Consider the following 48,391-nt stretch of genomic DNA (forward strand, 5'->3'; position numbering starts at 1 on the left):
GTCGTACCCCCAGCCGTGGACACCGGGGAACGCCGCGACCGGCAGCAGCGAGACCACCTCGACGCCCAGCACCGCCAGGTAGTCCAGGTGCTCGGCGGCCGCGTCCAGCGTGCCTTCGAGCGTGAACGTACCGATGTGCAGCTCGTAGAACACGGCGCCGCGAGCGTCCCGGCCAGTCCAGCTGTCGTCCGTCCACTCGTGGCGGTCCGCGTCGAACACCCTGCTGAACCCGTGGACGCCGTCGGGCTGCCAGGCACTGCGTGGATCGGGCAGTGGGTCGCTGCCGTCGATGGAGTACGCGTAGTCGGTGCCGTGGTGCGCTTCCGCCACCTGTCGTTCCCACCAGCCGTCGTGGGCCCAGCGCATCGGCAGTACGCCGTCGCGCAGGACCAGATCGACGTTCGTTGCCGTTGGCACCCAGACGCGGAAGGTGTGCATGTCAGCTCCTGACCAGCAGCGCGACCGGCAGATCGCTCAGCAGGTCGTCGATCCGGGCGGCACCGGCGACCTCGCGGCCGGTCAGTACGTTCTTCCACTGGCCACTCGGCAGCACGACAGTGCTCTCGCCCCAGCCACCGAGCCGCTGCAGTGCTGCGGGCAACCGGGTCGCCACCGTGATGACCGCGTCGCCACGCGCATACGCGACCGCGTGCCCGTTCGACGTCGGCAGTGGCGTGTAACTGCCAGCAAAGGCATCTGCGTACTGGCGACGGATCCGCAACGCACGGGACGTCACCAGCAGCTTCTCGTCGGACAGGTCCTGCGGCTTGCCTCCAGCGTCCAGCCGCTGCAGCCGCTCGATGCGCTGCTGGTAGTCGACCTCACGCCGGTTGTCCGGGTCCACAAGGGACAGGTCGACCAGCTCGGTGCCCTGGTACACATCCGGTACGCCGGGCATCGTCAACTGCACCAGCTTCTGCCCGAGCGTTGCTGCGCGTACGTAGCCGGTCTGGTCGTCCGCGAAGCGGCGTACCGAGTCCAGCACTGTCTTGTCCTGCAGGACTGCTTTAGCGAACCCCGCCACCGTCTGCTCGTACTCCTCGTCCGGAGACGTCCAGGAGGTCAGTCGCTTGGCCTCACGGATCGCCTTGAGCAGGTAGGCCTGCAGCCGGTCCTCGGCGAGCGGGCCGTCGTCCCAGGTGCCGAAGAGCGTCTGCCAGAACAGGTACTCCGTGCTGCCGTCCAGTAGTGGGCTGCGGTGCTCCTCGGACAGGCGGCGCCACTCGCGGACAGCCTCGGACCACGCCGCGGGTTGCTCGGACAGCACACCGAGGCGTGCACGTACGTCCTCGGAGCGCTTGGTGTCGTGTGTGGACAGCGTGGTCATCGTCTTCGGCCAGTGCTTGTTCAGCCGGGAGGCGTACGCGTGGAACTCCTCCGGCGAGACGCCGAAGTGCTCCGGGTCCCCACCGACCTCGTTGAGCGACGTGAGCCGCAGCCACCGGTAGAACGCGGTGTCCTCGATGCCCTTGGCCATCACCGGACCGCACGTCTGCTGGAACCGTACGATCAGCTCGGCCCGCGCCTGCTCGTCGATCGTGCTGGTCTCCCGGCCGAGCAGCAGGTGCAGTACGACGTCCAGCGTGGCCTGCCGGTCCTCGTCGAGGTTGGCCCGGGCCTTCTCGGCCGCCCGCTCCAGCGCGGCCACCGCCGACGCCGGGGCCGGCTCACCTGGTACGACATACGCGCGGTAGATGTCGAAGTGGACGAGCAGCTCGGCCACGACCGCATGGAACGACCGCCTGGTGTGGTCACGCAGCCGAACGTCGTCCTGGCAGATGCGGGCCATCAACTCGACCAGGCGATGCACCTCGGCGTACTGACCGTGCTGGACGATCTCCCGCTTCGCCTCCTCAACCACCGGCGCGAAGTCGGCCGGCGCACCGGTCAACTCGGAGTGCAGCGCCGACAGCGGTGCAGCACCCGCGGGGTCGATGAACAGTCCGCCGACGCGCAGCAGAGCGTCGTACCCGGTAGTGCCGGCGCAGGGCCAGTCGCGCGGCAGCTCCTCGTCGCCTTCAAGGATCTTCTCCACCACGACCCATGCGCCGCCGGTGCGCTCGGCCAGCCGGCGCAGGTACCCACGGGGATCGGCCAGGCCGTCCGGGTGGTCGATGCGGTATCCGTTCAGCTTGCCCTCGTGCAGCAGCGCCAGCAGGAGCTGATGCGTCGCGTCGAAGACCTCCTGCGTCTCCTGCCGTACTGCGGCGAGCGTGTCGACGTCGAAGAACCGCCGGTAGTTCAGCTCCTCGTCAGCGACCCGCCAGTGCGCCAGGCGGTACCACTGCTCGGTGACAAGCTCCTCCAGCGGCAGCGCCTCCGTCCCCGGGCGCAGCGGGTACTCGTGCTCGTAGTACCGCAGCACGTCGCCGTCGACCGACAGCTCACCGTCGGCCAGCACCTTGCCGATCCGGTGACCGAGCACCGCCATCAGCAGCGGCTGGTTGCCCGCACCCCAGTCCACGTCGAACCAGTCCGCGTACTGCGAACCCGGCCCGAGCCGCAGCACCGACCACAGCGCCTTGTTCAGGCTCTCCGGCGTCGGTACGGCGACGTGGTTCGGGACGACGTCCGCGACGGCACCCATGCGGTGCTCGGTGAGCCGGGCCGAGAGGTTATCCAACGCGGGCCGGCCGCCCATCGGCTCCGACAGGCGGCTGTGGTCCACCACGTCGTACCCGTGGGTCGAACCGGGCGCAGCCTGGAGGATGGGCGACAGGTACGCGTGGGAGATCCCGAGGCTCGCCAGGTACGGGACCACCGCGGCCGCGTCGTCGAAACCGAACTCGGCGCGGAGCTGGAACCGGTAGGTGGCCTGCGGGACCCCCCTCATCCGGCAGCCTGCCTCGGACGGGTCAGGATCACCGTGCTGCGGGCCTCCAGCTGGACCGTGCTGCCCGCCGGATGCGGCTCCTCAGGGCCGGCGCCCGTGCTGGTCGTCGTGTCCACCACCACCGTCCAGCCCTCGCCGTACTCCTCCGGTGGCAGCAGGAAGTCGACCGGTTCGAAGTTGCCGTTGAGCAGCACCATGAACGAGTCGTCGACCACCGGCTCGCCGCGCGGGTCCGGCTCGGAGATCGCGTCGCCGTTCAGGAAGACCGCCATCGCGCGGGCGTCGTCGCGCTGCCAGTCACCGTTCTGCATCTCGGTGCCGTTCGGCGTGAACCACACCAGGTCGCCGAGGCCGTCGACGCCGGTGTCACCGTGGAAGAACCGGCGCCGGCGCAGGACCGGGTGGTTGTTGCGCAGCTTGACCAGCGACCGGGTGAACTCGAGCAGGTGCTTCTGCGGCTCGTCCAGCTCCCAGTCGATCCAGGCGAGCTCGTTGTCCTGGCAGTAGACGTTGTTGTTGCCGCGCTGCGTCCGGCCGAGCTCGTCGCCGTGGGCGATCATCGGCACGCCCTGCGAGATCAGCAGGGTGGTCAGGAAGTTCCGCTCCTGCTTGGCGCGCAGCCGCAGCACCTCGGGGTCGTCGGTCGGGCCCTCGGCGCCGCAGTTCCAGGAGCGGTTGAAGCTCTCGCCGTCGTTGCCGCCCTCGCCGTTCGCCTCGTTGTGCTTCTCGTTGTACGAGACCAGGTCGCGCAGGGTGAAGCCGTCGTGCGCGGTGATGAAGTTGATGCTCGCCAGCGGCCGGCGGCTGTCGTCCTGGTACAGGTCGGACGAGCCGGTCAGCCGGGACGCGAACTCGGCGAGCGTGGACTTCTCGCCGCGCCAGTAGTCCCGGACGGTGTCGCGGTACTTGCCGTTCCACTCGGTCCACAGCGGCGGGAAGTTGCCGACCTGGTAGCCGCCGTCGCCGACGTCCCACGGCTCGGCGATCAGCTTCACCTGGCTCACCACCGGGTCCTGCTGGACCATCTCGAAGAACGCCGACAGCCGGTCCACCTCGTGGAACTGCCGGGCCAGCGTGGCCGCCAGGTCGAAGCGGAAGCCGTCGACGTGCATCTCGGTCACCCAGTAGCGCAGCGAGTCCATGATCAGCTGCAGGACGTGCGGGTGCCGCATCAGCAGGCTGTTGCCGGTGCCGGTGGTGTCGTAGTAGTGCGTCTTGTCCTGGTCGACCAGCCGGTAGTAGGCCGCGTTGTCGATGCCCTTGAACGACAGCGTCGGGCCGAACTCGTTCCCCTCGGCGGTGTGGTTGTAGACGACGTCGAGGATCACCTCGATGTCCGCCTCGTGCAGCGCCTTCACCATCGTCTTGAACTCGGTCACCTGCTGACCGCGGGTCCCGGTCGAGCAGTAGGCGTTGTGCGGTGCGAAGAAGCCGATCGTGTTGTAGCCCCAGTAGTTCGACAGGCCGAGCTCCTGCAGGTGCCCGTCCTGCGCGAACTGGTGCACCGGCATCAGCTCGATCGCGGACACCCCGAGCTCCTTGAGGTGCTCGATGACCGCCGGGTGGCCGATCCCGGCGTACGTGCCGCGGATGTTCTCCGGCAGCCCCGGGTGGGTCTTGGTGAGGCCCTTGACGTGCGCCTCGTAGATCACCGTCTCGTGGTACGCGTGCCCCGGCGGGCGGTCGGTGCCCCAGTCGAAGAACGGGTTGGTCACCACCGAGACCATGGTGTGCTCGCGGTTGTCCATGGTGTTCAGCTCGTCCGGCTGGCCGAACCGGTAGCTGAACAGCGACTCGTCACCGTCGATCTGCCCGTCGACAGCCTTCGCGTACGGGTCCAGGAGCAGCTTGGACGGGTTGCACCGGTGCCCCTCGGCCGGGTTGTACGGCCCGTGCACCCGGAAGCCGTACTGCTGGCCGGGCTGGACGCCCGGGAGGTACCCGTGGTGCACGAAACCGTCCACCTCGGTCAGCTGCACCAACTGTTCCGTCCCGTCGTCGCCGAGCAGCGACAGGTCAACTCGTTCGGCAACCTCCGAGAACACCGCGAAGTTCGTCCCGGAGCCGTCGTACGTGGCACCGAGAGGGTAAGGACGACCAGGCCATTTCTGCACCAGACGACAGTAGCCACCCCTACCCCCAGGCACTGCACGGCGGGGTGTTTCGCTTCCGAGAATTCACCGACCAAGGGATTGCAACAACCTGCAATAGTTGGAACGTCCCAATTTCCGCTCGGTTCGGCTAAGCTCCCACGCTTGTGACACCGCCCTCCCCTCGCCGAGCGGTCTTCCTGGACTCGACCGGACGTCGCCGTAGAACCATCCGCAGAACCGGCGCTCTCCTCGCCGTGCCTACCGTCGGTTACCTGGTGCTCATGGCCAGTAGCCTGCTCGGTGGGCCACAGATGGACACGCCGTTGATCCCGCTGCCCGACAACGCCAAAGCCAAGCACCACCCGACCACGCCGGCCGTCGAGGCGGCAGTACAGACCCCGACTCCGGGTGACGATTCGGCCACTCCGGGCAGCGACCCGTCCGAGCAGTCGAGCACGGGCATGAGCTCCCCGACCGACGGTTCGTCGACCTCACCGTCGTCGAGCACGAGCACGACCGCTCCGACTGCGCCGGCCACAGCACCTCCGACCGTCGGCAGTACGACGATCGTCCCGCCGGTGCCGCCGACCGCCGTACCGACAGTCGTCCCGATCACCGCGCCGCCCAGCACCACTGCGCCGACGACGGCGCCGACAACGACCACCACGACCACCGCGCCGACTGCGACGACCACCTCCACGAACCACGGCAAGAAGCCGACCACCCCACCCGGCAAGACCAAGACGCCCACGCAGCCGTGAGCCGCCCGGTCGCGCGGCGGGCCAAACAGGTACCGCTGCGTACGCACTGGATCGTCCTGACCATGTTGCTGGTCTGCCTGTCGACCATGCTGCTGCTGAACGGCTACACGCACCACATGTTCGGCGCGGAGCCGGACGGCGCGGTCAGGTCGCCCGGCGGGTCCGGGAACGTACCGCGGCAGATCGCGACCGGCGGTCCGGTGATCGACGCAGGCTCCGGCGCGCCCCGATCGGTGGCGCCGCACGCCCGCACCATCGCACTCACGTTCGACGACGGCCCCGACCCGGTCTGGACGCCCAAGGTCCTCGACCTGCTCCGCGAGCAGCACGTGCACGCGACCTTCTTCGTCGTCGGCACCGCGGTCGCGGCGCACCCGGAACTGGCCCGCCGGATCGTTGCCGAAGGCCACCAGATTGCGGTGCACACGTTCACGCACGCGAACCTGTCGACCGCCTCCTCGTGGCGGCGGGCGCTGGAGCTCCGGCAGAGCCAGCTGATCCTCGCCGGTGCCACAGGTGTCAGTACGACACTCATCCGGCCGCCGTACTCCTCCGAGCCGAGTGAACTGACCGACCGCGACTGGAAGGCACTGCAGGAGATCCGTGCCGCCGGATACCTGGCCGTACTGTCCAGCCAGGACAGTGAGGACTGGCGGCGGCCAGGGGTCGAGCAGGTGATCGCCAACTCGATGCCACGCAGCACTGCGGGACAGGTGCTGCTCATGCACGACGCAGGTGGCGACCGTGGCCAGACCATCGAGGCTCTGACCAGGCTGCTCCCCCGGCTGAAGGCTCGTGGCTTCCGGTTCGACACGGTCAGCGAGGCGGTCGGCCTTCCGGACCCGACGCAGAAGTCCGGCCTGCTGGAGCGCGTCCGCGGCCTCGCGGTCATCTGGGTGCTGCGGATCAGCAACTGGGTCCTGACCGTCATCGGTTGGCTCTTGTACGCCGCCGGTGCGCTGAGCGTGCTGCGGGCGATCACCACGGTCGTCGCCGCCCGCCGGCACGCGAAGATGCGCGGCTGGACCTACGGGCCACCGGTGACCGAGCCGGTCAGCGTCATCGTTCCGGCGTACAACGAGAGCGCGGGGATCGAGGCGGCGATCCGGTCGCTGATCGCGTCCGACCATCCGCTGGAGGTGATCGTCGTCGACGACGGCTCCACGGACGGTACGGCGGACCTCGTCGAATCGCTGCACCTGCCCGGCGTACGCGTGATCCGGCAGGTGAACGCCGGCAAGCCGGTCGCGCTCAACACCGGGCTGAAGGCGGCCCGGTTCGAGCTGGTCGTGATGGTCGACGGCGACACAGTGTTCGAGCCGGACGCGGTACGCAAGCTCATCCAGCCGTTCGGGCATCCTGCGGTCGGAGCGGTCTCTGGGAACGCCAAGGTGGGCAACCGCCGCGGTCTGCTCGGTCGCTGGCAGCACATCGAGTACGTGATCGGGTTCAACCTGGACCGGCGGCTGTTCGACCTCGCGGAGTGCATGCCGACCGTACCGGGCGCAGTCGGCGCGTTCCGACGTACGGCGCTGGAACGCATCGGCGGGCTCAGCGACGTGACGCTGGCCGAGGACACCGACCTGACGATGGCGCTGTGCCGGGACGGGTGGCGCGTGGTCTACGAGGAGAGCGCGGTGGCGTGGACCGAGGCCCCTGCCTCGATGGGCGCCCTGTGGCGTCAGCGGTACCGCTGGTGCTACGGCACCCTCCAGGCGATGTGGAAGCACCGGGGCGCGATGGTGCAGCGCGGCCGGGCCGGGAAGTTCGGCCGGCGCGGTCTGACGTACCTGATGCTCTTCCAGGTCCTGCTGCCGCTGCTCGCACCGGTGGTTGACGTGTTCGCGATCTACGGCCTGGTGTTCCTCAACCCGGTGCGGGTGCTGGGCGTGTGGGCCGCCTTCGTACTGCTGCAGCTGGGCATGGGGTTCTACGCGTTCCGGCTGGACGGCGAGCGGGCCGGTCCGCTGTGGACGCTCCCGCTGCAGCAGTTCGTTTACCGGCAGCTGATGTACCTCGTAGTGATCCAGTCGGTCTTCACCGCACTGGCCGGTACCAGGCTGCGCTGGCAGCGCATGGAGAGGTACGGCAGTCTGCAGGCACCGATCGTGCCCTAACCTACAGTGATGAGATTCTCACGGGGAGTACTGTTCGCTGCTGCCGCGCTGCTGACTATGACTGCGGGCGCCAAGCCGTGCATCGTCGGCGGCACGGTGACCGGGGTCAGCGAGGCGCCGTGGGTGATCGCGCTGAACACCACCCAGTCCACGTCGTCGAGCGGGCGGTACTGCGGCGCCGCCCTGGTCGCGCCGAACAAGATCGTCACCGCCGCACACTGCATGGACGAGGCCGTCTCCACGTACTACGCGGTGCAGGGCCGCGCCAACCTCGCAGACGACTCGGTCGGGCGGGTGTCCGCGATCAGCAAGGCGTGGGTCGACCCGCGCTACAACACCACGGACAAGCGGTACGACATCGCCGTACTCACCCTGGCCAAGCCGTTCATCGGGGTGCCGGTGCTGCCGCTCGAGACGCGGTCCCGGGCGGACAGCGCCGGGGCCGTGCCGACGGTGTACGGGTGGGGCGACACGCAGGGCACCGGGCCGGACGAGACGCTGCAGAAGGCCGCCGTACCGGACCTCGGCGACAAGACGTGCCTGGCGAACAAGAGCTACGTCAGCAACGGGTACACCGCAGCGACCAACGTGTGCGCCGGGTATCTCAAGGGCGGCGTCGACGCCTGCCAGGGCGACTCCGGTGGCCCCCTGGTCCTCAACGGCCGCCTACTAGGAGTCGTCTCCTGGGGCCAAGGCTGCGCCCAGCCCGGCGACCCCGGCGTCTACACCGAGGTCGCCGCCACAGCGAAGGGCCTCCTGCAACACTGAGGGGATGACTGATCCTGTCCGTGTGATCAAGGCTGGTGAGTTGGTTGCCGCCGACCCGACGTCCGGCATGCTTCGGATGCGCGCCTTCGAGTTGCCGATTTTGTGGGCGGGGCAGGTTGTCACGGAGCCTGGGGCGATGTCTGGTTGGCATCACCACGACAAGAACGAGAGCAGTCTCTACATCGTCTCCGGCGTCCTGCGGCTCGAGTTCGAGGGCTCCGACGAGTACCTGGACGCGGTGGCCGGTGATTTCGTGCATGTACCGGCCTTCACGATCCACCGCGAGAGCAACCCGACCGATGCGCCTTCCTTGGCGATCATTGCGCGGGCCGGCGGCGGGATCCCGACCGTGAACGTCGAGCCACCCATCCACTGAGTCATTGCGTCTGTCCATAACACCTATTTAGGTCTTGCCGATACCGAAGCCGTGCGGCAGGGTTGTCGCCGTGCCAGAACGACACGCGATCGCGGTGGTTGACGACCGGGCGGCCAGAGAGCAGGCCCACCAGGCGGGTCAGGACGCCTGGTGGGTCTATCTCAAGGAGGTACTGGGGCATCTTCGGCTCCCGTACCAAGTGACCGAAACTGCGCCACCGGACGACGCCAAGGTGCTGATCTATCCGACCGCGCCTGACGCGGTGCCTGACGGGCTCGAACAGTGGGTGCGCGACGGTGGCGTGCTGATCGTGACAGGCGATCCTGGTCCACTGGCCGCGCTCGCCGGCGTCTCTGCAGAAGGCCTGGTCACCGAAGGACACGTCACCCTGGAGGACAGCCCGGTCTGGTCGTCACGGCCGCCGGTTGCACTGCACGCGGTCGGCGGTACTCACCTCAGCGACGGCGAGGTCGACGTACTCGCGCGTTGGCTGAACGGCAGGTCGGCGATCGCCCTCAGACAGCTGGACGCTGGCGTGGTGCTGACGTACGGCGTGGATCTGTGGCAGAGCATCGTCCGGATCCAGCAGGGATACGCCGTCACCGCCGACGGCGAACCTGCTGCCGACGGCACGGCGCCGATCGACGACGGTCTCCTGAAGTGCGAAGACGGGATGGTGCTCAGTTTCGAGCACGACCGCGCGATGCCGCCGGGCGAGCCGGACCTGGTCGAACCGTTCCTGCATACGTATCCACCGCCGAGCGCCGTCCCGATGTTCGACCAGCCGCAGGCCGACTGGTGGTGCTCGCTGTTCGCCCAGAGCCTGTGGTGGGCCGCCGAGCACACCGGCACCGCGGTCCCGTGGCTCTGGTACTGGCCGTCCGGCGTCGACGCCGTCGCGCACATGTCGCACGACTCCGACGGCAACATCGACGAGCAGGGCCGAGCAGCGCTGGATGCGTTCGAGGAGGCCGGCGTCCAGGTCACCTGGTGCCATGTCTTCCCGGGCGGCTACTCCCCCGACGTACACGCGGACATCACCGCGGCCGGCCACGAGAACGCCCTGCATTACAACGCGATGGGCGATGCCGACCTCGCATCGTGGGGCTGGCCGCAGATACGCGCACAGTACGCCTGGGCGCAGGCCGTGACGGGGACCGAGCAGATCGTCTCGAACAAGAACCACTACACGCGCTGGGAGGGCTGGACAGACTTCTACACGTGGTGCGAACGGCTCGGTATCCAGCTCGACGAGTCCCGCGGACCCAGTAAACAAGGCGATGTGGGCTTCCTGTTCGGTGCCGCGCATGTCTCGTTCCCGCTCGCACCGGTGGCCGAGGGCAACCGGTTCTTCGACGTACTCAATCTGCCGTTGCACACGCAGGATCTCGCCTGGGCAGGGCATTCCGCCGTACGGGACGTGATTCTCGACGGCGCGCAAGCAGTGCACGGGGTGGCGCACTTCCTCTTCCACGGCCCACATCTCCTGCTCCGACCGCCGACCCGGGCTGCGTGTATCGAGCTCGCCGACGAGGCCCGGCGGCGCGGGATGCCGTGGTGGACGGCGACGCGGATCAACAACTGGGAGCGGAGCCGTCGCGGTATCACGCTCTCGATCGAGCCGCACCCGGACGGTCTCGCCGTGCAGGCGCAGGCCGCCGAAGCTCTGCCAGGTGCCGCAGTACTGCTCGCCGTACCGGACAGCCAGGCGGGCGCCGATGCCGGTCCGATCGTCAAGGAAGGCACGGGATCGGCCCGCAAGGTCGTCCGGCTCGGACGGACGTTCGTCGAACTGACCGCTGACATAGTTGCCGGAGACAACAGATGGGTGATCACATCATGATGCCGGACTGGCCGGAGTACGGGGACGACGAGGCGAAGGCCCTGCTGGAGGTGCTGAACTCAGGGAAGTGGGGCAGCACCAGCGGGGACGTCGTCGCCACGTTCGAGCAGGAGTTCGCGGAGTACCAGCAGGCCGAACACGCGGTCTGCCTCGCCAACGGGACGCTGGCCATCGCGGTGGCGCTGCGGGCCTCCGGGGTCGGCATCGGCGACGAGGTGATCGTCCCGCCGTACACGTTCATCGCAACCGCGTCCGCGGCGCTGTTCGTCGGTGCGGTACCGGTGTTCGCCGACGTGGATCCGGACACGCACCTGCTCGATCCGGCCGCCGTCGAGGCCGCGATCACCGAACATACGAAGGCGATCGTCGTCGTTCACCTCGCCGGGCGGCCGGCGGACATGGACGCGTTCACCGCGCTGGGTGCGCGGCACGGTCTCGCGGTCATCGAGGACGCGGCGCAGGCGCACGGCGCGGCGTACAAGGGACGGCCGGTCGGCGCGATCGGCGACCTCGGGACGTTCAGCTTCCAGAGCAGCAAGAACATCACCGCCGGCGAGGGTGGTGCCGTACTCACGGACTCACCGAAACTGGCGTCCGCCCTGTACTCGCTGGTGAATGTCGGCCGGGTGCCCGGTGGCGGCTGGTACCAGCACGAGGTCGTCGGCTACAACCTGCGGCTGACCGAGTTCCAGGCGGCGATCCTGCGGGTGCAGCTCCGTCGGCACCCGCGGCTGCAGGAGATTCGCGAACGCAACGCGCGGCTGCTCACCGATCTGTTGAGCGACGTCGACGGCGTACGCCTCGCTCCGGACGACCCCGCGATCACCGCGCACGGCCGCCACCTGTTCATGCTCCGTGTCCCCGCGCTGGCCGCCCCCGGCCGCCGCGAGGCCGCCCTCAAATCCCTGGCCGCCGCAGGCCTCGACCGAGTCTCCCCGGGCTATGTACCCCTGCACCGCAACGCCGCCGTACTCCGCGAAGCCCAGGCCATCACCGACCGCCTCGGCCAGCCCTACCCCGAACCCAACTGCCCCAACGCCGACCAGGTCTGCACCGACACCCTCTGGCTCCCCCAGACCTACCTACTAGGCACCGAAGACCAAACCCAAACCCTGGCCACCACCCTCACCACCGCCATCACCACCGCCCTCGCCGGCCCCGTCGCCGACGCGCCCGCCTAAGCACTCATAGCCCCGAACCCACCACCTCAGAGGCCAACCTCCGAGCGGGCAGGTTGGCCCCGCGCATGCCGACCGCCAACCCACCACCTCAGAGGCCAACCCCCGAACCGGCGGGTTCGCCCCGCGCATGCCGACCGCCAACCCACCACCTCAGAGGCCAACCCCCGAACCGGCGGGTTCGCCCCGCGCATGCCGACTGCCGACCGGCAAGCTCACGGGCAACCGCACCCCTGCGCGGCGGCTCGCTGGGGGCGAGTACTCCGGAAACTTTGTTGCACCTGGTGGCAGAAATGTTCCGGAAAGCCGCTGTCGCTCGCCCGTCGCGGATGCGGCGCCCCCGTCGTCCAGCTCAGGGGCTAACCGCGGAGCTGGTTGCTTGCGCACTTGCATGCCGCTGGCTAACCCACCACCTCAGAGGTTGACCCCTGAGCTGGTGGGTTTGCGTTGGCGGGCTATGGGTGCGGGTGGGGCGGTTGTTCGCAGCGGGACGGGCGCTTTGGGGCGGGCGGGTTGTTCGGAGCGGGACGGGCTGTTCGGAGCGGGGCGGGTTGTTCGGGGCGGGCGGGTTGCTCGGAGCGGGACGGGCTGTTCGGAGCGGGACGGGTTGCTCGGGGTGGGGCGGGTTGTTAGGGGGTGGGGGGTTGGCGGACGGGGAGTACGGCGGTGAGGAGTTCGCGGGTGTAGTCGTCTTGGGGGGCGCGGAAGAGGTCTTCGGTTGCGCTCTCCTCGACCACCTTGCCCTTCTTCATGACGGCGACGCGGTCGGCGAGGCGTTCGACGACGGCGAGGTTGTGAGAGATGAAGAGGAACGACAGGCCGAGGCGTTCGCGCAGGTCGGTGAAGAGCTCCAGGATCTGCGCCTGGATGGAGACGTCCAGCGACGAGGTCGGCTCGTCACAGACCAGCAGGTCGGGCTCCAGCGCCAGCGCCCGCGCGATCGCGATCCGCTGCTGCTGACCGCCGGAGAACTGCCGGGGGTACAGCTCCGCGTGGTGGGTGTTGATACCGACCAGGTCGAGCAGTTCCAGGGCCTTGGTACGCCGGGACGCCTTGTCGCCGCGATCGTGCAGCCGCAGCGGCTCGATCACGTTGCCGACCGCGCTGAAGTGCGGCAGCAGCGAGCCGTACGGGTTCTGGAAGACCATCTGCATCCGCGGCCGCAACGTCCGCAGCTCACGCGCCGGCAGCGCGCCGAGGTCCTTGCCGTCGAACACGACGTTGCCCGACGTACACGCCTGCAGCCCCATCATCAGCCGGGCGACCGTCGACTTCCCGCTGCCGCTCTCGCCCACCAGACCGAGCGTCTCGCCGCGATGCACGGTGAGCGTCACGTCGTCGACGGCGCGGACCTCGCCGGCCCGGGTCCGGAAGACCTTCGTGACCGACTCCGCGCGTACCAGTACGTCAGGCATTGACCGCCACCTTCCAGCACGCGGCCTCGCGGGCGGGGCCGATGGTCAGGATCTCCTGCTCGGTCGTGCAACTCGGCAGCTCGGCCCGCGGGCAGCGCGGATGGAACGCGCACCCTTCGGGCCGGTGCGCGAGGTCCGGCGGGCTTCCCGGGATCGGCCGCAGTGGCAGGTCCCGCCCGCCGACCTCGACGCTCGATCCGAGCAGACCGACGGTGTACGGATGCCGCGGGTCGTCGAGCAACTGGCCCATCGGCGCCCGCTCGACCACGCGACCGGCGTACATCACGACCGCGTCGTCGCAGAAGTAACGCGCGACGCCGAGGTCGTGGGTGATCATCACGACGCCGGTGCCACGATCCTTCAAGTCCTTCAGCAGATCGAGGATCTGGCGCTGCAGCGTGACGTCGACGGCAGTGGTCGGCTCGTCGGCGATCAGCAGCGCCGGCTCGGTGACCATTGCCATCGCGATCATCGCCCGCTGCCGCATCCCGCCGGACAGCTGGAACGGATAGGTACGGATCCGCTTCTCCGGATCCGGGATGCCGACGTCGCCGAGCGCCCGGACGGCGCGCTTGCGGGCGTCGGCCTTCGTACAGATCCCGTGCCACAGCAGGTGTTCGGTGAGCTGGCGTTCCAGGGTGAGTGTCGGATTCATCGCCTCCATCGCGCTCTGGAAGACCATCCCGATGTCGCGCCCGCGGACCTTGCGCAACTGCTTGTCCCCGATCGCGAGCAGGTCCCGTCCGCCGAAGTACGCCTGCCCGTCGGTGATCCGGGCCGTACGCGGCAGGATCCCCATCACGCTGCGCATCGTGACGCTCTTGCCGCTGCCGCTCTCGCCGACGATCGCCAGCGCCTGCCCGCGCCGTACGTCGAACGACACCCCGTCGACCGCGGTGAGCGGTTCCCCCTCGGTACGCCGGAACGTGGTCCGCAGGTCGCGAACCGACAGCAGCGCCTCGTCGTCGCTCATCGTTGCTCTCCGCTCGGGTCGAAGGCATCCCGGACGCCGTCGCCGATCCACGTGAACGCCAGCAGGGTCAGCGCGAACAGCACCGCAGGCGCAACGAGCATGTGCGGGGCGGCCAGCAGGTACCGGCTGCCCTCGCTGATCATCGCGCCCCATGACGGCGTTGGCGGCTGGACGCCGAGCCCGAGCAGTGCTAGCCCCGCTTCGGCGGCGATCGCAGCCGGGATCGCGAAGCTGGTGGTGACCAGGATCGGGCCGATCGCGTTCGGCAGGATGTAGCGGATCGCGATCGTGCTGCCCTTCGCGCCCATCGATCGCGCGGCCTCGACGTACTCGCGCTCCTTCAGCGTCATCACCTGCGCGCGGACCAGCCGCGCCTGGGTGACCCAGGATGCGATGCCGATCGCAACCACGAGCGCGAAGATGCTGCGGCCGAGCACCGTGACCATCACGACCGCGAACAGGTAGCTGGGGAACGCGTACATCACGTCGGTGAACGCCATCAGCACCTGCTCGACCCGGCCGCCGAGGTACCCCGCGAACAGCCCGATCGCGAGCGCCAGGACGAGCGCGGTCAACTCGGCGCCGAACGCCACCGTCAGCGCGGTCTGCAGGCCGTAGATCAGCCGGCTCAGGATGTCGCGACCCAGCAGGTCGGTGCCGAGCAGGTGGCCCGGAGCGCCCGGCCCGGCGAGCTTGTGCTGGATGTCGGTCTGCTCGTAGCCGTACGGCGCAATCAGCGGCGCAGCGATCGCGATCAGGATCAGCAGCGTGCAAAAGATCAGGCTGCCGAACGCCAGGCGATGCTTGCGGAACCGGCCCCACGCCCGCGACCACGGCCCGCGGGCGGTGGTCCCGGAGTCGGCCGGCTCGGGTTCGCCAGTCGTTCCGGCAGCGGCCGCGCCGGCGGCCTCGATACCTTCAGTGGCCGTCATGCGATCCACCTCCCACGGTACGGATTCGGGGGTCGAGGAGGCCATAGATCAGGTCCACCGCGAGGTTCGTGACCATCAGGATCAGCGCGAAGAACATCGCCGTCCCCATCAGCAACGGCATGTCCCGGCTGGCGGCGGCGTTCGCGAAGTACAGCCCGAGGCCAGGGATCCGCAGCAGCGCTTCGACGAAGACCGTGCCGGTCATCAGCGCCGCGAGCAGCGGGCCGGCGACCGTGACGAGCGGGATCAGCGAGTTGCGCAGTGCGTGCCGGACGATGACCGTACGGCGGGGGCCGCCCTTGGCCAGCGCAGCGGTGACGTACTCCTCGCGGAGCGTCTCGAGCATGCTCGACCGTACGTACCGCGCCAGCACCGCGGCCGGACCGAGGCTCAGCGCGAGCACCGGAAGGATCAGGTCTTTCGGGCCGTTCCAGCCGCCCGACGGCAACCACTTCAGCGTGGCCGAGAACAGCAGGATCATGAACGCCGCACTCAGATAGCTCGGCAACGCATGGCCGAGCGTGACCAGGAACATCGTCCCGTGGTCGGTCTTCGTGTTCTGCCGCAACGCCGCGAACACCCCGACCGGTACGGCGATCAGTAGCGCCAGCACGACCGCGAGCAACGCTAGCGTCGCCGAGACCGGGAACGCCTCCGCGATGATGTCCTGCACATTGCGGCTCGCGTACTTGTACGACGGACCGAAGTCCCAGTGCGCCGCACCCTTCATGAAGATCAGGTACTGCTTCCAGGGTGGGACGTCGGCGCCGTACCGGGTCTGCAGCTCGCCGACCATCGACTCGGTGCCGACGCCGCCGAAGTTCGTGGCGCCACTGTTCACCCGCTGCAGGTCCGCGAAGTTGCCCGGCGCGAGCTGCAGCAGGGTGAACGTCAGGATCGAGACGGCGATCAGGGACAGGACCAGCCGTACCACGCGCTTGCCGATGTAGACGGCGAGCCCCACGGTCAGCTCCCCACGCTGAGCGGCTTGAGGTAGAAGTAGTCCGGGTACGCCCTCAACTGCAGGCCGTGCACCTTCGGCTTGACGGCATGGAAGATGCTCAGCCAGAGCACCGGCAGGTACAGGTACTGCTCCTCGCGGAGCTTCGCAGCCTGCTTGTACAGGTCCATCCGCTTGGCGTCGTCCGGCTCGGCGGCGGCCTGGTCGACCAGCGCGCCGATCTGCAGCGCCGGCTTGGTGGCGTGCGCGGTGAGGATCGCCTTCAGCTGGGCGGTCTTGGCGGCAGGCTTGAGGTTCTTGTCCTGCTGCACGGCCTGGTACTTCTGCCACTGGTCGCTCGGCAGGCTGATCTCTTGGACGTTCTGCGGCGACCAGAGCGAGCCGACCATCGTCGGCCAGGTCGGCAGCCCGGCGAACGTGCCGTAGTAGAAGCCGATGTAGTTGCCCTTCTGGACCTCCCACCGGCGCTCGGTGTAGACGCCGGCCTCGACATGGTCGACGCTCGCCTTGATGCCGAGCTGCTTGGTCCAGCTGTCCACGATCGCGTCGGCGAGGGTGGTGTCCGGCGTACCGACCAGGAGCCGGATCGGCGGCAGGCCCTGCCCGTTCGGGTAGCCGGCCTCGGCGAGCAGCTTCTTCGCCTCCGCGGCGTCGTCCTTGATCCCGATGCTCTCGTCCCAGCCCGCGGTCCGGCTGGTCACCAGCGAGACCCCCGCCTGCTGGCCCGGCTGCACGCCGGCCAGCGTCTTCCGGTCGAGCGCCAGCGACAACGCCTTGCGGACCCGGACGTCCTCCATCGCCTTGTGCTCGCTGCGCAGCTTCGCCAGGTAGAGGATGCTGTAGTTCTCGGTCTGCTGGAGCTGCTTCGACAGCTCGGCGTCCTTCTGGAAGCGCAGCACGTCGGGACCGCTGAGCTGGGTCAGGTCGGTCTCGCCGTTCTCGTACGGCACCGTGGCGGTGGCGGCCGCGCTCGGCTCGACCAGGTTGACCTGGATGCGGTCGAGCTTCACGTTGTCGCGGTCCCAATACTTCTCGTTTGGCGTCAGGATGAGCCGCGAGTTCTGCACCCACTCGGTCACCGTGTACGGGCCGTTGGAGACGTACGTCGGCGGGTTCTGCCAGTCCTTCGGCTTGCTCTCGACCAGGTCCATCGGCAGCGGCAGCAGCGCCGGGTGGGTGAGCGCCAGCAGGAAGTCCGGGTTCGGGTTGGCCAGCGTGAGGACGAGCTCGTGGTCGCCGTTCGCCTTCACACCGACCTTGGTCCAGTCGGTCAGGACGCCGGCCAGGAAGTCCTGGGCGCCCTTGATCCCGGTCGCGGTCTGGTAGCTGTTCGCGCCCAGCGTCGTGCCGCCCGCGGAGGACGCCGCCGGGGTGAACAGTCGTTTGTACGTCCGCTCGAAGTCCTGCGCGACGACCGGCTTCCCGTCCGACCATTGCGCGTTGTCGCGCAACGTGAACGTGTACGTCAGGTGGTCGTCGGAGACCTTCCATTCGCTCGCGACGGCCGGGATCACGCCGTCACCCTTCTCGGTCTGGCTGACCAGACCCTCGGAGATCCCCCGGCTCAGGATCCACATGCCGTTGGTGATCACCTGCGGGTCGAGCACCTCGACCGGGACGTAGTCGATCTTCAGCGTCGACTGGCCTTCGGCGGCCTTGTCGTCGCTGCCGAACAAGCCGCAGCCGGTCAGCGCCCAACTGCCGCCGAGCGCCGCCACGGTCAGACCGGAGAGTCGCAGGAAGTCGCGCCGGGTCTGCCCGACCGGCGGCACCGAACCTGTCCACGCACGTTTGGCCACTGGAGTGCCGCCTTTCTGGCGTCCGGAACCCGAGTTATGGTCGGGACCGTAGAGCCGTCGGCGCACCCGTGTCAACGAGTTACGGCCATTGCCGAAAAGATCGTTAACAGCCGGATGCCGGCCCGTGAGCCGGCATCCGGTGAAGTTCTCAGTTGCCTTCTGCAACCGTCCTGCGGAGTGTGGTCAGCGGAACTGCTCGTACGCCGGCAGGGTCAGGAAGTCGACGTAGGAGTCCGCCAGCGCAACTTCGAGGAACAGCGAGCGGGCCGCGTCGTACTGCTCGGCGCTGCCCAGTGCGGCGATCTCCTCGTCGGCGATGCGTTCGACCAGTTCGGTGGTAACGGTCTCTCCGGTGTCCAGGGTGACCTGGTTGCGGCGCCACTGCCAGATCTGGGAGCGGGAGATCTCGGCGGTGGCGGCGTCCTCCATCAGGTTGAAGATGCCGACCGCGCCGGTGCCCTGGAGCCAGGCCGTCAGGTACTGGAGGGCGACACTCACGTTGTTGCGGAGGCCCGCCTCCGTCACCGCGCCGGGGGTGGCCGCGACGTCCAGCAGCTGCTCGGCGGTCACCGCGACGTCCTCGCGGAGCTTGTCGACCTGGTTCGGGCGGTCACCCAGCACCGCGTCGAACACGGTCCGGCAGGTCTCGACCATCCCCGGGTGCGCGACCCAGGAACCGTCGAAGCCGTCGCCGGCCTCGCGGGTCTTGTCGGCCTCGACCTTCGCGAACGCCTGCTCGTTCACCGCCGGGTCCTTGCTCGGGATGAACGCCGCCATCCCGCCGATCGCGTGCGCGCCGCGCTTGTGGCAGGTGCGCACGAGCAGCTCGGTGTACGCGCGCATGAACGGCACGGTCATCGTCACGCTGTTGCGGTCCGGCAACTGGAACGCTGTGCCGCGGGTCCGGTGCGTCTTGATCACGCTGAACATGTAGTCCCAGCGGCCCGCGTTCAGGCCGGCCGAGTGCTCGCGGAGCTCGTAGAGGATCTCCTCCATCTCGAACGCCGCCGGGTAGGTTTCGATCAGTACGGTTGCGCGAATCGTCCCGCGCGGGACGCCGAGCGCCTCCTGCGCGGTCACGAACACGTCGTTCCACAGTCGCGCCTCGAGGTGCGACTCCATCTTCGGCAGGTAGAAGTACGGGCCCTGGCCGCGGTCCAGCTGAGGCTGCGCGCAGTTCGCGAAGTAGAGCGCGAAGTCGACCAGTGCGCCCGAGGTCGGCTCGCCGTCGACCAGGATGTGCTTCTCCGGCAGGTGCCAGCCGCGGGGCCGGACGACGATCGTCGCCAGCTCCGCGTCCGGCTTCAGCGCGTAGCTCTTGGTGCCGGTGCTGAAGTCGATCTTCCGGGTGATCGCGTCGAGGAGGTTCAGCTGGCCGCCGACAACGTTTTCCCAGGTCGGCGTGTTGGCGTCCTCCTGGTCGGCGAGCCACACCTTGGCGCCGGAGTTCAGCGCGTTGATCGTCATCTTCCGGTCGGTCGGCCCGGTGATCTCCACCCGGCGGTCGACCAGCCCCGGAGCGGCGGGGGCGACCCGCCACTCCGGGTCGTCCCGGACGTCCTTCGTCTCCGGCAGGAAGCCCAGCTCCGTCCCGGCCGCTATCGCCGCGATCCGCTCCGCCCGGCGCCCGAGCAGCTCCCGGCGCCGCGCGTCGTACGCCTGGTGCAGCGTCTCGATCAGTCCGAGCGCACGCTCGGTGAGAATCTCGTCGTACCGCTCCTGCATCGGGCCGGTGACCTCGACTGGCACTTGGGGCTCCTTAGGTCGTGGTGAGTGGTGTAGCGCCGTAGCGAGCAGGTGCTCGGTGCGGTAGCTCGGCGCGCCGGGGGCGAAGGTCTCGATGCGGAGCATCGTGGCCTTTGCACCCGTGCGGCGAGGTGCCGTGCCGAGTGCCGCGCAGTAGGCGCTACACCACTCGCCGCGGCCTTAATCCAGTACTACGACTTCGTGATCGGTGATGCGGTCTACTCCGACCGTAATCCAGCCGTCCTGCTCCTGCACCGCCGCCTCGGTCCCCGAGACGAGGAGGCGGGCCTGGGTCGCGCTCGCCTTGACCTCGATCGTGAACGGGCCCACTGGGGTGAACTCCTCCAGACGACCGCGCCAGGCGCCGCCCTGGTCGAGGTTGACCAGGTGCAGGATGTGCCGGTCGCCCTGCCGGTAGAGCTGGCAGTCGAGCACGCCTGCACCGGAAACCTTCAGTGGTACGCCGTCGTGCCGCACCAGGTTCGCCAGCAGCTGACCGTGGTCGGGGTGATGGTGTTTGGCGTACAACCGGTCCAGGTCCGCCGCGAGGTACGCCGTCCGCTCACCGAGGACCAGTGCCGGTACGTCGCTGCGCGGCTCCTCCATCCACGACTTCTCCGGCGGATAGATCGGGAACGGCGGGATCCACGTCAGCGCCTTGGTCCGGTCCGTCTCCACCACCTCCAGCTGACCGCCGAACGGCAGCACGTCGGTGTCGCCGCGGAAAACGTTTCGCTCCTCGATCCTGAGATAGCTGTGGCTGTCGTAGTGCTCCCAGTCGGTCACCGACCCGTCACCAAAACGTTTTCCTTGGTGCCGAACACCAAGCAGCTCACCCAACTGCCACCGGTCCCGACGATCACCCCACTCGTCGTAGAGCCCGGACTCGCCGGAAACGACAAGCTTTCCGCCACCTTCCACGTAGGCAGCGAGCTGCGCGCACTGGTCGTCGGTCAGCACACCCACGTTCGGCAGCACGAGCACCTTGAACCGTTCGTCCACGACGGCCGTCGGCAAGTACGGGATGCGCGCCCGTACGAGCGCATCCGTCCAGCCGCGGTAGGGCAGCTGGCTGACCTCCTCCGGCGCATCCTTGCCGTGAAAGTCGACGCTCCGCTGACTCCACAGCACGCCGACCGTCGCCACCGGCTCCCGATCGACCAGGAACTCCTGGTGCGCTTCATGCCACTCGAACAGCGGCTGTGCGGTCGCGTACTGCCGGCGATCCTCGTGGACCGAGCCGATGTGGTGCCACCACGGCTGGATGCCGCCGGCCCAGCCCTCGACCGCCCACATCCGGGCCTCCGGAGCCGGCTTGCTCCCGAGGCGGAACGTCGGTACGCCGGCGTCGTACATCGCCGTACTCTCCGGGATCAGCGTGTCCCAGCCGAGCAGGCCGTGCAGCCGTTTTCCGGAGTCCGCGTTCGCCTGGAACCCGGACTCCTCGTGCCGCCATTGCGAGTCGAGCAGGAAGATCGACGCCCGCTCACAGATCGCGACGTCGTCGCGCAGTCTCTTGCTCTGCGCAACGACCTCGCCCCCGTTCATCCCGATCCACAAGCAGTCCGGGCCGCCCGCGGCCCGCGTCACCTCGTTGTTCAGGTCCCACACCGCGAGCCGCCGGTCATAGCTCCACCGGATCCACTGGCGGTAGCCCGGATCGGACCAGTCCGGCCGCGCCGGGAGGTCCTGCCCGAAGCTGTCGCGGCAGTTCGGGCAGTAGCAGATCGAGTCCCGCCCGAGACCGCTCCAGCTGTTGTCGGTAATGCCGTCCGGCGCCGTACGGTCGATGATCTCCTCGAGAATGCCGGTCAGGAACTCCTTGTAGTACGGGCCGGTCACGCACGCCACGTACAACTGACCGGCCCGGTAAGGGTTGCCGTCGGCCTCGATCGCGAACCAGTCCGGGTGCGCGTCGTACAGCGGCTGGTGGGCGCGATTGGAGTCCATCCGTGCCAGGACGGTCAGCCCGTCCTGGCGCGCCAGCTCGGTGATCTCGCCGTACAGGTCGCGGCCGCCGAGGTACTCCGCGCGGTGCTGCAGCTCGAACCTGCTCGGGTAGTACGCGACGATCCCGCCGGCGTTGACAATCACCCCCTGGACCTTGGTCCGACGCCAGTGCTGCCGCCACCAGTCGGCGTCGTACCGGGCCGGATCCTTCTCGGTGAGATTGGTCTGCGCCCACCGGAAAGTCCTTTGGTACCAGGGTTTCACGGCAGACTCCGGATCGCGTCACCCGCTCCGGAAAGATTTTCCAGCAGCATTTCCGAGTATTTCCGGCTCAGCACAACCCCCTCGGCGCCGCCCTCGAACGCGGCCAGCGTCGCGTCCCGTACGGACTCCCGGGTGCACCGGCTCAGCTCGCCCTCGTTGTCGTCCCAGTTGATCTTGGTACCGAGGTCGCGCGGCCGCTCGAGCCCACGCTGCTTCGCGACCCCGACCGGGATGTCGATGTCGATGCCCGGATAGATCTTGCTCTGCCCGCCGACGCCCGCAACGGCCCGCTCGGTCTCCCGGCGTACGTAGTCCGCGGTGAACCCGGACTGCGGCAGCTTCTCGTAGTCACCCTCGTCCAGCTGCAGCAGCTTCATCATCAACGGGTAGACGTCCTCGGGCTCCGCGTCGGCGAACAGCGCACCGCAGATGCTCTTCACCCAGGTGTAGTACCGCGGGCCGGCGCAGTTGTTGTAGATGACGACCTTGATGAAGTCCGAGAACTTCGCCATCTCGGCGTAGTCCTGGTCCGCGCGATAGAACGGGCTGAACGAGATGTTGTGGTACACGTGCCAGCCGACCTCGACCTCGGGCGAGATCGCCTTGGTCACGCCGTAGATGTCGCGGTACAGCTGCCGCTGGCTCTCGGTCCACAACGTCTGCCAGGCCAGTACTTCGGGGAAGTTCAGCAGGATCCGCCAGAACGTCACGAACGCACCGTCGACCGGTCGCTCGCCGGCGCCGACGCGCTGGTTCCACTCGACCAGCTCGCGGTACCCCTGCATCGCGCGGTTCACGTCGATACCGCGCTCGCGGGCGAACTCGCGGCAGTGCGTGCAGAAGCAGCCGATCTCCGCCACGTCGGGCGTGCTCTGCATCAGCATGTTCAGCGGGCCGGGCCGCTCCGAACACCAGGCCAGCCCGTCGAGCTCGTAACTCTGTACATAGTCCTCGACGAACCCGAGATGCCAGTTGCGGTAGTCAGGATTGTTGAAGCACGGACGCCGCCCCGGCCGGCCCCAGGCATCCACCTCGAGCACCTTGGAGAAGTTCGGGTACGTACGCAACTGGCGGGCACCGCCGCTCTCCTCCATCCAGGCGTACGACTTGATCCCGCGCTCGCGCGCCTTCGGGATGACGTCGCCCAGCAGGTCGAATTCCGGATGTTCCGGCGCCTTTCCGGCCGATCCGAGCACGGTGTTTCCGTAGTACTCCGGATGGGTCTTGGCGTAGTTCCCGCCGACCCAGCCGAGGTCGTACTCCTGCCCTCCGTGGTCCGGGAGCGGATGCCCCGGGATTTGCCGGCCACCGGTTCCCCGGGTCCAGGTCGGCGTGGCCAGGAACAGCGCGTTCACCGCACCGCGCTCGGCCAGGATGTCGAGCGTCCGGTCGACACCTTCGTCGACGAACGAGATGGCTCCGATCTGCATGGCAACGACCCGATCGGGCACGATGCTCACCCCTTCATTCCTGTCATCGTGATGCCTTGGATGAAATAGCGCTGTGCAAAGAGGAAGACGACGATCACCGGCACGACCGAGATCGTCGCACCGCACATCAGCAGGCTGATCTGGGTGAAGTACTCGCCCTGGAACTGGGCGAGCGCCACCGGCAACGTCTGCAAGTTCTCGGATGTGATGTAGATCAGCGGCCCGAACAGGTCGTTCCACGACTCGAGGAACGTGAACACGCCGATCGCGGCCAGCGCCGGTTTGGTCTGCGGCAGCATGATCCGCCAGTAGATGCCGAACGTGGACGCGCCGTCGATCTTCCCGGCGTCCTCCAGTTCCTGCGGGATCGTCATGAACGACTGCCGCATCAGGAACGTCGCGAACACCGGCGTGAGCACCTTCGGCACCCACAGCGGGTACTGCGTGTCCACCCAGCCGATGTGCTGGAAAACGATGTACTGCGGGATCAGGTACGCGATGCCCGGGATGATCGACGTGCCGAGCAGCACCATGAACGCGATGTCGCGGCCGGCGAACCGCAACCGCGCGAACGCGTAGCCGGCCATCGACGCGACGATCAGGATGCCGATCACGTTCAGCCCGGCGAGCTTCACGCTGTTCCACAAGAACACCGGGATCAGCTCGAACACCTGCCGGTAGTTGTCCCAGTGCGTGTCGGTCGGCAGGAACTTCGGCGGCACGCTGAGCACCTTCGCCTCGGGCCGCAGCGACGCGCTGATCATCCAGATCAGCGGCGCCAGGAACACCAGTGCGAACAGCGACATGACGACGTACTGGGAGGTCTTGGAGACGACTCTCATGTGTAGAACACCCACCTCTTCTGCAGCTTCCACTGCAGGTAGGTGACGGCCGCGATCACCACGAACAGGACCCACGACATCGCCGAGGCGTAGCCGACCTTCCCGTAGCTGAACGCGTTCTGATAGATGTTGTAGATGTAGACGCTGGTGGCGTGCCCCGGCCCGCCCTTGGTCATCACGTAGATCAGGCCGAAGACCTGGAACGTCGAGATGAACTGGGTGATCAGCAGGAACAGGAAGTGCGGTGTCAGCAGCGGCAGCGTGATGTACCGCAACCGTTGCCAGGCGCCCGCACCGTCGAGCTTCCCGGACTCGAACAGGTCGCCCGGCAGGCCCTGCAGCCCGGCGAGCAGGATGATCATCGGGTAGCCGATGCCCTGCCAGACGCTCACCATGATCACCGCGGGCATCGCCCAGGTCGAGCTCGACAGCCACTGCGGGCCGGTGATCCCGATCTGGTGCAGCAGGCCGTTGATCACGCCGTTGTCGGGCTGGAAGAACCAGAACCAGACGAACCCGATCGCGACCACGTTCGTCACGTACGGCGCGAAGTACGCCGTCCGGAAGAACGCGACGCCCCGGATCGGCCGGGCACACAGCAGTGCCAGTACGAGGCCGATGCCGATCGTCAGCGGGATGCTTGCCAGCGTGAAGTACACGGTGTTCTTGAACGTCTGCAGGAACAGTGGGTCGTCGGTGAACATCTCGGTGAAGTTCTTCAGGCCGACGAACTTCGGTGCCGCGATCCCGTTCCAGTCGGTCAGCGACGCGACCATCGAGACCACGATCGGGAAGAACTGGAACGCCACCACCCCGATCACGATCGGGCTGATGAACAACCAGCCGGTCAGGTTCTGTCGGCGCCGGGCCCGGCGGATCTGATCCTTGTGCACAGTGCCGGGGGTGTCGCGCGCCATCGTGATGGTTGCCATCGACATCAACCCTTCAAGGCGTTCTCCACCTGTGGCTTGATCTGCTGGAGGACCTCGCCGACCGGCTTCTCACAGTTGTAGGCCGTGTCCAGCGCCGGCCGGTACAGCTCGCGGGCGCCGATCGTGTTCTTGGTCTGGTTCGTCGCGGTCAGGTGCTTCGCTGCCTCGGCGAACAGCGCGATGTGCGCCGGCGCCTTGCCGTTCGCTGCGAGGTCGGCCGCGGCCTTCAGGTTGATCGGCGTGAAGGCGCCGCCCTGCAGCAGGATCTTGCCGCCGTCCTCGCTCGCCAGGTACTTCAGCAGGTCCCAGGCGGCGTCCGGGTTCTTGGCCTTCTTCGGGATGCAGAACACGATCACGCTGGACTCGGTCTTCTGCTCCACGTCGGCAGGCGGCGGGGCAACGTCCCAGGTGAAGTCCTTGATCGTCTGCCGCATGTACGGCACCGTGCCGAAGGTCGCGAACATCATCGCGATCTTGCCCTGGGCAAACATCTGGTTCTGCACATTGTCCTGCTGCAGTGCGGACCAGGGCGGCTGCACCTTGTCCTTGCAGGTCAGGTCGGTGGCCCACTGCAGTGCCTCGGTCTCCTTCGACCCGGGCAGCGTGAACTGCGTGCCGTCCTTGGAGAAGATGCCGGTCTCGCTGCCGTGGTTCACCGTGAACGTCTGCTCGTAGCCGGTGTCCAGGTAGACCAGGGCGCCGTACTGCTTCTTCGCCGGGTCGGTGAGCTTCTTCGCCGCGGCCTCGAAGTCGGACCACGTCCAGCCGTCCGACGACCAGTCCGTCGGCGGGAGCGGTACGCCGGCCTGCTTGAACAGGTCGACGTTGTAGAAGATCAGGCGCGGCTCGTACCCGAGCACCCACGCCGTGTGCGAGCCGTCGGGCTGCTGCGGGAAGTCGAATGTCTCCTTGGCGAACTGGGACGTGTCGAGCTTGTCCTTGTCGATGTACGGCTTCAGGTCCAGCAGTGCGCCCTGCTGCGAGAAGCCGCGGACGAAGTCGTCGTTGATCCGCATCACGTCCGGTGGGCTGCCGCCGGCGATCAGCGTGCGCATCTTGGTGTCGTACTCCTGGGTGACCGCGGGCTGGATGGTGACCTGCGTCCCGGACTGCTTCTCGAACGCCTGGATCGCCTGTTCCAGCGGGTTTCCCTTGACCTGCTCCCAGTTCAGGAAGGTCAGGCCCTTCTTGCCACTGCCACCGGAGTTGCCGTTGCTGCCACAGCCGGCCAGAACGCCGGCGGCCGTGAGGCCCGTGAGACCGGCGAGGAACCTGCGGCGGCTCAGGTTGGAGAGGTTGGTCTGCACCGGAATCTCCCATCCACGAGGGATGAATACGTATACACTTCAGCTACTGAATACGTATACACACCGGCTTCGGCGTGGTCAACGGCCCGTGGTGACACTCTTCAGTAGGGTTCACATCTCGGAATGAAGGGGGTGCGGAGGATGTCACGACCACCGACGAGCCGCGACCTGGCGCGTCTGGCCGGAGTGTCGCAGGCGACCGTGTCGCGGGTGCTGACCAACAACCCGAAGGTCAACGCGGAGACGCGCGCACGGGTCCTGCAGGTGCTCAAGGATGCGAACTACACACCGAATGCGCTGGCCCGCGCGATGAAGACCGGGCGGACCGACACCATCGGCGTGTTCATGACCCGGGTGACCAGCCCGTTCCACGCGGAGCTGCTGGACGAGATCGGCCGGGTGCTCAGCTCGATGGGTCTGCACATGATCCTGTGGAACATCGAGCACGACCCGGAGGAGACGGTCGCGGAGGTGCTGCACCAGCGTCTCGTCGACGGGTTCCTGCTGACCTCGGCGACGTACGACTCGCGGCTGCACTCGATGGCACTCGCCTCCGGGACACCGACCGTCCTGCTGCATCGCGGCATCGACGGCCTGGACTGCGACCAGGTCGTCGGCGACAACTGGCAGGGCGCGTACGACGCCGGCCGGTACCTGGTCGATCAGGGTCACACCGACATCGGGCTGGTGACACTGACCCACACCGGGAACACGTCACGCGACCGCGATCTCGGCTTCCGAGCGGCACTCGCCGATGCCGGCGTGAAGATCAAGCCGAGCAACGTGGTCTCGGTCGAGGTGCCGCACTCCGCCGGGCACGCCGCCGCGGTGAAGCTGCTCTCCCGGAAGAAGCCGCCGACCGCGATCTACACCGTCACTGATCTGCTCGCGTTCGGCATCCTCGACGGCGCCAGGGCGCGCGGCGTCCGGGTCCCCGACGACGTCTGGGTGATCGGCTTCGACAACACCGAGATGGCCGCCTGGGAGTCCTTCGACCTGACAAGCGTCGACCAGCCCGTGCACGCGATCGTCGAGACCGGCATCCAGCTCCTCCGCGACCGCATCAACGACCCCGACCGCCCGACCCAGACCGTCACCCTGCCCAGCGCCCTCGCAATCCGAGGCTCAACCGCCAACCGCCACTGACCCCCCACACACCTCACCGGGCACCCCCACCCTGCCCCACCCCGCGCGCCACCGCAGTTCGGCCCCCGGCACCCGGCACGCCACGCGCCCGGCCCCACCCAAGACCGCCACGCCACGCCACGCCGCGCCGCCGGCACCCGCCATGGCGGCTCGACCCCGCCCCACCCGGCGCCGCCGCTGGGCCGGCTTCTTTCCGGAACATTTCTGCCGCCAGGCGCAACATTGTTTCCGGAAAGCGGAGCCTTCGCGGATCACCACCGCAGCCCGAGATCGGCAAACTGCGAGGTTAACCCTTGAGCTTGTGGGTTGGCACTAAGCATGCAACCCGCGAACCGACCAGCTCAGCGGCCAACCCTTCCGATGGGTGCTACCGGTGGACGGGCGCGGGGCGTGGGGGCGGCGCGTGAGGCCCGCCCGTGGGGCGCGGCGCGTGAGGGCCGTCCGTGAGGGCCGTCCGTGAGGGCGGCGCGTGAGGGCGGCGCGTGGGGTTTGGCGGGGTGTTACTGGTGGGTGAGGTGGGGTAGGGCTTCTTGTAGGGCTTTGGCGTGGTCGGTTGGCTGGGTGAGGCCCAGGTTCATCGTGTTGACGCACAGGTGGGTCGCGCCGAGCTCGCGCCAGCCGTCGGCGTACGCGCGCCAGTCCTGCTCGGGGACGGCGCCGAGGGTCAGGCGGGCCTCGATGCCGATGGACCCGGGGTCGCGGCCGGCCTCCTCGGCGGCTCGGCGGATGATCGCGATCTGCTCGCGCGCCTGCTCGTCGGGCGCGGACTGCGGCATCCAGCCGTCACCGATCCGTCCGGTACGCCGCAGTACGGCCTCCGCTCCGCCGCCGAACCAGATCGGGATCTGCCGCCCGGGCAGCGGATTCAGCCCCGCCTCCACGATCTCGTGGTACTTCCCGTCGTACGAGACGACCGGGTCCGCCCAGAGTGCACGCAGTACGTCGACCTGTTCCTCGAGGAGCGCCCCACGCTGCTTGAACGGGACGCCGAGCGCCTGGTACTCGACCTGGTTCCACCCGATGCCGACGCCGAGCCGGAGCCGGCCACCGCTCAGAACGTCCACCTCGGCGGCCTGCTTTGCGACCAGCGCGGTCTGCCGCTGCGGGAGCACGAGTACGCCGGTGACGAGCTCGAGCGTGGTCGTGATCGCCGCCATGTAGCCGAACAGTACGAAAACCTCATGGAACAAGGACTTGTCGGTGTAGCCGGTCCAGCCCGGACGGTTCGCCGGGTCCGCGCCGAGGACGTGGTCGTAGGCGAGTACGTGGTTGTACCCGGCCGCCTCGACCGTCGTCGTCCAGTCGCGCACTATGGCGGGATCCGCCCCGATCTCGAGTTGCGGGAACACCGCGCCGATCTTCACTTCGCCTCCAGCAGGTCGACCAGTCCGTTGACCGCGAGCTCGAACGGCTCGGTCGAGCCCGCCGCCCGAGCGAGTACGTATCCACCTTGCAGTACGGCGGCGATCGTCGCGGCCGTACGCTCCGGATCGAGCGACTCCGGGTACTCACCATTCCGCTTGCCCTCGGCAACCACCTCGGCGAGCCGCCCGCGCAACCACTCGAACGTCTCCGCGACCGGTGCCCGCAAGACCGGATCCGCGATCACGTCCGGATCCGCCGCGAGCCGCCCGACCTGACACCCCTTGAGCACCTCGCGCTCGCGTCCGAGATACCCGGTGATCCGCTCGGTCGCCGTACCGTCCCCACCGAGCTGCGTCTCCGCAGCGGCCCGCAACTCGGACCCGGACCGCTCGATCGCCGCCTTCGCCAGCTCCGCCTTCCCGGCGAAATGGTGGTACATGCTCCCCTGCCCGGCATCCGCAGCCCGCTGGATGGCCTTCGGCGAGGTCCCTACATACCCCCGCTCCCACAACAGCTCCTGAGCACTACGGATCAACCGCTCCACCGTCTCCACCCACCCCACTGTACCCACAGGTACACCGGGGTGGGCGGGGAGTCAGCTGATGGTGAGGATCTTGTTGACCGTGTAGCTGGTGGCGTGGTCGGCGTCGGCGGGGAACCAGACCCGATAAGCGATCTGGCCGCGTACGGTCGGCCGGATGCCGAACGCGTACTTGCCGGACGTGCTGAGCTTCACCGACGCGATCGACTTCCAGACCTTGTTCCCGTACTGCTGCAGGTACACGAGCTTGCCCGCGTGCGCCGGCGCGACGTACCCACTGAACGCAGTCGTCGAGCCGAGCCGGATGGACGCGGGCGCGAGCGTCGCCGAGATCGCCGGCTTGACCTGCACGGTGATGTCCGCGGTCCGGGTGCCCATCAGGTCGGCGTTGCCGGGGAACGTCAGCATGTACACCGACGACACGAGTGGCCTGTGCGTGAGCGACAACGTCCCGGTCGACGACGTCTTCAGCGCCGCAAGCAGCGTGAACTTCGAGGACGTCTTCGGCCGTACGTAGACGTTCACCGGCAACCCGGTGTACGCCTTGTTGTCGATCCGCAGCGTGCTCCCGCGCAGCGTGATCGCCCCGCCGTAACTGATCAGCGTGGACGTCGTCGAGATCCCCGACTTCATCCCGAGCAACTGCTTCACCGCAACCGGGCTGTAGTGCCCGGCGCGGTCACGGACCCAGGCTGCATACGTATACGTGACGCCCTGCAGCAGCCCGGTGTTCTTCACCGCTGTCCCGGTACCCGAGTACACCAGCGTCCCGGTCGTCAACGTCGGCACCCTGCTCGACGAATTCCGCCGGACGATCACCTGGTCGAGGTCCGGCGTCGGGGCGAGCTTCCAGGCAAGGTTGGCGGCCAGGTACACGCCACCGCCGGTGAAGACGGGCTTCGCCGGCGCCAGGTCCGCCGTACTGAACACCGAGCTGAACGAGGGCGCGGTGCCACCGGTTCCCCAGCCGACACCGGTCGCCGAGATCCGCACCGCAGTTGCCTCGGGCAACGGTACGGCCGGCGTCGCGACCGCCTGGCGGGTGGTCGCGTTGTACGAGACGGTGGCCGGGATTGCCGCGCCGGTCGTCGCGTTGGACAACTTCACGCCGCTGAGGACGCTCGGCTCGAGGACGTCCTGTGCGAACGTGATCGACGGCTTGGTCGCGACGCCGGCGCCCGAGGACAGGGTCCCCGGCTGCACGTCACGGACCGGATAGGCGTCGATCGGCGCACTGCCGCCGACTCCGCCGGCGAGGATCTTCAGCGAGTACGCACGACTGTCCCGCGACCCGTTCGCATTGCGGATCGCGATGTACATCGTTCCGGCCGAGAACACGTGCGTCGACGCGGTCAACGCCTGCGGTCGCTCAACCCCGTTGTCCACCGGCGGCTGCGCTGTCTGCGCGAACGCGAGCGGCTCGAGGTTCGCGTCGTACGCCGAGATCGTCGGGCCGAAGTTCTGCGCGTACGTCCCGGAGTCGAATGTCGGCCCGGTGACCACGATGGTGGCATCGAGGGAGGTGTCCGACGGGATCTTGTACCAGTCGACGTCGCCCTCGACGCTGATCGTGGACGAGACAGCGACCCCGGAGGTGAGTTGGGTGGCGCGGGCCGGCTGGTCGTTGGTGTCGGCGACGCCCATCGCGAAGTCGGTCGTCCGCGCGCCGCCGAGGGCGTAGTAGGCGTCGAGGATGCCGGCGCCGTAGTACGGGTCGTTGCCGCGGGGGCCGGCGTCGCGGGCGGTGGCCTTCAGCCGCGCCATCACCTGGGCGGGGGTGAACGAGGGCCACTTGTTGCGGACCAGGGCGGCGACGCCGGCCACCATCGGGGACGAGAACGACGTACCGGCCATACCGAGGAAGTACGGCTCGTAGCCGGCCGGGGTCCCTGCCCGCGGCGCGGTGCTCGTGATGTCGTACCCGGGTGCGGCGATGTCGACGGAGTCGCCGTACGTGCTGAAGCTGGTGAGGACGCCGTACCGGTTGGTGGCGCCGACCGACAGCACCTCCGGGTACGCGGCCGGGTAGTTCAGCGACGAGTCGCCGGTGTTGCCGGCCGCGGCGACGAGCACGACGCCGGCGTTGACCGCGTTCTGGATCGCCTTGTGCAGGATCGGGTTGTCACCGGCACCGCCGAGCGACATGTTGATCACCCGGACGCCGTTCTTCACGGCCCAGTTGAGCCCGTTGATCACATTCGAGTCGTCACCGGAGCCGGTGTCGTCGAGCACCTTGACCGGGCGGACCTTGGCGTTCCAGGCGACGCCCGCGACGCCGACGCTGTTCAACGTACCGGCCGCGATGATGCCGGTGACCGCCGTCCCGTGGCCGTCGCCGTCGTTCGGTGCCAACGCGGTGTTGAACGTGTTGTAGCCGGGAAGCAGGTGACCCACCAGATCCGGGTGGCCGGCGTCGACGCCGGTGTCGAGGACGCCGATGGTCTGCGCGCCGGCGGACTTCGAGAGGTCCCACGCCTTGTCGACGCGAACCGTCGGCAGGTACTTCTGGTAGTTCGCGTACAGCCAGTCGTTCGGGGTGGCGGACTTGTGCCGGGTGTAGTTCAGCGAGGCGAGCTCGACCGTCGGGTCGGCCTTGACCTTCTTCAGCAGCTCCGGCGCCGGGACGTCACCGCTGACGGTCACCACCTCGGAGGTGACGGACACCTCGGGCGTGCCTTTGGCCTTGGCCAGCGCTGCCTTCCGGGCGGAAGTGGTGGCCTTCGGCTTGAACTGCACCAGCACCGACTTCGCGTCGTACGCCGGGCCGCTCGCCGCGGTGGGGTGGAACTTCGACGGGATCAGCCGCGGCTCGGCGGCGGAGCCGGACGAGCCGGTCAGGACGACCAGGCCACTTGCCACGACGGCCGCGGGCACGAGCATGCGCAGCAGGAGGGTGGGACGGGACAACAGGGGCTCCCAGGGGACGGTGGACCGACCACTTTCGGTCCCGGATCTAGATCGTTGGAGGGACCCTCGGCGTTACAGGTTTGCGGACCTACAATCGCAGCGTGACGACGGGGGTGATCGCCACGAAGTTGTTCCCGCCGGCTCGGCGGTCCGAGCTGGTCGCGCGCCCGTGGCTGGTGGAGCGTCTGGACGCCACACTGGACCGCGGTCACCGGCTCACTCTGGTCTCCGCGCCCGCTGGTTTCGGGAAGACCACCCTGGTCGGTGACTGGGCCTCACGGCACTCCCAGGTGGGCTGGCTGTCGCTGGACGCCGGTGACAACGCACTGCCCCGCTTTCTGACCCACCTGTGGGCCGCGCTACCCGGTCTCCGGGTCGCGCCGCCCGCAGCAGACGTACCGACGACGGCTGCACTGACTGCGGTGGTGAACGACTACGCCGACCAGCCGGAGAGCAACGCCGTACTGGTTCTGGACGACTACCACGTGATCGAGTCGCTCGAGGTGCACGAGGCCCTGGTGTTCCTGCTCGACAACCTGCCGGACCAGCTGCACGTGGTTGTGTCGACGCGGGCGGACCCGCCGTTCCCACTGGCTCGGCTGCGTAGCCGTGGGCAGCTGACGGAGGTACGGGTCGACGACCTCCGTTTCGCGGCAACGGAGGCCGGGGCGTTCCTCAACGACGTCATGGGGCTGCATCTGGCGGCGCAGGATGTACGGGCATTGGAAGGGCGAACCGAGGGGTGGGTCGCTGGGCTTCAGCTGGCTGCCCTGTCGCTGCAGGGCGTGGCGGACGTTGCTGGGTTCATTGAGGCGTTCACGGGCAGCCATCGGTTCGTGATCGACTACCTGGCGGATGAGGTGCTGGCCCGGCTGCCTGTGACGGTGCGGGACTTCCTGCTGCGTACTGCGGTGCTTGACCGACTCACGGCGCCCCTGTGCGATGCGGTGACAGGTCAGACGGACAGTGCGCGGCAGCTGGACGAGCTGGACCGCGGGAACGTGTTTCTGGTCGCGCTGGACGCGGGCCGGACCTGGTACCGGTACCACCACCTGTTCCGCGACGTACTGCAGGCACGGCTGCTGGCCGAGCACCCGGAGGAGCTGCCACGACTGCATCGTGCGGCGAGTGACTGGTACGCGAATCGGCAACTGGCACCCGAGGCCGTACGGCACGCGCTCGCGGCGGGTGATCACGAGCGCGCCGGGCAGCTGATCGAGGAGGCGGTGCCCGACGTACGGCGTGCTCGGCAGGACGCGTTGTTGCTCGAGTGGATCGGGTCGCTGCCGGACTCCGTCGTGCGGCGGAACCCGGTGCTCTGCGTCGTGTCCGCGTGGTCGGCGATGACGGCCGGCGAGCTGGACGCGATGGCGGCTCGGCTCGATGACGCGGAGGCTGCACTGGCGGCCGGGGTGCACAATCCGGAGCTGGCCGCGACGTGGGCGGACACCGAGGATCTTCGGACGGCGCCAGCGATGATCCTGATCTACCGCGCGGCGTTGGCGCAGGCGCGTGGTGACACTGCCGCGACGGTGCTGGCTGCGCAGCGGGCGCTGGAGCTGGCCGGTCCGGACGATCACTTCGTCCGTGGGGCTGCGGGCGGATTCCTGGCGCTGTCGACCTGGGCGGAGGGCGATGTGGCCGAGGCGTTGTCGACGTACTCGACCGCCGTTCGGGAGCTGCACGCGGCGGGCAACCTTGTCGACGAGCAGGACAGCGCTGTGGTGCTCGGCGATCTGTGGATGGCGGCCGGGCGGCCGTCGCGTGCGAGACAAACGTTTGAGCGGGCGCTCGCACTCGCGACCCGCAACGGTGAGCCGTACCCGCGGGTGACGGCCGACCTGCACGTCGGGCTCGCCGAACTCGATCGCGAGCTGGGCGATCTCGCGGGCGCGGAGGCACAGCTCGAGACCGCGCGCGTACTCGCGGAACACGGCTCGATCACCGAGAACCGGCACCGCTGGTACATCGCGATGGCGCAGGTCCGGGTCGCACGCGGAGACTTCGCGGACGCCCTCCGGCTGCTCGACGAGGCCGAGCGGCGGTATCGGCCTGGCTCGTACCCGGACCTGCGCCCGATCGCGGCGATGCGCGCCCGCGTCCATCTCGCGGCCGGTGATCTGATCGCGGCCGAAGCGTGGACCCGGGATGTGCCCGACGACGTGTCGTACCTGAACGAGTACGCCCGGCTCACGCTGGTACGGGTGCTGATCCGCCGCGGCGACGACGTCCAAGAGCAGCTGGACCGGCTGCACGCGGACGCCGACGGCCGGCGCGCGGGCAGTCTGCTGGAGATCGGCGTACTGCGGGCGCTCGCTCATCACGTCCGGGGTGAGCCCTACGAGTCCGTACTGCGAGAGGCCCTGGACGCGGCGCCCGAGCCCGGGCAGTACAGGCGGCTGCTGGCCGACGAAGGCCTGACGCTCGGCGATGCGTCCCCGCTGATCGATCCGCTGACGGAGCGGGAGCTCGACGTACTGCGGTTGCTCGACACCGAGCTCACCGGCCCCGAGATCGCACGCCGCTTGTACGTCTCGCTCAACACGCTGCGTACGCACACCAAACGCATCTTCACGAAACTCGGCGCGACCACCCGCGCCGGCGCGGTCCGCCGGGCGCGCGAGCACGGCCTGCTCTGAATCACCACATGTGGTGACGCGGGCTCACCAGCTCGCGACCTACGTTCCGAACATCCCGCAGTTCACCGCAAGCCAAGGGAGTTCGGACATGACCATCACGACCACCACACTGACCCGGGCGGCCGGCGCCGCCGCAGTCGCCGCCGGGCTGATCTTCATCGGCGTGCAGATCGGCCACCCGCACCTCGACGTGCAGTCGATCACCTCCACGGAGGTCGTCGTCCGGAACACGCTCAAGCTGTTGATGGCAACGCTCGCACTGGCCGGGATCGCCGGGCTGTACTTGAGTCAGATCCGCAAGAACGGCCTCATCGGCCTGGTCGGCTGGGTCGTCCTCAGCGTGGGCTACGTGTCGATCTTCGCGACGACGCTCGTCTCGGCGTACGTGCTGCCGGCGATCGCGGACACGAACCCGCAGTACGTGAGCGATGTCCTCGCGGCCTCGACCAACGGGGACCCGGTCGGCGACGTCGGACTGCTGCCGACCGTGCTGCAGCTCCAGGGGTTCGCGTACCTCGGTGGCGGGCTGCTGCTCGGGATCGCCCTGTTCCGCGCCCACGTGGTCGCGCGCTGGGCCGCCGTGCTGCTGGCTATCGGCGGTCTGGTCTCGGCTGCGCTGGCTGTGATGCCCGACGCGTTCTACCGGCTGCTCGCGTACCCGAACGGCATCGCGATGGTCGGCCTCGGCTACTCGCTCTGGCGGACCGCTCGCACGACCACGTCGGTGCAGCCGGCGGTTGCGGTCGCAGGATGAGCCAGTACGCCGCTGTACGGCGCCGTACGGACCTGTGGGTCCCGTTCGCGCTGGTGGCGCTCACACTGATCCCACTGGTCTCCGGGACGCTCCGGCTGGTGGAGGTTGCGGGCGGACCTGCTGTGATGCCCGACAACCCGCGCATCGACGCCTCGCCCGCACCGGTGGTCGTGCATGTCGTTGGTGCGGCCGCGTATGCGGTGGTCGGTGCGTTCCAGTTCTCCGCGCGGGTACGTCGTACGCATCTCAACTGGCACCGGCGCGCAGGACGGGTACTTGTCGTGGCCGGGCTGCTCGTGGCGGGCTCGGGGTTATGGATGACGCTGTTCTACGCGGGTGCTCCAGGTGGGGCGCTGCTGTGGAGCGTCCGGCTGGTGGTCGCGAGTGCGATGGGCGTCTGCCTGGTGCTCGGCTTCGCGGCGATCCGCCGGCGTGCGATCTCTGTGCATCGAGCCTGGATGATCCGTGCGTACGCGCTGGGGCTGGGGGCCGGGACGCAGGTGTTCACGCAGGGCGTGGGGCAGGCGGCGTTCGGGACCGGCGAGGTCAGCACGGCGCTCTCGATCAGCGCTGGGTGGTTGGTCAACGCGGCGATCGCCGAGTTTGTCGTACGGCGGCAGACATGACCACCGAGCTCGTCGTACGGCAGCAGTCATGACCGCCTACGAGCTTCGCGTCGCCGGCCGGCTCGATCCGCGGTGGTCCGGCTGGTTCGCCGACTTCATCCTCACGCCGGAGCCCGACGGCACGACCACACTCCGCGGCTCCATCTCCGACCAGTCCGAGTTGCACGGCGTACTCGCCCGCATCCGCGACCTCGGTCTCACCCTGATCTCCGTCGTACCTGCCGACTAGAGGTGCTCTGATGAGGTTCCGTACCCGCTGATCCGCGAAATCACCATCAACTGCTCCCTAGTCGTAGTCATCATCGCCACCGTCCCCTGGCCCACCGTCTGGCGTTTCGTCCGACAATCACCCCATGCCCCCACCCCCGATCCAAATCACCCCCTACACCAAAACCTGGCCTAACCGCTTCCCCCTGCTACTTCGCGATTACCTACAGGCACATCCCGCAGCGGAAGGGCGCGGTGCGCAGGCGGGATCGTAAAAGGTTGCATGGGGTGGGGAAGGGCACATTGGTGGGGGTTTGGGGGGTTGTGGCTGGGCTCGGGTTGGTGTGGACCGATAGTCTCGGGCGCCATGAGCATGAGTGTCGCCATCGCGGTGATTACCTTCAGGCGACCTGCTCTGTTACGGGGGTTGTTGACCAGCCTGCAAGCGCAGGAATTGCCCGCGGACGGTGACTACAAGATCCGCATCGTGGTGGTCGACAACGACGCGGACGGGTCGGCTGCACGGGTACTGGAGGAGTTCGGTGACGGTACGCCGTACCCGATCGAATCCGTCGTGGAAGCGGAGCCGGGAATCCCCTTCGCCCGCGAGCGCTCCGTCGAGCTCTGCTGGAACGACGACGCACTGATCTTCGTCGACGACGACGAGGTCGCCCCGCCCGGCTGGCTGAAGACGCTGCTCAAGGCCTGGGAGAGCACCGGCGCCGACGTCGTCACCGGCCCGGTGAAGGGCAACCTTCCCGAGGGCGCCCCGTCCTGGAACCGCTTCAGCGACGTCCACGACTCCACCGGCCGGCACACCACCGGCGAGGAGCTCCGCAAGGCGTACACGAACAACACCCTGGTCAGCCGCCGCGTCTACCACACGGTCACGCCCGGCTTCCATCCCGCGTTCCGCTACACCGGCTCCAGCGACCTGCACTTCTTCCTGCGCGTACACCGCGCCGGGTTCCGGATCGTCTGGTGCGAGGAGGCGTGGATCGCCGAGGAGGTCCCGGAGGGCCGGACCACGCTGGGCTGGCTGGTCCGCCGGGCGTTCCGCTCCGGCAGCGGTGACACGATCAGCCGGCTGCTCATCCGCCCGGGTGCGATCAGCTACGTCCTGGTGCTGGCCTATGCTTCGGCCCGGGTGGTCTCGGCCTTCGGGCTCGCCCTCGCCGGGCTGCTGCTCGGCCGGAAGACGCACCTGCTGAAGGCCGTCCGCCGGTTCTTCTCGGGCGTCGGTAGTCTCGCCGGGATAGTTGGGATCAACCATGACGAGTACCGGGAACGGCACGGTTCGGCCGACGGTGGCGGAGCTGTGCCGGGCGATCTGGACAGTGGAGAAGGACCTGGGGCTGCTCGAGTGGCAGACCCGGGGGATCCGTCCCTGGCCGATCATCCGGATGCGCGTTTTCCATGAGCTGACCCGTCGCAGCGGCATCCACGGCGCACCCCATCCGGTCCGCCGGACCGCGACCGGCAAGGCCGCCCTGGTCGGACGGCACGTCGCCGGCGTCGCGACCCGCAGCCCGTTCCCCGGCCGGTACGACGCGCTCGTCGTCCCGCACCCGCGGAAACCGAACGGTGTCGAGATCTACACCGACGAGCTCCGCACGCTGCTCGGCGACCGCGCCCTGATCCTCGACTCCGGGATCAACGGCGTACCGCTGCCGGACAGCAAGAACCTGGATTTCTTCACATCCGCCGCCGGCGCCGTACACCGCCGTACCGCCGACGACCGCGGCAGCGCGGCCGCCCTGGAGAAACTCACCGGTGTCCGCGTCCCGATCGGCGCACTGCTCGCCCGCGAGATCCCCAAACATCTCCGGCTGCGGGCGCTCTACCGCACGCTGCTCAAGAAGCACCGGATCCGGACCGTCTACCTCGTCGTCGCGTACTTCCACCAGCACATCGTTGGCGCCGCCCGCGACCTCGGGATCCGCGTCGTCGAGCTGCAGCACGGCGCGATCAGCCCGTTCCACCTCGGGTACAGCTACCCGGGCCGGCCGGCGGTCGCGGATCAGCCGGACGAGCTGTGGTGCTTCGGCTCGTACTGGACCGACGTCGCGGACCTGCCCGCCGGGATGCGGACCGAGGTGATGGGCGCACCGTTCCTGCCTGCGCCGGGCCCGAAGACCGATCGGGTCGTCGTCCTCTCCCAGGGCACGATCGGCGCGGAGCTCGTCCGTACGGCTGAGGCGATCGCCACGCACTACCCCGACCTCGAGGTCCTGTACCGCCTGCACCCGAGCGAACGGCCCGAGGACTACACGATCCCGCCCGGCGTCAAACTCTCCACCGGCGGCTCAACGCTCGACCTGCTCGCGACCGCGAAGTACCAGGTCGGCGTCTCGACCACCGCGCTCTTCGAGGGGATGGCGCTCGGCTGCCGTACGGCGGTCGCCGACCTCCCCGGCCACGAATACCTCGACGCTCCGATCGCCAAGGGCCACGCCGTCCTGCTGCAGGACCCGGCACAGCTCACCCAGGCGCCGCTCTGCGACGACCCGAGCAGCTACTACGCGCCGAGCTCCCTCTCACGGCTCGCGGCCGAGCAAACCCAGTAGGCGGTCCTGCAGCGGGGCGTCCGCAGGCACCGGTACTTCGGCGCCGTATACCTCGATGCCCTCGCCGAACGCGCCGGGCGTCCGGTACTTCGTCATCAGCTCGGGCGGGATCGCGACCGCGCCCGCCCACAACCGCTCGATGTCGAGCGGGTCCATCAACTCGTCCTGACCGGTGGCGCGGGCCAGGTCCCAGCCGTGCAGGACGAGGTCGTCGGAGACCACCTGGTCGACGTGTTGCTCGGTCGTCAGCCGCCCGGCCGGGGTATCGGTCTCGGTCAGCGCCGCCACCGGGTCGTCGAGAACGTCCTCGATCGCGGCCCGTGCCTCCTGGAACGCGGTCAGCGGGTCGTCGGCCGGCTCCAGCTTCCGCGCGACCGGCGGCAGGATCAGCGCGTGCATCGCGACGACGTGCTCGACCACGTCGCGCGCCGTCCACCGCGCGCACGGCGACTGGTTCGCCCACTGGTCTGGCCCGACGCCCGCGACCTTCCGCTCGAACGCCTCGGCCCGCCGCCGGTACCGCTCCGCGATCCCCATGCGCGCATGGTCCCCCGGATCTGCACGACAACTCAACGAGCTGTACCGCCACGCAGGCAGAACCCGCCTCCTGACGGTGTTCGAACGTTCGAATTGCTACTTCCGCCTGCGTGCAGATCCACTGGCCCTAAGGTCTCGGCTATGAGGTTCATGCTGATGCACAAGACCAACGACAACCTGGAGGCCGGCAACCCGCCGGATCCGGAGATCCTCGAGCGCGCGGATGCGGTCCTCGAGGAGATGCGTCAGGCCGGGGTGCTGGTGCTCGGCGAGGGGCTGATGCCGAGCTCCCGCGGCGCGCGCGTGACGTTCCCCGTGCCGGGGCAGCCGCGGGTGATCGACGGGCCGTTCGCCGAGACCAAGGAACTGGTCGCGGGCGTCTCGATCATCCGCGTCGACAGCCTGGAGGAGGCCGTCAGTTGGGCGCTCCGCTTCGCCGAGGCCGACCCGCACACCCCGATCGACATCCTGGAGATCGCCGGTTAGATCGTCAGGTGGAGGATCGGGTACGGCTTGCTGGTGGAGTCGTGCGTACTGCGTGACACCTGCCGGAAGCCGTGGTGCTCGTAGAAGCCGACGGCCTGCGGGTTCTGCTCGTTGACGTCGACCGAGGTTGCGGCGAAGTGTGTGAACGCGTGCTTGAGCAGGAGGCTGCCGCCGCCGCGCCCGCGGTAGGCCGGGTCGAGGAACAGCATCTCCACGTTCCCGTCCTCGACGCCGATGAACCCGACCAGCAGCCCGTCCCCGGCCCGCAGCCCGGCCAGCTGTGCGATCTGACCGAACGACGCCCGTACGAGCGGCCGGAACACGTCCAGGTCCGCCTCGGTGACGAACGTGTGCGTGGCGCGCACCGACGCCTCCCACAACTCGGCCGCCCGGCCGTACTCGTCGGGACGGATGCCGCTGATCTCCATGCCGCTCACGGTCGCACCGCGGGCGCCGCGATGTCAGCCGAATTACCCCGCGCTTACGCCCTCCTCGGCGACCACGAGTGAATCGATCGCCGCGAAGAACCTGGCGACGCCGGGCAGGTTCGCGCCCTTCTCGCGCGAGGCGGCGAAGTCTTCCGGAGTGGCCCAGTCGACGATGTCGAGCCATTCGTCGTTCGGGAGTTGCACCAGGCGTGCACCGAGGAAGCCGGCCCGGTCCGCCTCGAAGTCCTTCAGCATGTCGGCGCGGGCTGCGAGCAACTCCTCTGTGCGCGAAGGCAGTACCCGGAAGCGGGTCAGTTCGACGGTGGTCATGCGGTCCTCTCAGGTGATGTTGGTGGCCGCCCAGCCGGCGATGTCCTCGTGGCGAATCGCGGCGGCCATCAGGTCGGGGAACTTGTCGGGTGTGCAGGCGAACGCAGGAACGCCGAGCTCGGCCAACGCGGCCGCGTTCTCGGCGTCGTACGACGGGGTCCCCGAGTCCGCGAGCGCCAACAGGGCGATCACTTGTACGCCGGACTCCACCAAGGAACGCGTGCGCCGCAGCATCTCTTCCCGGACACCGCCCTCGTACAGGTCCGAGATCAGCACGAGCACGGTGTCGGCCGGCTTCGTCACGAGCTCTTCGCAGTACGCGAGCGCGCGGTTGATGTCCGTACCGCCACCCAACTGGGTCCCGAAAAGCACGTCGACCGGGTCGTCCAGCTGATCGGTCAGGTCCACGACCGCGGTGTCGAAGACGACCAGCGAGGTGCGCAACGTACGGATCGAGCCGAGCACCGCTCCGAACAGCGACGCGTACACAACGGACTCCGCCATCGAGCCCGACTGGTCGATCGCGAGCACGATGTCGCGTTGCACGCTGTGGTTGCGGCGCGCGTACCCGACAAGGCGGTCCGGGACGATCGTGCCGAGCGTCGGCGAGAAGTGCTTGAGGTTCGCGCGGATCGTCCGGTCCCAGTCGATGTCCGAGTGCCGCGGTCGCGCGGTCCGGCCGGCACGATCGAGCGCGCCCGTGACCGCGGCGCGGGTCCGTTCCGCCAGCCGGGCCTCGAGCTCGGCGACCACGCGGCCGACCACGTCGCGCGCGGTCTGCTTGGTTTCCTCCGGCATCACCTCGTTGAGTGCGAGCAGCGTCGACACCAGGTGCACGTCGGGCTCAACCGCCCCGAGCAGCTCCGGCTCCATCAGCATCCGCGTGATCCCGAGCCGCTCGACCGCATCCCGCTGCATCACCTGTACGACAGTGCTCGGGAAGTACTGCCTGATATCGCCCAGCCAGCGCGCGACCCGCGGCGCCGACGATCCGAGTCCAGCTGCCCGCTGCGTCCCCGAGGACTCGCCCGCGTCGTAGAGCGCCGCCAACGCAGCGTCCACGGACCGATCCTCCTTGGACAGCGTCGTTCCGGTCTCCTCCTCGGCCTCCGAACCCAGCACAAGCCGCCAGCGGCGTAGGCGTTCGTCACTCATGAGACCCCCAGCAAACGTGCGACGACAGGTAGTGCGGTCGCGGCGAGCTCGGCATCGAGGTCGTTGTCATCAGCAACCACTGCCGACGAAGGATCGGCGAGCACTCGGGCTCGCGAACCGATCGATCGGCGTTCCGGCGCCGCGAACGTCCCGAACGTACGCCGCAGCAACGGCAGCACCTCCACGAACGCATCGTCCGGAATCGCGGCCAGCCACGTGTCCACCAACGCCAGCAATCGCTCGTCGTGCACCAGCAACAACCCGCCTCCGGCCAGGAAGCCCTCGACGTACCCGGCCGCCTCGGCCGTCGGCGTACCAGGAGACAGCGCCCGCCCCAACCGCAGCGCGATCTCGTGGTCCGGCAGTCGCGATGTGTCCAGCATGAGCCGGGTCAATCGCCCCCGGATCATGGGCGGTACGGAGGTCCGATCGCTCAACCCCTGCAGGGTGTTCAGCCACTCGGCACGTACTTCTTCCGCGAGCAGCGCCGTCGCGTCCTGGACCCCGTCGATCAGCTCCTGGACGGCGGCAGCCGCATCCGGATCCAGCCCGTGAACGGTCCGGGCGAGACCGGCGCAGACCCGCGACACCATCCGGCCCGCGACCGAGGCGAGCCCTGCCGTGTCGGTCCGGCGTACGTCGCCGTACCGCGAAGCACGCGCCAGGGCCGGGAGCGCAGCCATCAGGTGCCCAACGTCCGCGTCAGCAGCCGCTCGCGTGTCGATCCCTTGCAGCAAAGGCGGGAGCGCGTCCGCAAGGTCGGCGAGCAACGACTTCTCCAGGGCGGCGGTGACATCCGCGAGCGTCGTCGAGTCGGCCGCCTTGAGCATCACGGTCGTCGCGGCGCCGAGTACCGTCGTGCCGTGGGCGCCGGCGGCGACGAGCTCCACCTCGAGTCCCGGATCCCACGCGAGTCGCCACAGCTCGCGGAACGTTCCCTGCGCCCGCCGCTCGTCCGTCGCCGGCACACCCCAGTGCACGCCGAGAATCCGCAACCTGTGCAGGAGTCTGGACTTCTCCAGGTCGTTCGGCTTCCGCAGATCGAGCTCGACCACCCGCTCGGCCGCGTCCCGTTTCATCCGCAACCGCCGCGCCTGCGCCGCGAAGTCGGCCGCGACCGGCGCCTGCGGCGTCTCGCTCGGTACGGTCCCGAGCAGCTCACCGACGACCGCCTCACGCGTCACCAGATCGAGCAGTACGTCGTTCCCGCCGCAGAGCACTGCCCGCGTGGCCTCGGTGACTTCGCTGAGTCCTGCGAGTGGACGTTCACGCAGCGCCGCCAGCGTGTCGGCGAGACGAACCGCCTCGATCACGTGCGCGCTGGAGACCGGCAGATCCTCGTCACGCAGCACCTGCGCCACTTTGGACAGCCAGCGGGTGGTGATGTGGTCCGGCGCGGTGAACAGGTGGTGATACCAACCAGGCGAGGTGATGCCGGCACCGTACCCACTCGTTGCCGCCAAGCGTCCGTGGGTCCACGGGACCCAGGTGCAAGCGATCTTCCGCTTCGGCAGGCCTTTCAGGATGCGTTGATCATGAGTTGCCGGAGGCAACGGCAGCTCGAGCGCCGGCACATGCCACGCACCGCAGATCACCGCGATCCGCTCGAACCCTTCACGCTGCGCCTTGCGGATCACGGTTCGCATGTACGCCTCGCGCTGGGCTTCACGTCCGGTCGCCTGCTCGCCGTGCCGCAGCTCGCGCATCGCGTCGGCGATCACGGTGAACGGCTCGGCGCCGTCGCGGCGCGACTCGATCACGTCGTCCCACCAACGCTCGGGGTCGTCGTACCCGCCCGCGTCGGCCAACGTCGCCAGCGGATCCATCGACGCGGAGCGCCCGCCCGAGGACGCGAACTGCTGCGCCGCGGGCAGATCGCAGAACCGTACGGGCACCTCGGCCGCCAGCCCGTACCGGATCGCCTGCCACTCCGGACTGAACACCGCGAACGGCCAGAACGCCGCCCGCGTCGAATCGTCCACCGCGTACGCGAGCAGGGCGACCGGCGGCTCCATCTCCTCGGACGCGGCCAGCTCGACGATCTTGTCGGCCTCCGGGGGACCCTCGATCAGAACGATGTCCGGCTCGAGGCGGGCCAGCGCGGCCGCCACCGCCCGCGCCGATCCAGGCCCGTGATGCCGGATCCCCAGTAAATGAACTGTCATCCGGAGATCTCTCGGCAGGCCCGGTAGAACGGCGCCCAGTCGTCCCGCTCGCGGACAACCGTCTCCAGGTACTCCGACCAGACCACCCGGTCGGCCGACGGATCCTTGACGACCGCGCCGAGGATGCCGCCGGCAACGTCCGTCGGCCGCAAGACGCCGTCGCCGAAGTGAGCGGCGAGCGCGAGGCCGCCGGTGACGACGCTGATCGCCTCGGCCGTGGACAGCGTCCCGGACGGCGACTTAACCGCGGTCCGCCCGTCCTCGGTCCGGCCGGAGCGGAGCTCGCGGAAGATCGTCACCACCCGCCGAATCTCGTCCAGCGCGTCGTCGGGCTGCGGCAGCTCGAGCGCCGAGCCGAGCTGCGCGACCCGGCGGGACACGATCTCCACCTCATCCTCGGCGGAGTCCGGCAGCGGCAGGACGACCGTGTTGAACCGGCGGCGCAGTGCGCTGGACAGCTCGTTGATGCCCTTGTCCCGATCGTTGGCGGTGGCAATGACATTGAATCCCTTACGGGCCTGGACTTCCGTGGCCAGCTCGGCGATCGGCAGTGTCTTCTCGGACAGGATCGTGATCAGCGCGTCCTGGACGTCGGACGGCATCCGGGTCAATTCTTCGATCCGGGCGATCTTGGCCTCGGCCATCGCGCGCTGCACCGGGCTCGGCACCAGCGCCGCCTCACTGGGGCCTTGGGCAATCAACTGGGCGTAGTTCCACCCGTACCGGATCGCTTCCTCGGCGGTGCCCGCGGTCCCTTGGACAAGCAGCGTGGAGTCGCCGCTGATCGCGGCCGCGAGGTGCTCGCTGACCCAGGTCTTCGCAGTGCCCGGTACGCCGAGCAGCAGCAATGCGCGATCCGTCGCGAGGGTGGCGACCGCGACCTCGATCAGCCGGCGCGGACCGACGTACTTCGGCGAGATCTCGGTGTCGCCCGCCTTGCCGCCGAGCAAGTACGTGACGACGGCGCTCGGCGACATCCGCCAGGCCGGTGGACGCGGCTTGTCGTCACTGGCCAGGAGCGCCTGCAGCTCCTCGGCGTACTCGACCTCCGCGTGCGGGCGCAGTACCTCATTCATGAAAGCTCCTCGTACATTTCACGGCGGAAGGCCAGGGTCTCCACGAGCCGGCGGCGCCAGGTGTCCTCGTCGCCGGTGGGTTCGCGGGTGATGGGGTGATCGAGTACGTCCGGTGGTACGGCGCGGGCCGCGATACTGGCGAGGCGGGCCCAGGCGCGCTGGGTACCGACCTTGGCGAGCTGGTCGAGGATCATCGTGCCCAGTGAGGCCGGCCAGGGTACGGGCAGGCCACCGACCACCTCCGCGACGTCGACCGTCTTGCGCAGGACGTCCACAGCCCCAGCCCACTCCTCGGGCGGTAACAGTCTGAGCAACTCCGCGGGGCTGCGACTGCCGGTGTTGGCGTTCGTCCGTAGCAACTCCCGGGCCCATCGCGTCGCGCCTTCGGTCGCACCGTCGGTCGCGCCTTCGCGGATCGCGGCCTCGGTCCAGGCCGACTGCAGTACTTCGGGAGCGCAGCCCTCGACGGGAGTGCCTAGCCAGGCGAGCTGCATTGCCTGCAAGGGTGTGTTCGCGACGATCTGATGGAACCACCAGGCGCGCTTGCCGATGCCTTCCGGGTTCTGCGAGTCGAGGCCGTCGCGTTCCATCGACTGCGTGAGGCTGCGCGGCAGCTCCACCGCCAGCACACCCTGCGTCGCCACCAGATGCGAGTGCAGGCGCTCCGTCATCCGTTCGCCGTACTGCGATCCCGGCAGCCGCGCGAGCAGTCGCACCGCAACCCGCCGTACCTCACGGGAACGGTCGTCCAGCGCGGACTCCAGGAACTCCTCGTCCGGCAACGACAAACCGTCCGTGAACAGCCCGAGGAAGTCGGCGCGGGTGGCGGCGGACTCGGTCGGCCAGACCTCCGCGAGCTCCACACGGGCCGCGGCCGGATCTTGACCGCGGAGCTGCCGCAGCCAGGTCCGGCGCTGGATCATGGTGCCGTGCGTCCACCACTGCGAATCGTTGCCCTCAGCAAGCGCTGCGTGCAGGAATCGCCATTCAGGGTTGAGATCCGCGAGCCACCGTGCCCGCCGGCCGGCCGCGGCGATCACCAGCGGCCGGTACTCGGCACGATTCCGCGCGTAGTCGGCCAGCGCGGGCAGCTGCTCGGGCGGCACGCCCCACCCGTTCGCGTCCGCCGCGCGCAACCACTCGCCGAGCGCCGTGGTCTGGAAGCCGCCGAGCATCGCGACCAACCGGCGGACTGCGCCTGGCCGCGGCAACGGCCGGTCATCGCCGCCCGCGGCCTCGAGCGGTACGAGATCCTGCAACGGCTTGCGCCCGGCCCGCTTGTAGATGGTCGCAAGCGCGGCCGCGTCGAGCAGACCGCCGGCGCCCAAACGCTCGCGTACGTTCTCCGGCAGTTCGTTGAAGTCCGCCGGCCGCCTGTCGGTCCCCAGCAGCACCGAGCTGACCAGCCCGTCCCAGCCCTTCACAGCAGCACCGGCCGATCGTCGCGCCAGCAGGTCATGGGGCGGAGCCCGGCGCGGTTCCACTCCGCGGCGACGGTGATCGGGTCGCCGGCCGAGACCGCGAGGAGCTTGAGCGGATCCCAGCCGGGCAGGATCTCCAGGCCGTCACCGGCCTCGTCGACCAGGGCCCAGCCGTCACCGTGGCGCGCAGGGCGTACGTCCTGGAGTACCAGCGGCCAGCGCTCGTTCCACGGGTCGGCGGCGAGCGATTCGACGTACGAAGCGAGGGCCCGACGGACCGTGAGCCCGGCGGGACGGGGTGCGGGCGTACGCGGATCGGACTGGGTCAGCAGCGCGCGCATCGGGAGCGCACCCGGGTAGAACGACAGCGCTCCAGGTACGTACTCGCCGGGTCGTGCGGGCAACGGATCCAACGGACGACCGGCCGCGGCGAACGTGAGGATCAGCCCGATCCGCCCAGTAGTTGCCCCGCGCAACCACACCCGGCGGACCGTGAGGCGGTCGTCCGGTTCGATCACGCGGCCGAGCATCAGCCAGTCGTCCTTGACCTTCTCGCCCTCGACGAGCACGCGGGCGGTCTCGGTGGGCCAGCCGATCCGGGTCTGCACGGTGTCGGCGAGCGACGGCGGGAGATCTTTGAGGCGTGCGTGTGCGGCGACGACCAGGTGGATGAGCGAGAGTTCCTCGAGGAGTTCGCCCGGCCAGCCGTGGCCGCGTCCGACGACGCCCGCAGCCCGGCGTACCGCGCCTGCCACGCCGGGCGCCTGTGCGTCGACCATGCGCGCCGCGAGCCGGCTCAGCTCGCCGTACGCCCGCTGATCGAATCCGCCGAGCCCCTGACGTACCTGATCGTCGAGCCACCCCGCGAGCTCCGCCAGGCCGGCCGACACCCGATCCGCGCGGCGCGCAGCCCGCTCTTGTGCGGCGACCGGGTCCGCGACCTCGCCCGGCTTCCGCTCCGGACGGTCGGCTCGCTCGGCCCGATCGGCTCGCTGGTCAAGCCAGGTCTGTGCCCAGTCCGGCTCCTCGGCGTTCTCGAGCTCGCCCTTCGCCGACCGCAGCATGATCCCGAGCGCGTGCTTGCACGGAAACTTCCGCGACGGACAGGAACACTTGTACGCCGGACCACTCAGCTCCACGATCGTCTGGTACGGCTGCTTCCCACTGCCCTTGCACAAACCCCAGACGGCCCGCTCCGAAGCCCCAGCCGCCGACCACTTCTCCCCACGAGCCAGCCCCTGCCCGGCCTTGGCAGACGCAGCATCAGACGCCAGCCCCAGCACCTGCTCCACGTCCCACAACCCCACACCACTCCTAACCACGACACCCACCCAAAGCATGCCACCCACCCCCGACACCCCACCCACTCCACCTGCCCCAACCACCACCTGCACCCCCGCCTCGATCCCCGCGCGCGCCCCCCCCCCCCGCCCCGGGGCGGGGGCCACCGCGGGGCGCGGCCGCGCGGGCGGCGGGCGGGGGGGGGGGGGGGCGGGGCGCGGGCGGGCGCGGGGGGGGCGG

At 68.8% G+C, this 48,391-nt stretch carries 39 protein-coding genes (1 of these 39 only partly in view); 14 read left to right on the forward strand and 25 right to left on the reverse strand.

Annotated features, from left to right (window positions below):
* The 3 genes in view from treZ to glgX are tightly spaced (at most 1 nt apart) and all read right to left on the reverse strand, a layout consistent with a single transcriptional unit that may run on beyond the window.
* Positions 1-438, reverse strand: partial view of a malto-oligosyltrehalose trehalohydrolase gene (gene treZ / locus ACGFI6_RS30605; RefSeq protein ID WP_393124628.1) — the 5' end (the start) only. Its footprint begins 1,302 nt before the window's first position; 438 of the gene's 1,740 nt are visible here — the first part of the coding sequence; the start codon lies at positions 436-438; the stop codon falls past the left edge of the window.
* A 1-nt stretch (position 439) separates the two neighbouring features.
* Positions 440-2,833: a malto-oligosyltrehalose synthase gene (treY, locus tag ACGFI6_RS30610; protein WP_393124630.1), complete on the reverse strand. Its 2,394-nt coding sequence runs from the start codon at positions 2,831-2,833 to the stop codon at positions 440-442.
* Positions 2,830-4,947 (reverse strand): glycogen debranching protein GlgX, encoded by a 2,118-nt coding sequence (glgX, locus tag ACGFI6_RS30615; protein ID WP_393124632.1) that lies wholly within the window; start codon positions 4,945-4,947, stop codon positions 2,830-2,832. The genes treY and glgX overlap by 4 nt, the downstream gene beginning before the upstream one ends.
* A 260-nt stretch (positions 4,948-5,207) precedes the next feature.
* Here glgX and ACGFI6_RS30620 point away from each other — a divergent pair, with 260 nt between their 5' ends.
* The 6 genes from ACGFI6_RS30620 (at position 5,208) to ACGFI6_RS30645 (ending at position 11,972) form a co-directional block, all read left to right on the forward strand.
* Positions 5,208-5,687 (forward strand): hypothetical protein, encoded by a 480-nt coding sequence (locus tag ACGFI6_RS30620; protein ID WP_393124634.1) that lies wholly within the window; start codon positions 5,208-5,210, stop codon positions 5,685-5,687.
* Positions 5,684-7,804 (forward strand): bifunctional polysaccharide deacetylase/glycosyltransferase family 2 protein, encoded by a 2,121-nt coding sequence (locus ACGFI6_RS30625; protein ID WP_393124636.1) that lies wholly within the window; start codon positions 5,684-5,686, stop codon positions 7,802-7,804. The genes ACGFI6_RS30620 and ACGFI6_RS30625 overlap by 4 nt, the downstream gene beginning before the upstream one ends.
* Positions 7,805-7,813: 9 nt before the next feature.
* Positions 7,814-8,572 (forward strand): S1 family peptidase, encoded by a 759-nt coding sequence (locus ACGFI6_RS30630; RefSeq protein WP_393124638.1) that lies wholly within the window; start codon positions 7,814-7,816, stop codon positions 8,570-8,572.
* A gap of 4 nt (positions 8,573-8,576) precedes the next feature.
* Positions 8,577-8,948, forward strand: a complete 372-nt coding sequence (locus ACGFI6_RS30635) for a cupin domain-containing protein (protein WP_393124640.1) — start codon at positions 8,577-8,579, stop codon at positions 8,946-8,948.
* 70 nt (positions 8,949-9,018) lie between these two features.
* Positions 9,019-10,791: a hypothetical protein gene (locus ACGFI6_RS30640; protein WP_393124642.1), complete on the forward strand. Its 1,773-nt coding sequence runs from the start codon at positions 9,019-9,021 to the stop codon at positions 10,789-10,791.
* A complete protein-coding gene (locus ACGFI6_RS30645; RefSeq protein WP_393124644.1) occupies positions 10,773-11,972 on the forward strand; it encodes a DegT/DnrJ/EryC1/StrS family aminotransferase in 1,200 nt (399 codons plus the stop codon). Before ACGFI6_RS30640 ends, ACGFI6_RS30645 begins: the two co-directional genes overlap by 19 nt.
* 626 nt (positions 11,973-12,598) lie before the next feature.
* Here ACGFI6_RS30645 and ACGFI6_RS30650 read toward each other — a convergent pair.
* From ACGFI6_RS30650 to ACGFI6_RS30700, 11 genes are all read right to left on the reverse strand, one after another.
* Entirely contained in the window at positions 12,599-13,384 is a 786-nt protein-coding gene (locus ACGFI6_RS30650) for an ATP-binding cassette domain-containing protein (protein ID WP_393124646.1), read from the reverse strand.
* Positions 13,377-14,357, reverse strand: a complete 981-nt coding sequence (locus ACGFI6_RS30655) for an ABC transporter ATP-binding protein (protein WP_393124648.1) — start codon at positions 14,355-14,357, stop codon at positions 13,377-13,379. The genes ACGFI6_RS30650 and ACGFI6_RS30655 overlap by 8 nt, the downstream gene beginning before the upstream one ends.
* Positions 14,354-15,289 carry an ABC transporter permease gene (locus ACGFI6_RS30660; protein ID WP_393124650.1) on the reverse strand — a complete coding sequence of 312 codons (936 nt, stop codon included), beginning with the start codon at positions 15,287-15,289 and terminating at the stop codon, positions 14,354-14,356. The genes ACGFI6_RS30655 and ACGFI6_RS30660 overlap by 4 nt, the downstream gene beginning before the upstream one ends.
* A complete protein-coding gene (locus ACGFI6_RS30665) occupies positions 15,276-16,253 on the reverse strand; it encodes an ABC transporter permease (protein ID WP_393124652.1) in 978 nt (325 codons plus the stop codon). The genes ACGFI6_RS30660 and ACGFI6_RS30665 overlap by 14 nt, the downstream gene beginning before the upstream one ends.
* Before the next feature lie 2 nt (positions 16,254-16,255).
* Positions 16,256-18,049: a peptide ABC transporter substrate-binding protein gene (locus ACGFI6_RS30670; RefSeq protein ID WP_393124654.1), complete on the reverse strand. Its 1,794-nt coding sequence runs from the start codon at positions 18,047-18,049 to the stop codon at positions 16,256-16,258.
* Positions 18,050-18,232: 183 nt separating this feature from the next.
* Entirely contained in the window at positions 18,233-19,798 is a 1,566-nt protein-coding gene (gene aceB, locus ACGFI6_RS30675) for a malate synthase A (protein ID WP_393124656.1), read from the reverse strand.
* Positions 19,799-19,975: 177 nt separating this feature from the next.
* A complete protein-coding gene (locus ACGFI6_RS30680) occupies positions 19,976-22,009 on the reverse strand; it encodes an alpha-amylase family protein (RefSeq protein WP_393124658.1) in 2,034 nt (677 codons plus the stop codon).
* Entirely contained in the window at positions 22,006-23,469 is a 1,464-nt protein-coding gene (locus tag ACGFI6_RS30685; protein WP_393124660.1) for a hypothetical protein, read from the reverse strand. Before ACGFI6_RS30685 ends, ACGFI6_RS30680 begins: the two co-directional genes overlap by 4 nt.
* The gene (locus ACGFI6_RS30690) at positions 23,466-24,281 is read right to left on the reverse strand and encodes a carbohydrate ABC transporter permease (RefSeq protein WP_393124662.1); all 816 of its coding nucleotides are present in this window, start codon (positions 24,279-24,281) and stop codon (positions 23,466-23,468) included. Before ACGFI6_RS30690 ends, ACGFI6_RS30685 begins: the two co-directional genes overlap by 4 nt.
* Positions 24,278-25,213 carry a carbohydrate ABC transporter permease gene (locus tag ACGFI6_RS30695; protein WP_393124664.1) on the reverse strand — a complete coding sequence of 312 codons (936 nt, stop codon included), beginning with the start codon at positions 25,211-25,213 and terminating at the stop codon, positions 24,278-24,280. The genes ACGFI6_RS30690 and ACGFI6_RS30695 overlap by 4 nt, the downstream gene beginning before the upstream one ends.
* A gap of 5 nt (positions 25,214-25,218) precedes the next feature.
* Positions 25,219-26,520, reverse strand: a complete 1,302-nt coding sequence (locus ACGFI6_RS30700) for an extracellular solute-binding protein (RefSeq protein WP_393124666.1) — start codon at positions 26,518-26,520, stop codon at positions 25,219-25,221.
* Between the two features lie 141 nt (positions 26,521-26,661).
* On the opposite strand from ACGFI6_RS30700, the gene ACGFI6_RS30705 reads away from it, so the two are divergent.
* Positions 26,662-27,666, forward strand: a complete 1,005-nt coding sequence (locus ACGFI6_RS30705) for a LacI family DNA-binding transcriptional regulator (RefSeq protein WP_393124668.1) — start codon at positions 26,662-26,664, stop codon at positions 27,664-27,666.
* 500 nt (positions 27,667-28,166) lie between these two features.
* On the opposite strand, the gene ACGFI6_RS30710 is transcribed toward ACGFI6_RS30705, so the two are convergent.
* From ACGFI6_RS30710 to ACGFI6_RS30720, 3 genes are read right to left on the reverse strand one after another with little or no spacing between them, the layout of a single operon-like run.
* On the reverse strand, positions 28,167-29,030 hold the full coding sequence (locus ACGFI6_RS30710; RefSeq protein ID WP_393124670.1) for an LLM class F420-dependent oxidoreductase: 864 nt from the start codon (positions 29,028-29,030) through the stop codon (positions 28,167-28,169).
* Positions 29,027-29,584, reverse strand: a complete 558-nt coding sequence (locus tag ACGFI6_RS30715) for a TetR/AcrR family transcriptional regulator (RefSeq protein ID WP_393124671.1) — start codon at positions 29,582-29,584, stop codon at positions 29,027-29,029. Before ACGFI6_RS30715 ends, ACGFI6_RS30710 begins: the two co-directional genes overlap by 4 nt.
* A gap of 42 nt (positions 29,585-29,626) precedes the next feature.
* A complete protein-coding gene (locus tag ACGFI6_RS30720; protein ID WP_393124673.1) occupies positions 29,627-32,479 on the reverse strand; it encodes a S8 family serine peptidase in 2,853 nt (950 codons plus the stop codon).
* Between the two features lie 101 nt (positions 32,480-32,580).
* On the opposite strand from ACGFI6_RS30720, the gene ACGFI6_RS30725 reads away from it, so the two are divergent.
* From ACGFI6_RS30725 to ACGFI6_RS30750, 6 genes are all read left to right on the forward strand, one after another.
* The gene (locus tag ACGFI6_RS30725) at positions 32,581-35,118 is read left to right on the forward strand and encodes a LuxR C-terminal-related transcriptional regulator (protein WP_393124675.1); all 2,538 of its coding nucleotides are present in this window, start codon (positions 32,581-32,583) and stop codon (positions 35,116-35,118) included.
* Between the two features lie 88 nt (positions 35,119-35,206).
* Complete coding sequence (locus ACGFI6_RS30730; RefSeq protein WP_393124677.1) at positions 35,207-35,872, forward strand: hypothetical protein; 666 nt, start codon at positions 35,207-35,209, stop codon at positions 35,870-35,872.
* On the forward strand, positions 35,869-36,498 hold the full coding sequence (locus ACGFI6_RS30735) for a DUF2306 domain-containing protein (RefSeq protein ID WP_393124679.1): 630 nt from the start codon (positions 35,869-35,871) through the stop codon (positions 36,496-36,498). The genes ACGFI6_RS30730 and ACGFI6_RS30735 overlap by 4 nt, the downstream gene beginning before the upstream one ends.
* Before the next feature lie 28 nt (positions 36,499-36,526).
* A complete protein-coding gene (locus ACGFI6_RS30740) occupies positions 36,527-36,727 on the forward strand; it encodes a hypothetical protein (RefSeq protein ID WP_393124681.1) in 201 nt (66 codons plus the stop codon).
* A gap of 351 nt (positions 36,728-37,078) precedes the next feature.
* Positions 37,079-38,125 (forward strand): glycosyltransferase, encoded by a 1,047-nt coding sequence (locus ACGFI6_RS30745; protein ID WP_393124713.1) that lies wholly within the window; start codon positions 37,079-37,081, stop codon positions 38,123-38,125.
* Complete coding sequence (locus ACGFI6_RS30750; RefSeq protein ID WP_393124715.1) at positions 38,109-39,272, forward strand: hypothetical protein; 1,164 nt, start codon at positions 38,109-38,111, stop codon at positions 39,270-39,272. The genes ACGFI6_RS30745 and ACGFI6_RS30750 overlap by 17 nt, the downstream gene beginning before the upstream one ends.
* On the opposite strand, the gene ACGFI6_RS30755 is transcribed toward ACGFI6_RS30750, so the two are convergent.
* Positions 39,243-39,809 carry a TIGR03086 family metal-binding protein gene (locus ACGFI6_RS30755; RefSeq protein WP_393124683.1) on the reverse strand — a complete coding sequence of 189 codons (567 nt, stop codon included), beginning with the start codon at positions 39,807-39,809 and terminating at the stop codon, positions 39,243-39,245. The genes ACGFI6_RS30750 and ACGFI6_RS30755 overlap by 30 nt on opposite strands.
* A gap of 141 nt (positions 39,810-39,950) precedes the next feature.
* Between ACGFI6_RS30755 and ACGFI6_RS30760 the strand changes: the two genes are divergently transcribed.
* On the forward strand, positions 39,951-40,295 hold the full coding sequence (locus ACGFI6_RS30760) for a YciI family protein (RefSeq protein WP_393124685.1): 345 nt from the start codon (positions 39,951-39,953) through the stop codon (positions 40,293-40,295).
* Here ACGFI6_RS30760 and ACGFI6_RS30765 read toward each other — a convergent pair.
* The 7 genes from ACGFI6_RS30765 to ACGFI6_RS30795 are packed head-to-tail and all read right to left on the reverse strand — an operon-like array spanning position 40,292 to position 48,177.
* On the reverse strand, positions 40,292-40,723 hold the full coding sequence (locus tag ACGFI6_RS30765; RefSeq protein WP_393124717.1) for a GNAT family N-acetyltransferase: 432 nt from the start codon (positions 40,721-40,723) through the stop codon (positions 40,292-40,294). The two genes, ACGFI6_RS30760 and ACGFI6_RS30765, sit on opposite strands and share 4 nt — an antisense overlap.
* A 42-nt stretch (positions 40,724-40,765) precedes the next feature.
* Positions 40,766-41,053: a hypothetical protein gene (locus ACGFI6_RS30770; protein ID WP_393124687.1), complete on the reverse strand. Its 288-nt coding sequence runs from the start codon at positions 41,051-41,053 to the stop codon at positions 40,766-40,768.
* A gap of 9 nt (positions 41,054-41,062) precedes the next feature.
* The gene (locus ACGFI6_RS30775; RefSeq protein ID WP_393124689.1) at positions 41,063-42,208 is read right to left on the reverse strand and encodes a VWA domain-containing protein; all 1,146 of its coding nucleotides are present in this window, start codon (positions 42,206-42,208) and stop codon (positions 41,063-41,065) included.
* Positions 42,205-44,373, reverse strand: a complete 2,169-nt coding sequence (locus ACGFI6_RS30780) for a DUF5682 family protein (protein WP_393124691.1) — start codon at positions 44,371-44,373, stop codon at positions 42,205-42,207. The genes ACGFI6_RS30775 and ACGFI6_RS30780 overlap by 4 nt, the downstream gene beginning before the upstream one ends.
* Positions 44,370-45,449: an AAA family ATPase gene (locus ACGFI6_RS30785; RefSeq protein ID WP_393124693.1), complete on the reverse strand. Its 1,080-nt coding sequence runs from the start codon at positions 45,447-45,449 to the stop codon at positions 44,370-44,372. The genes ACGFI6_RS30780 and ACGFI6_RS30785 overlap by 4 nt, the downstream gene beginning before the upstream one ends.
* Positions 45,446-46,873 carry a DUF5691 domain-containing protein gene (locus ACGFI6_RS30790; protein WP_393124695.1) on the reverse strand — a complete coding sequence of 476 codons (1,428 nt, stop codon included), beginning with the start codon at positions 46,871-46,873 and terminating at the stop codon, positions 45,446-45,448. Before ACGFI6_RS30790 ends, ACGFI6_RS30785 begins: the two co-directional genes overlap by 4 nt.
* On the reverse strand, positions 46,870-48,177 hold the full coding sequence (locus ACGFI6_RS30795) for an SWIM zinc finger family protein (protein WP_393124697.1): 1,308 nt from the start codon (positions 48,175-48,177) through the stop codon (positions 46,870-46,872). Before ACGFI6_RS30795 ends, ACGFI6_RS30790 begins: the two co-directional genes overlap by 4 nt.
* Positions 48,178-48,391 lie beyond the last annotated feature (214 nt).

The organism is Kribbella sp. NPDC048928 (genome assembly GCF_043197975.1).
Taxonomy (GTDB): Bacteria; Actinomycetota; Actinomycetes; order Propionibacteriales; family Kribbellaceae; genus Kribbella.

Excerpts from the sequence above, each read along its gene's own strand:
- ACGFI6_RS30705 (WP_393124668.1), top strand. The coding sequence starts at position 26,662 with ATGTCACGACCACCGACGAGCCGCGACCTGGCGCGTCTGGCCGGAGTG.
- ACGFI6_RS30785 (WP_393124693.1), bottom strand. The coding sequence starts at position 45,449 with ATGAATGAGGTACTGCGCCCGCACGCGGAGGTCGAGTACGCCGAGGAG.
- ACGFI6_RS30695 (WP_393124664.1), bottom strand. The coding sequence starts at position 25,213 with ATGGCAACCATCACGATGGCGCGCGACACCCCCGGCACTGTGCACAAG.
- ACGFI6_RS30765 (WP_393124717.1), bottom strand. The coding sequence starts at position 40,723 with ATGGAGATCAGCGGCATCCGTCCCGACGAGTACGGCCGGGCGGCCGAG.
- ACGFI6_RS30630 (WP_393124638.1), top strand. The coding sequence starts at position 7,814 with ATGAGATTCTCACGGGGAGTACTGTTCGCTGCTGCCGCGCTGCTGACT.
- ACGFI6_RS30635 (WP_393124640.1), top strand. The coding sequence starts at position 8,577 with ATGACTGATCCTGTCCGTGTGATCAAGGCTGGTGAGTTGGTTGCCGCC.
- ACGFI6_RS30740 (WP_393124681.1), top strand. The coding sequence starts at position 36,527 with ATGACCGCCTACGAGCTTCGCGTCGCCGGCCGGCTCGATCCGCGGTGG.
- ACGFI6_RS30780 (WP_393124691.1), bottom strand. The coding sequence starts at position 44,373 with ATGACAGTTCATTTACTGGGGATCCGGCATCACGGGCCTGGATCGGCG.
- ACGFI6_RS30650 (WP_393124646.1), bottom strand. The coding sequence starts at position 13,384 with ATGCCTGACGTACTGGTACGCGCGGAGTCGGTCACGAAGGTCTTCCGG.
- ACGFI6_RS30755 (WP_393124683.1), bottom strand. The coding sequence starts at position 39,809 with ATGGGGATCGCGGAGCGGTACCGGCGGCGGGCCGAGGCGTTCGAGCGG.
- ACGFI6_RS30690 (WP_393124662.1), bottom strand. The coding sequence starts at position 24,281 with ATGAGAGTCGTCTCCAAGACCTCCCAGTACGTCGTCATGTCGCTGTTC.
- ACGFI6_RS30730 (WP_393124677.1), top strand. The coding sequence starts at position 35,207 with ATGACCATCACGACCACCACACTGACCCGGGCGGCCGGCGCCGCCGCA.
- ACGFI6_RS30620 (WP_393124634.1), top strand. The coding sequence starts at position 5,208 with ATGGCCAGTAGCCTGCTCGGTGGGCCACAGATGGACACGCCGTTGATC.
- ACGFI6_RS30750 (WP_393124715.1), top strand. The coding sequence starts at position 38,109 with ATGCGCGTTTTCCATGAGCTGACCCGTCGCAGCGGCATCCACGGCGCA.
- ACGFI6_RS30760 (WP_393124685.1), top strand. The coding sequence starts at position 39,951 with ATGAGGTTCATGCTGATGCACAAGACCAACGACAACCTGGAGGCCGGC.
- ACGFI6_RS30745 (WP_393124713.1), top strand. The coding sequence starts at position 37,079 with ATGAGTGTCGCCATCGCGGTGATTACCTTCAGGCGACCTGCTCTGTTA.
- treY (WP_393124630.1), bottom strand. The coding sequence starts at position 2,833 with ATGAGGGGGGTCCCGCAGGCCACCTACCGGTTCCAGCTCCGCGCCGAG.
- ACGFI6_RS30735 (WP_393124679.1), top strand. The coding sequence starts at position 35,869 with ATGAGCCAGTACGCCGCTGTACGGCGCCGTACGGACCTGTGGGTCCCG.
- ACGFI6_RS30775 (WP_393124689.1), bottom strand. The coding sequence starts at position 42,208 with ATGAGTGACGAACGCCTACGCCGCTGGCGGCTTGTGCTGGGTTCGGAG.
- ACGFI6_RS30660 (WP_393124650.1), bottom strand. The coding sequence starts at position 15,289 with ATGACGGCCACTGAAGGTATCGAGGCCGCCGGCGCGGCCGCTGCCGGA.
- ACGFI6_RS30770 (WP_393124687.1), bottom strand. The coding sequence starts at position 41,053 with ATGACCACCGTCGAACTGACCCGCTTCCGGGTACTGCCTTCGCGCACA.
- ACGFI6_RS30655 (WP_393124648.1), bottom strand. The coding sequence starts at position 14,357 with ATGAGCGACGACGAGGCGCTGCTGTCGGTTCGCGACCTGCGGACCACG.
- ACGFI6_RS30645 (WP_393124644.1), top strand. The coding sequence starts at position 10,773 with ATGGGTGATCACATCATGATGCCGGACTGGCCGGAGTACGGGGACGAC.